Here is a 57,671-nt window from a genome sequence, read left to right as displayed (position 1 = left end):
CGCTGCGTCGGCCACGAAGGACGGGTACTTGCCCTCCTCGAGCTCGGTCACGCCGTCGGGCGCCTTCTTCTTGCCGACGAGCTGTTCGGGGACCCCGGCGCGGACGATCCCGTCGAGCAGGTTGTCCACCACAGAATGTGACTGTGCGACAACGCCGATACGCCAGTGGTGATCGCGGACGAGCGAGGAGATGACCGCGGCCGCGGTGTAGGTCTTGCCGGTTCCGGGTGGTCCTTGCACGGCGAGGTACGAGTTGTCGAGATCGGTCAGTGCGCCGAGGATCGCGCCGATGTAGTCGCTGCCGACGACGGCGGGAAGCCCGGAGCCGGACCGCGTGCGAGGAGCCGACCGTGATGTCAGATCGGCGACTGCCGTTGCAGGGAGGTCGGGCAACGATGCCGCGAGTTCCTCGGCGGCAGTGACGATCGCCGCTTCGATGCTGACCGTGGGGATGGGTGAGACCGGCGCTGCGGCCATCGGCAGCGCCGACCACGGGTCCGCGCCTGCTGTCAGCTTCTCCTCGATCACGACGACGTCGTCCTCGGCCTCGACCAGGTCGCCTCGGCTGCACGCCCGGTACGACGGGTGAGGCTGTTCCAGACCGTCGGGTGCGGGTGTGTCGTAGAGCAACCGGACCGACTTCTCGACGTTTCCCGCGCCCGTCAGTCTCAGTCGCCGTCGCAGCAACTTCTGCCGCGGCGTGGTCTTCGCCCATTCGCTCTCGGCTTCCGCCGAGTCGACGGTGAACACGCCCGGGGCGTCGGCCCACTCGTCGACGGGGCTCTGCAACCGGTCGAAGTGTGCCCACCAGAACGGCTTTCGTTCGCGTCGGTGGTATCCGATGGATCCGCCGTAGAGTGCGACGGCGTGCTGGAGATCGGACCTGTCGCCGGTGAGTCCGGCGAATTCGCGGAGCGATTCTTCCAGCGGGGTGGCTTCTTCCTCGGTGTCGGCGCCGATGTCCGCCGCGTGGCGGGGTGGGATTCCTGCGTCGGAAGCCCTCTCCAGCAGCCAGTCTCGTAGTTTCAGAGTGGAATCACAGTCGTAGCGGTTGTAGTCGGCGATCTCGTTCAATAGTGCATCGGCTTCCTCGGTCCTGCCCTCATCTCGGAGGTCGCACCAGTTGGCGTACTCGACGATCGACGCCGCGGCGTTGGTGACGTCGCCGTCGCGACCCGCGGGCATGTAGAGGGGTTCGAGTTTCTTGATGCTGTAGGAGCGTTCGCCGATGCGTAGCGATGCTCGTACGACGGGGTAGAGGTCGACGAGCACGTTGTCGCGGAGGAGGTCGTCGACGACCTCCTCGCCGACGCCGTATCGCCCGGCGAGCCTGAGCAGCGCGGTCTTCTCGTAGGCGGCGTAGTGGTAGACGTGCATGCCGGGAAATTGTTTCCGGCGTTCGACGACGTAGGCGAGGAAGTCGATCAGGGCCTGGCGTTCCTGTACGCGGTCGTGCGCCCACAACGGAAGAAACTGCCCGTCGGTGTCGAGAACGCCGAACAGATATTCCAGGCCCCACTCGGTGGATCCTGCCGTGAGTGCAGCCCGCGGATCGGCTCCTGAGGTTGGTTCTGCCCAGAGTGGGTCGCCTTCGAAGTCGAAGAAGATGTCGCCGGGATTCGGTTCGGGGATGGCGCCGAGCGCGTCGGCGTCGAAGATCTCGTACTCTGTTCTGCCGCTTGCGGACTGGGTGATCTGCAGACCTGCTTGCGCGCGCAGGTTGCCGAGGATGCGAGCCGAGATGCCGTCGATCGGGCCGTCGCCGGATGCCAGTTGGACGGTTGTGGTGACGTCGGCGTCGTGCAGATGCGCTCGGTGGCCTCCGGTCAATCCGGCGACGAGGAGGAGGTCGTCCCGTGCGACGACTTGCTCGTCGCACATCTCGCAGCGCCCGCACTTGGTGAAGCGAGGGTCGGCCCAGTCGACGGCGTCGCCGTCGCGCACGTGTTCGTCGAGGATGTCTTCGAGGTGGGCACGTTGGCGACGGTAGATCGGGAGTAGGTTCCGCCGGGCGTGGTCTGTGGTCGTTCCGTCGCCCAGCATGAGGTGCAGGGTGTCGGCGACATCGATTCCGCTCGATCCGAGTGCGTCGGCGTAGGCGGCGAGTTGCAGTAGTGCCGGGACGCGTGCGTGGCGGGACAGCTTGGTGTCGTACACGGAGTACCCCGCGTCCTCCTTGACGAGGAAGTCGCAGAATCCGAGGAACCGGCCGTCGAAGAATGTCGCCTGGTACAGGACGTCGTACCCCCACAGCGCGGTTTCGATGGTGGCGGCGTGCGCGTCGGCGAGGCCCTGCATGGTTCGTTCGGGGCGCGGCATGATGGACACGCCCGCGCCGAACCGTTTCCGGAACGCGTCGAGTTGGCGTCGTTCGTGGGCGAATCCGAGTTCCGACGTGCGTTCCAGCATCGGGTCGGGTGCGGTGGGGACCGGCTTCGTCCGGCCGAGTTTGGCGTCGAGGGTGCGCAGCAATGCGTATTCGCATTCGGCTGCGGCCGACAGGTCGCTGGCGCTGTAGATGACCTGATCACCGAGTACGAACACGCGCCCAACTGTAGGTGAATGCAGCGACAGGTCCGTGGAGAAGGCAAAATAGTCGAATGCCGTTTTTCGAAGGAGTCACCGGGGCCGTGCACTATCGGTCCTGGACCACGCCGCATCCCCGTCTCGTACTGGTGTTTCTGCACGGCTTGGGCCAGAACAGCGGCAATTATCATCGGTTCGCCCGCGTCATGAACACCGAGAACATCGACGTGTGGGCGGTCGATCACGTCGGTCACGGGCTGACCGAGGGCGAGTTGTCCGACGCGTCGCAGATCACCGGTCTTGCCGACAATGCCCTGCAGCTCGCGGACATCGCACGCTCCGAGCGTTCGGGTGTCCCGGTCGCGCTGATGGGCCACTCGCTCGGTGCCGCGACGGCAATCTCTGCGCTCGGGAGGAACCCGGACGGTTTCGCGTCGGTCGTACTGTGCGGAACTCCCAAGTCGACGACGGGCAAGCCGACCGATCTGAGCGATTCCACCTTGCCGCTGCTGGCGATGCACGGTGTCGACGACCGCATGGCGCCCATCGACGCAGTCCGGTCGTGGATCCCGAACGTGCCGGGCGCCCGCCTTCGTGAATTCGAGGACGCGGGCCACGATCTACTGCACGAGAAGGTTCACCGGACGGTTTCGCTCGAAGCCGCGGAGTTTCTCCTGACACACGTGTGACGGGCGGCCCGGTCCGGGTCCGCCCGCCACACGCAGAAACTGTCTACTTGGCGTAGATCGACTCGATCTCCGAGCCGCGCTCCTGGTGGATGATGTTCCGCTTGAGCTTCATCGTCGGGGTCAGTTCTCCCGATTCGACGGTGAAGTCCTGCTCCAGGATCTTGTACTTCTTGATCTGCTCGGCGTTGGACACCTTCTTGTTGGCGTCGGCGACAGCCTTGTCGATCTCGGCGACCAGTTCGGGGTGCTTCTTCAGGTCCTCGAACGAGATGTCGGTGAGGTTGTGCCGTTCCTTCCACCCGGGCAGGGCTTCGGGATCGAGGGTGAGAAGCGCGCCGATGAACGGCTTGGCGTCTCCGACGACGAGGGTCTGGCTGATCAGGGCGTGCGCGCGCAGTGCGTCCTCGAGCACGGCAGGTGCGACGTTCTTGCCGCCGGCCGTGACGATGATTTCCTTCTTTCGGCCGGTGATGGAGACGTATCCGTCCTGGTCGATGGCACCGAGGTCGCCGGTGTGGAACCACCCGTCGACGATGGACTCCGCAGTCGCCTTCTCGTTGTGCCAGTAGCCACCGAAGACGACCGGGCCCTTGAGCAGAAGTTCGCCGTCCTCGGCGATCTTGGCGGCGTGGCCGTTGAGCGGTTTGCCGACGCTGCCGATGCGCTGCTCGGCGGTGGTGTTGACGGTGATGGCCGCGCTGGTCTCGGTGAGGCCGTAGCCCTCGTAGACGGGGATTCCCACGCCGCGGAAGAAGTGACCGAGGCGTGCGCCGAGGGGGGCGCCGCCGGAGATTGCGCGGTCGCAGTTGCCGCCGAGTGCTGCGCGCAGCTTGGAGTAGACGAGCTTGTCGAACACGGTGTGCTTGATGTTCAGGAGCAGTCCGGCGCCGCCTTTGTCCTGGGCTTCGCTCCACTCGATCGCGGTGGCCGCGGCCTTGTCGAAGATGCCGCCCTTGCCGCCGTCGTGTGCTTTCTGTTTGGCCGAGTTGTAGACCTTCTCGAACACACGCGGGACGGACAGGATGAAGTCCGGCTTGAACGTCGCGAACTGGTCGAGCAGCGTGGTGATGTCCGAGGTGTGGCCGATGGTGGCCTTCGACTCGAATGCGCCGAAGGAGACAGCGCGCGCGAACACGTGCGCCATCGGCAGGAACATCAGGGTGCGGTTGCCCTCCTTCATCGAATCGTGCAGAGCGAGCTGTGTGGCCTGCACCTCGGCGTAGAAGTTGGCGTGCGTCAGCTGGACACCCTTGGGGCGACCGGTCGTGCCGGAGGTGTAGATCAGCGTTGCGGGCGCCGACGCCTTCACCTGGTGACGCCTGGTGTCGAGGTCCTCGTCGCTGACGCCTGCACCGCGGGTGGTCAGTTCGTCGATGGCGCCTGCGTCGATCTGCAGCACCTCGCGCAGGTCTGCTGCGCCTTCGGTGACCTCCTTCAGTGCCTCGGCATGTGCGGGAGTCTCGAGAATCAGCAGTTTGGTGGCGGAGTCCTCGAGGATCCACTGAGCCTGATCGGCTGCGGAGGTCTCGTAGATCGCGACGGTGCAGCCGCCTGCGGTCCAGATGGCGTAGTCGAGGACGACCCACTCGTAGCGGGTTGCCGACAGGATCGCGACGCGGTCGCCCAGCTCGATGCCGGAGGCGATCAGGCCCTTGGCGACGGCTTTGACCTCCTTGGCGAACTGCGCTGCGGTGACGTCGGTCCAGGTTCCGCCGACGAGACGCTGGAACGGTACGAGGTTCGGGGACTCCTTCTCGTACCGGAAAACGGTATCGGCCATCGAAGCATCGTCGGGAATGGTGAATGACGCCGGCACAGAATATTCGCGCACTGTAGGACCCCTCCGGGAAAATGACGTAACAGGTGTGCATTTCATCACATTCGGGGCCGTGTTGCACTACCGAGGGTGTCCGGTTTGCGAATTTTTCCGACCAGTCGTGTGGAGTTAGGTGTGACTCGCAGTGCACAATAACTGTTGCGACCGTCGATTTCGACAGCGAGTGTCGCCTCGGTCACCACGACACCGACACTGCAGGTCGGCGGGACGGGGCGTGGGAGGTGACGTCGACCGCTGATTTGCGACACTCGTCTGTCCGAGTCCGTGACAGGGACTAAGCTCGGCTGTATATGAGCACAATCGAGTACTTGTTCAACACTGCCGAATCAGGATGCCGCTGTGACGACTGACGAGTCCACTTCGAGCGGGTCGGCATCGGCGTCCTCCGAAGCGACCCCCTCCGCCGAGTCCCCTTCCGAGTCTCCCACCACCACGTTCGCCGATCTGGGTATCGACGAGCGAGTGCTGAAGGCTCTGCATGCCGTGGGCTACGAGAGTCCGTCGCCGATTCAGGCGGCGACGATTCCGCCGTTGATGAACGGCAGCGACGTCGTCGGCCTCGCGCAGACCGGCACCGGTAAGACCGCCGCGTTCGCCGTGCCGATCCTGTCGCGTCTGGACGTAGAGCGGCGTGTTCCGCAGGCGCTCGTCCTGGCGCCGACGCGTGAGCTGGCGCTGCAGGTGGCCGAGGCGTTCGGCAAGTACGCGGCCAACATTCCGGGCCTGCACATTCTTCCGATCTACGGCGGCCAGGCCTACGGTATCCAGCTGTCCGGGTTGCGCAAGGGCGCGCAGATCATCGTCGGAACGCCCGGTCGTGTCATCGACCACCTGGAGAAGGGGACGCTCGATCTGTCGCATCTCGAGTACCTGGTGCTCGACGAGGCCGACGAGATGCTCAAGATGGGCTTCCAGGAGGACGTCGAGCGCATTCTCTCGGACACTCCGGAGTACAAGCAGGTTGCGCTGTTCTCCGCAACGATGCCGCCTGCCATTCGCAAGATCTCCAAGCAGTACCTGCACGATCCGGTGGAGATCACCGTCAAGACCAAGACGTCGACGGCACCGAACATCACCCAGCGGTACGTCCAGGTGGCGCATCAGCGCAAGCTCGAGGCACTCACTCGCATCTTCGAGGTCGAAGAGTTCGAGGCGATGATCATGTTCGTCCGTACCAAGCAGGCCACCGAGGAACTCGCGGAGAAACTGCGGGCCAGGGGCTTCTCGGCAGCGGCCATCAACGGTGACATCGTCCAGGCTCAGCGTGAGCGCACCATCGGTCAGCTCAAGAACGGCACCATCGACGTTCTGGTCGCGACCGATGTCGCAGCCCGCGGACTCGACGTCGACCGAATTTCGCACGTCATCAACTACGACATTCCGCACGACACCGAGTCCTACGTGCACCGCATCGGTCGCACCGGGCGAGCGGGACGTGCAGGCGAGGCGCTGCTGTTCGTCGCACCGCGGGAGCGTCACCTGCTCAAGGCGATCGAACGTGCGACGCGTCAGCCGATCACCGAGATCCAGTTGCCGAGCGTCGACGACGTCAATGCCCAACGTGTCACCAAGTTCGGCGACTCCATCACCGAGAGCCTGAACTCGCCGAACCTGAGCTTGTTCCGCAAGCTCATCGAGGATTACGAGCGTGAGCACGACGTCCCGTTGGCGGACATCGCAGCGGCTCTGGCCGTTCAATCCCGTGACGGCGAGGAGTTCCTGCTCAAGCCCGAGCCTCCTGCCCCGCCGCGCGCACCTCGCGAGAAGCGCGAGCCGCGGCCGGCGCGGACGTTCGACGACGATGCCGCAAGCTCGCACCACCGCAAGACCGGCCAGGCGATGGCGACGTACCGCATCGCCGTCGGCAAGCGTCATCACGTCGCTCCCGGTGCCATCGTCGGTGCCATCGCCAACGAGGGTGGGCTCCGGCGCTCGGACTTCGGGCACATCAGCATTCGTCCCGATCACTCGCTCGTCGAGCTGCCGGCCGATCTCGCCGACGAGACGGTCGAGGCGTTGCGGCGCACCAGGATCAGCGGTGTGTTGATTCAGCTTCAGCCTGATTCGGGTCCTCCCGGTGGCCGCGGTGGCCCCCGCGGCGGCGGCAAGTTCAAGGGCCGTCGTCCCCGGGACTGACACGAGCACCCGAGAAACCCTCACCCGCACGTCGGGTGGGGGTTTTCTCGTGTTCATCAGGCCGGTGGTCCGCAACTCGAGAATTCTTGATCGACTTGTCGGGACGACGCGCCGTCGGCAGGGGATCATGAGTCGGTGATCGCGCAGACACTGTATGGACAGGTGCAGGGAATCGTCGACGACGGTGTGGCCGTGTGGAAGGGAATTCCCTACGCGGCGCCTCCGGTGGGCGATCTTCGGCTGCGGGCACCTCGGCTGCCGACGACATGGTCGGGTGTGCGCGACGCGACCGAGTTCGGGCACATCGCGCCGCAGACCGAGCACGGCCCCCTGCCCATCGACCCGGGCCTGACCGTCGGCGAGGACTGCCTGACGCTCAACGTGTGGAGCCCGGCCGGCGCCCGAGGCTTGCCGGTGATGGTGTGGATTCACGGCGGCGCGTACTACCTGGGCAACTCCGCGCAACGGGTGTACGACGGCAGGACGCTGGTCACCGAGGGGCAGGTGGTGCTGGTGACGGTGGGTTACCGTCTCGGTGCGCTGGGGTTTCTGGATTTCTCGACGTTCGGGGATTTCGATTCCAACGTCGGTCTGCGTGATCAGATCGCGGCTCTGGAATGGGTGCGGGACAACATTGCGGGCTTCGGCGGTGATCCGTCGCAGGTGACGCTGTTCGGGGAGTCGGCGGGCGGTGGGTCGGTCACCACCCTGATGGTCTCGCCTGCGGCTGCCGGACTGTTCCACCGGGTCATCGCGGAGAGCTCCCCGGCGACATCGGTGTACGGGGCGCAGAGGGCGTCGTCCATCGCGGAGCGTTTCCTGGAACTCGCGGGGGTGGAGGCGTCGGGACTGCGGGGGCTCGACATCGGGGACATCGTGCGAGCGACGGGTGAGTTGGTGCAGGAGATCCCGGCGAAAGTGCCGGGAACCTTGGCGCTGGCTCCCGTCGTCGACAGGGATCTGGTCCCGCACTACCCGGTCGCGGCCTTCCAGAAGGGGTACCAGCACGCGGTCCCTCTGTTGATCGGGACCAACCACGACGAATCGTCGATGTTCAAGCTGATGAAGTCGCCGTTGATGCCGATCACCCCGGACAAGGTGCACGAGATGTTCCAGGCGATCGCCGAGGATCATCCCGAGATGAGGGCCGACGAGGAAGTGGAGGTCACGTCGGCCTATCCGGGGTATCCGACGAAGCGGTCGGCGCTCGAAATTTCGCGCGATGCAGCGTTTCGAATGCCGACGCTGTGGATCGCGGAGGCGCACAGTCGTCGGGCACGCACTTTTCTGTATCGCTTCGACCAGGCGACTCCGTTCCTGAAGATCACCAGGCTGGGCGCGATGCACGGTACCGAGGTGCCCTATGTGTTCGGCAACTTCGGCGTCGTTCCCAAGGATCCGACGTTCAAGCTGGGTGGTCGCAGAACTGCAGAAGCGGTCGGTGAGCGTCTCCGGCGCCGCTGGGTCGATTTCGCGTACGGACGTGATCCGTGGGCTCCGTACGACGAGGCGACTCGGACGACTCTGTTGATCGACAAGCACGACACGGAGGTCGACGACCCGGACCGCGAACTCCGTCGGGCATGGGGTGAGGAGATTCTCGGGTTCACCTAGATTTACTCACATAGGCGAGGGAGGTTAGGCTGGCCTTTGTTGTGCGCCACTATGTTTGAGAATTCTACGATCCTGGGTAATTGCGACCGCATGACCAGAGTGACGCTGCGCGTGAACGGCACCGACCACGATTTCGACTGCGATGTGCGGACGACTCTGCTCGACGCACTTCGAGAACATCTCGATCTGATCGGCGCCAAGAAGGGATGCGATCACGGCCAGTGCGGTGCGTGCACCGTGCTCGTCGACGGCCGCCGCATCAACAGCTGCCTCGCCCTCGCAGTCGGCTACCAGGGCCGCGAGGTGGTGACCGTGGAGGGCCTCGCCGACGGTGACACGCTCCATCCTGTGCAACAGGCCTTCGTCGACAACGACGCGTTTCAGTGCGGATACTGTACGTCCGGGCAGATCTGCTCGGCCGTTGCCGTCATCGACGAGGCGAAGCAAGGCTGGCCGAGCGCGGTCACCGAGGACGATCACCCACGCCTGACCCGCGAGGAAGTCCGCGAACGGATGTCCGGCAACCTGTGCCGCTGCGGTGCCTACGCCAACATCGTGCCCGCAGTGATGGAGGCAAGCGAATGAAGACGTTCACCTACGACGTCGCCACCGACGTCGCCGACGCTGTGAATCGGCTTGCGTCGGATCCGGATTCCGCGCTTCTGGGCGGTGGGACCAACCTGGTCGATCTGATGAAGCTCGGTGCGGCGCAACCGTCGTCGCTCATCGACGTGACGAGGTTGCCGCTCGGTGAGATCGACATTCTGGACGACGGGTCGCTTCGGGTCGGCGCAGCGGTGAGCAACAGTGATCTGGCTGTGCATCCGGTGGTTCGCTCGCGCTATCCCGTGTTGTCGCGTGCGGTGTTGTCCGGTGCGTCGGGTCAGCTCCGCAACATGGCCACCGTCGGGGGCAATCTGTTCCAGCGCACGAGGTGTGTCTACTTCATGGACACCTCCAAGCCGTGCAACAAACGTGATCCTGGTTCCGGCTGTCCGGCCATCGCGGGTGATCATCGCAACCTCGCCATCCTCGGGGCGTCGGATCATTGTGTGGCGACGCATCCGTCGGACATGGCAGTGGCGTTGACCGCGTTGGATGCGGTGGTGAACATTCAGGGCCCGCACGGGGCCCATCGTGTGCCGATCGGGGAGCTGTACCGGCTACCCGGACACGATCCCGATCTGGACACCACCATCGGCCACGACGAGATCGTCACCTCCATCGACATTCCTGCGCTGCCCGACGGCGCGGTGTCGCTGTACCGGAAGGTGCGCGACCGTGCGTCCTACGCATTCGCGCTCGCGTCGGTGGCTGCGGTCCTTCGGGTGGAGGGCGGTCAGGTCACCGAGGCGCGCGTGGCGCTCGGCGGAGTCGCGCACAAGCCGTGGCGTGCGATCACCGCGGAGGGTGAACTGCTGGGCAGGTCGGCGAAGCACGAGGCGTTTCGTGAAGCGATCGACTTGGAATTGAAGGCCGCGGTGCCGTTGCGGGACAACGGGTTCAAAGTTCCCTTGGTGCGCAATCTGGTGACCGAGGCCCTGACCGATCTGGCAGCCAGGAGTGTGCAGGAATGAGTACCGCATCGATAGGGCAGTCGATCCCCCGGACGGAGAGCGTCGCGAAGGTGACCGGCCGGGCGCGATACGCTGTCGAGCAGCATGCGGAGACGGCGCCGGCCTACTGCTGGTATGTCCCGGCGGAGATTCCTACAGGTCGCGTCTCCCAGGTGACCGCGCCGGCCGACGTCACGCTGCTGTGGCACGAGAACGCCGAGAAATTGGGTGAGATCGAGGACACCGAACTTGCTGTGCTGCAATCCGATCGAGTCGCCTACCGTGGTCAGATCGTCGCCGCAGTGGTGGCCGACTCCCTGGAGGCCGCACGCGAGGGCGCCGCGCAGGTTCGGGTGACGTACGCGGACGAGGCGCGGCCGGACAACGAACTGACGACGGATCACGCGTCGCTGTATGCGCCGGAGACCGTCAACGCAGGGTTTCCGACCGACGTGACCGTCGGCGATCCTGACTCGGCGTTGGCGTCCGCGGCCCACGTCGTCGACCGCTGGTACACGACGGCTCCCATGCACAACAGTCCGATGGAACCGCACGCGACGACAGCGCAATGGTCGGACGGCGTTCTGACGGTGTGGGATTCGACGCAGGCGCCCTCCGGAGTCCAAGGGGACCTCGCGACGGTGTTCGGTCTGGACCCGTCGAACGTCCGCGTCGTCGCCGAGAACGTCGGCGGCGGGTTCGGCGCCAAGGGCAGTACCCGGCCGAACGCGGTGCTGGCGGCCATGGCGTCGCGTGCCGTCGGCCGCACTGTCAAGCTGGCGTTGCCGAGGCAGGCGTTGTTCGATCTCGTCGGATACCGCACGCCGACGATCAACCACGTCCAGTTGGGTGCATCCGCCGACGGCACCCTCGCGGCGTTGGCACACGACACGTTTCAGCAGACGTCGCAGATCTTCGAATTCTGCGAGCAGACCGCGGAGTCGTCGCGCCACATCTACGCCTCGCCCCACCGTCGCACCACGCATCGACTGGCAGTGCTGGATGTCCCGACGCCGCGCTGGATGCGGGCACCTGGCGAGGCTCCCGGGATGTTCGCGGTGGAGACGGCGATCGACGAGTTGTCCTACGAGGTCGGAATCGATCCGATCGAGTTGCGAATACTGAACGAACCGGACGTGGACCCGGCGAGTGGCAACGCGTTCTCCTCGCGCAGCGTCGTCGAGTGTCTGCGTGAGGGAGCCGAGAGGTTCGGGTGGGCGGAGCGCGATCCACGTCCGGGGCATCGCAGGGAAGGGCGCAAGCTCATCGGTACCGGTGTCGCCACGGCGAGTTACCCGGTGCTGATCAGCCCGTCGACGGCGTCGGCGACGCGGGCCGAGGACGGCTCCGTCACGGTGTCCGTGGCGGCGTCGGACATCGGTACCGGCGCTCGAACCGTGTTGCGGCAGATCGCCGCCGATGCCCTCGGTGTGTCCGCGGATCTCGTGGTCCTGAAGCTGGGTGACAGTGCGCTGCCGAAGGCCCCAGGTGCAGGCGGTTCCTCGGGCACGTCGTCCTGGGGGTGGGCGGTGACGAAGGCGTGCACGGAACTCGCCTCGAAGACCGGCCCGGCCGAGGTCACCGTCGACACCTCCGACGACCTGGACGCGCAGAAGGACTTCGCACGCATGGCGTTCGGTGCGCAGTTCGCCGAGGTCGAGGTGGACGTCGACACCGGTGAGGTGCGGGTCCGGCGAATGCTCGGTGTCTTCGGGATCGGGCGTGTGATGAATCCGCGCCTCGCTCGGTCGCAACTGATCGGCGGCATGACCTTCGGGATCGGCATGGCGTTGATGGAAGCGGGAAACACCGATCCGGAGTTCGGCGGATTCTCCAACCACGACTTCGCCGAGTATCACGTTCCGGTGTGCGCGGACATTCCCGTCGACATCGAGGCGACCTGGGTCGAGGAGCACGACGACGAACTGAGCCCCATGGGAGGCAAGGGAATCGGCGAAATCGGTACGGTCGGTTCCCCCGCAGCGATCGGTAACGCCGTCTTCCATGCCACCGGCGTGCGGGTCCGGGACCTTCCCATCACTCTGGACAAGGTCCTTCCGCACCTCTAGTCACGTGCGCGGAAATGTAGGCCAATGCCTACATTTCCGCTCACAGGAGCAGACGGCTGAGGAACTGCCTCGTTCGGGCCTCGGCGGGGTTCTTCAGTACGTCGGCGGGAGTTCCGCGTTCGACCACGACGCCGCCTTCGATGAACAGCACCTCGTCGGCGACCTGCTCGGCGAACCGGATCTCGTGGGTCACGATGACCATCGTCCAGCCCTCGGACGCGAGTTGTTTGATGACGGCGAGGACTTCGCCGACGAGTTCGGGATCGAGTGCCGACGTCGGTTCGTCGAACAGCATCAGTTTCGGTTTCAGCGCCAATGCCCGTGCGATGCCGACGCGTTGCTGTTGGCCGCCGGAGAGCTGGAACGGGTACTGATCGGCCTTGGCGTCAAGGCCGACCTGGTCGAGCAGGCGGTGTGCGTCGGCTTCGGCGTCCGCGCGGGGGCGCTTCTGCACGATGACCGGGCCTTCGGTGATGTTCTGCAACACGGTCTTGTGCGGGAACAGGTTGTGCTGCTGAAACACCATTCCGCTCTGGGCGCGATATGCGCGCAGAGCTGCGGCGGAGGGGTTCGCGCCGAAGTCCACGGTCACGTCGCCGATGCGGACGATGCCTGCATCGGCGGGATCGAGAGCGTTCAGAGATCGCAGAACCGTGGTCTTGCCCGATCCCGACGGGCCGATGATGACGGTGACCGTGCCCGACGGCACCGTGAAGGAGACGTCGCTGAGGACGTCGATCGGGCCGAACGACTTTCGCAGAGACTTGACTTCGAGAAGATCTGTCATTTGGCCACGTACCTGTCGAGTCGGACTTCGAGTTTGCCTTGGAAGAACGAGAGGATCATGCAGATCACCCAGTAGTAGAGGGCGGCGACGCTGTAGAGCGCGAAGAAGTCGAAGGTGGGTGCGGCGGCGAGCTGGGCGACGCGCAGAAGTTCGGTCACGAGGATCGTCGACGCCAGCGAAGTGTCCTTCACCAGCGAGATCAGTGTGTTCGACAGCGGAGGGACCGCGGTACGCAGGGCTTGGGGAAGGACGATGCGCTGCAGCGTGGTCCGGTAGCCCATACCGATGGTCTGCGACGCTTCCCACTGGCCCTTGGGCACGCTGAGGATGGCGGCTCGGATGACTTCCGCGGCGTATCCGCCGACGTTGAGGGAGAAGGCGATCACCGCGGCGGGGAACGGATCGATCACGACGCCGAACTGAGGCAGCGCGTAGAAGACGATGAACAGCTGCAGCAGCAGGGGAGTGCCGCGAATGATCGAGACGTAGAACCGGGCGGCCGACGAGAGCGCTGTGGTGGACGAGATCCGCGCCAGCGCGACGCCGAGGGCGATGACGAGTCCGACGACGAAACTGATGGCGGTGAGCGGAATCGTCATGGTGACGGTGGCCTTCAGCATCGGCCAGAGGTTGTCGAGGATCAGGTCGAACTTCGACTGTTGTTCGCTCGCAGCGCCGTCGGACGTCGGAGCCTGGGTGTCCGCGGTGGGTGCAGCGACGGCCGAGCCGAAGTACTTCTCGGAGATCCGGGCGAGTGTGCCGTCGGCCTGAAGGGTGTCGATCGCGGCGTCGATGTCGTCCATCAGTCCGCTGTCCTTGCGGGCGGCGAACGCCTGATAGCTGGTGTCTCCGGTTTGTGCGGCGACCTTCACGCCGGTGTCGCCGGTTTCCTTCAGATATTCGGCGACGGCGAGGCTGTCGTTCACGGTGGCGTCGACTCGGCCGTCCTTCACCAGGGTGACCGCTTGGACGAACCCTTCGACGGCCTCCACGTCGGCACCGGCATCGGCGGCCACCTCGGCCCAGTTGCTCGTCGACGACTGCGCGGTGGTCTTGCCGGCGAGGTCGGCGACGGAGGTGATGGAAGTGTTGTTCGCCGCGGTGAGGATCTCGCCTTCGGAGACGGTGTACGGCTTGGACAGGTCGTACGCGCTCTGCCGTTCGGGGTTGATGGTGACCTGGTTGGCGATCAGGTCGAAGCGCTGCGATTCGAGGCCGGCGAAGATCGAATCGAACGGTGTCTGCACGAATTCGACGCCGACCCCGAGTTCGCCGGCGACGGCATTGACGACGTCGATGTCGTACCCGGTCAGTTGGCCGTCGGAACCTTGGAAGCTGAACGGACTGTAGGTCCCTTCGGTGCCGACGACGATCACGCCGTCGTCGCGGATCTTGTCCAGTACCGAACCGGACGATCCGCAGCCGGCTACGGCGAGCAGAGCGACGATCGCGGCCAGTAGAGCGAGCGCTTTTCGGTGCACTGGAAAAACCTACCCGTCGATTTCCAATTCCGCCGAGACAACCACGGCATTGTTCATCGGTAGCGCGGCCACGCCGATCGCGCTGCGGGCATGTGCCCCGATCTCCGGGCCGAACACCTGAAGGACGACGTCGGAGAAACCGTTGATCACGGTGGTGGTCTGTGTGAAGCCGTGGTCCGCGTTCACCATCCCGGAGACGGTCAGCCAGGCCGAGACGCGGTCGAGGTCGCCGACAGCGCGACGGACGCTGGCCAGCACCGCGAGAGCCGCGTCTCGCGCCGCGTCGGTGGCCGCGTCGAGGGAGATGTCCGACGGCACCGCACCGAACGGGCCTGCGAGGGAGCCGTCGGAACGCTGCGGTGAGTGACCGGATACGTACACCCGGTTGCCGCGGACCCGGGCCCAGTCGAAGCAGAATTCGAATCCGGGAGGTGCCTGCGCCTCGGCGGGGAGGACGAAGCCGAGTTCTTCGATGCGTTTCTCGATGTGCATGTCACCACAGCCTCGTCGTCGGGACACCGTTGATCGTCTCGACGGTCCATCCGGATCCGTCGTGCAGGAGCGTCGAGACGCCCGCGTTGAGGATCCGTGGGGACGTGACGCCCCGGATGGCGTCGAGAATGCCGCGGATGACTCCGCCGTGCGCGACGGCGATGACCGAGGACTCGGGATTCGCGGCCGCGATCTCGTCGACCGCGCGCACTCCGCGGACGATCATGTCGCGTCGTGGCTCGAGGCCGGGATACATCCCGTGCGGCCAGTGGGAGTACGCGTCGTAGTCGGTGAACCCCTCCGCGGCGCCGAAGTGACGTTCGGCGAGATCGGGGTAGGTGGCGGTGCGGGAGATACCGAGGTGCGAGCCGATGATGTCGGCCGTCTCGGCCGCACGCGAGAGCGGTGAGGAGACCAGCAGGTCCCACGAGTGATCGGACAGTTCGTACACGGCTTCGCGGGCCTGTGCGCGTCCGGTGTCGTTGAGTGGGATGTCGGAACTGCCCTGGAGACGGCCGTGAAGATTCCAGTCGGTTTCTCCGTGCCGGACCAGTGCCAGAAAAGTCATAGTGAAGAGAAGATTATCGCAGTTACCGCAGAGTACGGTCGAAGAGGACATACGTGGTCGATATCGGAGGCACCCCTATGAATCTTGCCCTGACAGAGGAGGAAGCCGCATTTCGCGACGAGATGCGGACGTTCTTCACCACCGAGATTCCCGCGGAGATCCGCGAGAAGAACCGGGTGGGCATCGAACTGAGCCGTGAGGACATGGTGACGACGATGCGAATTCTCAACGCCAACGGCCTCGCGGTCCCGCACTGGCCCAGCGAGTTCGGTGGCAGGGATTGGACGGCAGTACAGCATCACATCTGGCTCGACGAGATGCAGCTGGCATCGGTTCCCGAGCCGCTCGCGTTCAACGCGTCGATGGTCGGGCCGGTCATCGCGACGTTCGGTTCGCAGGAACAGAAGGAGAAGTTCCTCCCGAAGACCGCGAATCTGGACATCTGGTGGTGTCAGGGATTCTCGGAGCCGGAGGCAGGTTCGGACCTCGCGTCGCTGCGGACGACGGCACTGCGTGACGGAGACGACTACATCGTCAACGGGCAGAAGACGTGGACGACGCTGGGGCAGTATGCGGATTGGATTTTCGCGCTCGTGCGGACGAATCCTGATGCGCCGAAGAAGCAGGCAGGTATTTCCTTCCTGTTGATCGATCTGCAGACGCCGGGCATCACGGTGCGCCCGATCAAGTTGATCGACGGCAGCGTCGAGGTCAACGAGGTGTTCTTCGAGAACGTGCGCGTTCCCGCGGAAAACCTTGTGGGCGAGGAGAACCAGGGCTGGAGTTACGCGAAGTTCCTGCTGGGGAACGAGCGGACGGGTGTCGCCCGCGTCGGCCACACCAAGGTTCGGCTCGAGCGCGCGAAGGAGTACGCGGCGGCGACGAAGGTCGGCGAGGGTACGTTGCTCGAGGACCCGCTGTTCGCGGCGCGGTTCGCGGAGCTGGAAAACGAGGTTCTGGCACTGGAACTGACTCAGCTGCGATTGGTGTCGAGTTCCGCCGACGGCAAGCCCAACCCGGCGTCGTCGATTTTGAAGCTCCGCGGTTCGGAATTGCAGCAGTCCGCGACGGAGGTGTTGATGGACATCGCCGGTCCGGATTCGTTGCCCTACGAGGCCGGTGACGACATCGAGAGTCCCGGCTGGGCTCAACGTTCGGTTCCGACGTATCTGAACTATCGCAAGGTCTCCATCTACGGTGGCTCCAACGAAGTTCAGCGGCAGATCATCGCGTCGACGATTCTCGGACTGTGAGGGTAGGGCAATGGATTTCGAACTGAACGAAGAGCAGAAACTTCTCCGCGACACCACGCGTGAGGTGCTCACCCGCGCGTACGACACCGAGAAGCGCAACAAGATCGTGGCCGCTGATCCGGGGTGGTCGACGGACGTGTGGAAGCAATTGGCCGAGGTGGGGTTGCTCGGGTTGAGCTTCAGCGAGGACGACGGCGGCATGGATGCCGGTCCGGTCGAGATCATGGCCGTCATGACCGAGGTGGGTCGACGGCTCGCCCCGGAGCCGATTCTCGACGCCGTCCTCCTTCCCGGTGGGCTGATCTCCGCGGTCGGTTCTGCCGATCAGCGCAAGCGTGTGCTGCCTGGGGTTTCGGAGGGATCGACGTTGCTTGCGTTCGCGCACAACGAAACCGGCAGCCGGTGGCCCGACGTCGAGGTGAAGGTCGCTGCGACGGAGGACGGTGGATCCTGGTCCTTGAGTGGTGTCAAGAATCCGGTTCCGCACGGCGGTTCGGCGAACGTGATCGTGGTCAGTGCGGCGCTTCCGGGCGGCGGAACGGGACTGTTTCTGGTCGACGGTGACGCAACGGGTCTCGAGCGAAAGAGCTACGTGACGCACGACGGCGGCCGGGCGGCGCAGCTGTCCTTCACCGACGTCGCGGCCGAGCCGTTGGGTGACGGATCGGACGCGAGTGCTGCGATCGTTGCTGCCGAGGTCAAGGCGCAGGCTGCCCTGGCGGCCGAGGCTGTCGGCGCGATGGAGGAAGCGCTGCGTCTGACGACCGATTATCTGAAGCAGCGCAAGCAGTTCGGCGTTCCGCTCGCCAAGTTCCAGGCGCTCACGTTCCGCGCCGCGGACATGTACGTGCTGCTCGAACTGGCGCGCAGCATGTCGCTGTACGCGACGATGAACCTGGCCGACGACGTGGTCGATCAGACGGTGGCGTCGCGCACGAAGCTGCAGATCTCGCGGTCGTCGCGCAAGATCGGGCAGGAAGCGATCCAGTTGCACGGTGGTATCGGCGTGACCGCCGAGTACCCGGTGGGTCATTACGTGTCGCGGTTGACGGCGATCGAGCACACCTTCGGTGGTGCGGACGAGCACCTGCGCATTCTGTCTCGCTGATCCCACGTGCGCGGAAATGTAGGCCCTGGCCTACATTTCCGCGCACAGCGGAGTCAGGACGCGTCGACGATCAGGTCGACGACTGCACCCGGGTTGGACACGAGGATCGCGTGCGAGCCCGGGACCTCGGTGATCTCTGCGCCTGCGCGTTCGGCCATGAACTTCTCCGAGGCCGGCGGAATGATCTGGTCCTGCTGGGGGATCAGTGCGTAGCTCTTGGTGTCCGCCCAGGACGGCGGTTCGCTCGGCTCGATCAGGGCGGTGGCCGCGATCGACTTCTGGCTCGCGATCATCTTCGCCGCCTGCTCGTCGCTGACGTCGGGAGCGAAGTACTGCTTGAACAGACTCGGCGAGATGTAGCCGTCCACGTTCTTGCCGAGGATGTTGGTCGAGTCGTCGACGATGCCGAGGCCGAGCACCGGCGGCAGCAGCGATGTCAGACCGAAACGGAACGGGTCGAGTGCCAGCGCGGCGGGTTCGCCCGCGGCGGGTGCGAAGGCCGCGACGTACACCAAGGATTCCACGTTCGACGCGTGCACGTTGGTGATGACCGAGCCGCCGTAGGAATGCCCGACGAGCACTACGGGCCCGTCGATGCCCTGGACGACCTTCTCGACGGCTGCGGAGTCGTAGCCGGGCCCACGGAGCGGGTTGTCCGGAACGACGACGTCGTATCCCCGAGCGCGTAGGTCTGCTGCGACGCCGTCCCAGCTGGAGGTGTCGGCGAAGGCGCCGTGGACGAGCACGACGGTGGGCAGGTCCTGCGCAGCTGCGGTTCCTGTGCCGAGCAGCAGGCTTGCTGCCAGTGCCGCGGTGGCAGCGGCGACTTTGGATCGAGTGAACTTCATGGGCGGGATCCTCTCGTAGGGAGTGGACCCAAATCTAGGCCACTGCGCCGGTGCCGGGACTCCCGGCAGATGTTCGTTCCATGTTGGTGTGACGTACCCGCGCTATTTTCCTCTGGAGTCTTGGCTAGGGTTGAGGAAGAGGACCACGCGATCAGCGTGCCCACCACGGCCGATCGGAAGCGAGTTACCGATGAAGGCTCGGACGGCGGAGTATCCACGCCCGAATCACTGCTTGTTGCACGTCAGCGATACCCATCTGGTTGCCGACGGAGATCTGTACGGCGCAGTGGACAGTACTGCCAGGTTGACCCGTCTTCTCGCCGACGTCGAGGCGTCCGGTGTTCGCCCCGACGCGTTCGTCTTCACGGGGGATCTGACCGATCGAGGGGAGCCGGGCGCGTACGACACCTTGCGCCGCCTCGTCGAACCCGTTGCCGACGCCTTGGGTGCGACGGTCGTCTGGGCGATGGGCAATCACGACGATCGGGCGACGTTTCGGTCGCGGCTGCTCGATCAGGAGCACGCGTCGGGGTCGGTCGATCGTGTCCACGACATCGACGGCCTCCGCGTGATCACCCTCGATTCGACGGTCCCCGGCGCACATCACGGTGAAGTGACGGCCGCGCAGTTGGATTGGCTCGCCGATGTTCTCGCCACCCCGGCCGAGTTCGGGACCATTCTCGCCATGCATCATCCTCCGGTTCCGACGGTGCTGGATCTGGCGGTGCTCGTCGAACTGGTCGATCAGCACAGGCTGGCCGACGTGGTCCGCGGCACCGATGTTCGGTCCATCATCGCCGGGCATCTGCATTATTCGACGACGGCGACGTTCGCCGGAATTCCGGTGTCGGTGGCGTCGGCGACGTGTTACACCCAGGACTTGAGTGTGGAGCCGGGCGCGATCCGTGGCCGGGACGGGGCCCAGGCGTTCAACCTGGTGCACGTCTACGACGACACCGTCGTGCATTCGGTGGTGCCGATAGGCTCGTACGACACCGTCGGCGAGTACGTCTCGGCCGACGAGGTCGCACGGCGGCTCGACCGCGCGGGCGTGACGATTGCCGACAGCACTCGCCACTCGAGAGTGGACGTCTAGTTCACTCGGCCCGAGCCGAACTTTCCCACGGCGCGACGATGGGGAAGTAGCGGTCGAGGAACTCGGTGACGCGATGGGTGCGCACTTCGAGATCGACCTCCGGAAAGCTGCCGTCGTTGAGACAGAAGAAGTCGACTGCGCGTTTGGGCAGCATCGATTCCATCCGGTGGAGACCGGCGTATGCCGTGGTGTCGATGTAGGTGACCTTCGCGTCGCGTTGCACCACCGCTCGGCCGCTCATCAGGGCGTAGTAGTGGTAGAGCGAGTTCGTCACCGAGATGTTGGTGCTCGCACGGAACACGCTGGCCGCGGTGGACGCGAACTCGTCGGGAAACTCGTTCTCCATCTCCTGCATGACGCTCTTGCGCAACGGGGTCGCTGCGTGTTCGAGGTGGCGGGTGGTCGTCATGCCGAATCGGTCCTGTAGGAGCCGACGGTTGACGCGGGCGGCGTTCTCGAATCCGCTCCGGTCGGCGTCGTTGTAGCCCAGTCCGATTCGGATGGGGGCTTCGATGAACATGCTGATGCCGCCGGGGGAGAAGAACATCTGCGGTCCGACGGGTCGACCGAAGAACATGTCGTCGTTGGAGTAGAGGAAGTGCTCGGACAGTCCGGGGATGTGGTGCAGCTGGCACTCGACGGCCTGTGAATTGTGGGTCGGCAGTACGGACGTGTCGACGAAGAAGGTCTCGCTCGGCACGAACGTGACGCGTGGATCGTCGGCGAGCCACGACGGCCGGTCGGAGTCGGTTGCGACGAAGATTCGCCTGATCCACGGTGCATACATGTGGATCGATCGGAGGGCGTACTTCAGCTCGTCGATCTGACGGAAGCGTGCGGCGGACGCGTCCCCCTCGCCGACGACGTAGTTCTGCATGCGCTTCGCGCGTTGAGCCTGGAATTCCGCCGACGAACCGTCGACCCAGGAGAACACGATGTCGATGTCGAAATTGATGTCGGACGCGTGGTCGGCGAACATGTTCTCGATGGTCGGCCACGTCTTGCCGAACCGGTCGACGGTGCCGCGTACCGCTTCCTCCGGTTTGATCGTTCGGCGGGTCAGAGAGTTCTCGACGGGCAGAACGATGTCCGACGCCGAGATGTCCCACAGTTCGATCTGTACCGCGGTGGACGCGCCGTAGTTCAAACCGCTCGTCGGTTCTGCGCGGGGTCGGAACAACCGGAAGATTCGTGCGTTGGGTGAGTCGTCGAGTCCTCCGTCGGCGACGAGCACTGCCTTGCCGCGTTTGACGTCGACGGTCTTGCAGTAGAACGGCTCGGCGGTGCATGCCGCCACCAGTGCGTCCCGAAGAGCAGCGCGACGCGAATCGTCGATGGCGACGACCGGACGTTCGTCGTTTCCTCGCACCAGGAGGTACGGGATCGCTGCGTCGTCGAGCACGGCCCGAACGAACAGAAGATCCTCGACCATCGCCTGGTGAGGCGTCGTCGAGGTGATCTTCAGTGCGAACCGACCGCCGAACGGAACGATGTCCGCGCGGCCGGTGAGGCGTGCAGTCGTATCGGCCGACGCGCCGAGGACGGGTTCGTCCGAGTCCTGCTCGGGAGGAACGAGGTAGATATCGTGCGGAGCGGACGTCGAGGTGATGGTGAACCTTCCGGAGGTGGCGTGCGAGCCGAGGACCCCCGGAGCAGTGTGCTCAGTGTATAGCCGACCGGGCCGGAAGGACGCGGACGGCGATCAGCAGGCCTGCGCAGACGCCGAGGACGTCGAACACCGCGTCGAGTGCCGACCCGCTGCGCCCCAGTGGAAGCAGAGCCTGGAGGACCTCCGACGCCGCCGCGAACGCCACCGTCCAGGCGAGGGTCGCCCGCACGGTGATACCGGCGAATCGCGACGAGTACGCCAGCGCCGCGAACAGGAGGAAGTGAATGATCTTGTCGCTGTGCTGAAAACCACTGGGCACGCCGGACGCCGGTGTGAACAGGATGATCATCGCCGCCGACAGCGACACGGCCAACGGGGCGTAGTACTTCAGCGGCATGTACTTCAGCGGCATTCGGTCGAGTCTAGGTGCGTTCCGTCGGCTGGGAGCGACGCAGGAGGACCACCGTGTCGGTGCGCTCGGCGGGTGTGCCGTCCGGGTCGATTCCGGGACGGGCGCGGTCCTCGGCGACGACCGTCGTCCACTGGTCCTCGTCGAAGAGGGCAGTGATGGTGTCGACGCCGAACAGCATCTGCGCGTGCTGGTGGTGCGACGCGAGGTGGTCGTTGGGGCTGTGCCCGACGATAAGCAGGTGCCCGCCGGGCGCCACCGCGGTACCGAAACGCTGGAACGCGGGGCCGACCTGATGGGGAGGCAGTTGGAAGAAGTGCGCAGTGACGAGGTCGTACCGTTCCTCGGGCTCCCACGTCAGCAAATCGCGGTGCAGCCACGTGATGGTGCGGTCGCCTTGTGTCTCTCGGGCGCGCTCGATGGCAACCGCCGAGATGTCGGCGCCGGTCGGCGTCCACCCGTTGTCGGCCAGCCAGCGTGCGTCGCCGCCCTCGCCACTGCCGATATCGAGCGCAGTTCCCGGGGTGAGCTCGGAGGCCTCGGTGATCAGGACGGGGTTGGCGTTTCCGCTCCAACGCTGCGCCTGCTCGGTGTAGAGATTGTCCCAGAAGGCCTGATCGAACACGGGCTCGTCATGTGTGTGCATGAGTCCAGGGTGCAACTCCTGTCGAGATTCCGCAACACCGTTTGCTGTTTCGGCAACACTCACATAGGGTCAGAGGTCTATCAGCACCTTTCCGACGGTGCCGTTTTCCACGGCATCGTGGGCAGCTGCGGTGTCTGCCAGGGAGAAGCGGTGCAGAGGTAGGCCCGCGTCCTCACCCACCTCGAGGACGCCGGCTGCAGCAGCGGCTGTGACGTCTTCTTCGGCGGCTTTCAGCGCGTCTGCACCGACGGTGTAGAGCAGCACGAACTGGTAGCGGGCGTTGGTCACCATGTTCGGCCGAATGTCGAGGGTGAAGCTGTCGCCGCCGTTGTTGGCGTATATCGCGATCGATGCGCGGTTCGCGGCGACGGCGGCGTTCAACTCCGCGTTCTGCGCGGGCGCGACCTCGACGATCAGGTCCACTCCGTTCGGTGCGATCGCGCGGATTTCGGAGGCGGCGTCGCCGGTCTTGTAGTTGACGACGTGGTGGGCTCCCGCGGCTGTCGCGAGGGCGGCCTTCTCGGGTCCGCTGACGGTGGTCACGACGGTTGCTCCTGCCCATCGGGCCAGCTGGATCGCCGCGTGCCCGACGGCTCCGGCGCCACCGGCCACGAGGACCGTCTTGCCGTCGAGGGCGGAGGGGTGCAGTCGTGTCGGTCCGTCCTCGGAGACCGTCAGGGCGCGGTGAGCGGTCATCGCGGGTACGCCGAGGGATGCGCCGACGTCGAAGGAGACGTTCTCGGGTAACCGGACGACGTGGTCGGCGGACACGACGGTGTACTCCTGGGCGGTGCCGGAGGGGCGTTGGTACTGGGAAAGATAGAGCCAGACGCGGTCGCCGTTGGCGAGGCCTTCCACTCCCGGTCCGGTGGCGTCGACGGTGCCTGCGCCATCCTGGTTGGGGGAGACCTCGTCGAAGGCGAGTTCGCCGGTCGCGCCGCTTCGGTTCTTCCAGTCGGTGGGGTTGACGCCGGAGACGGCGACCTTGACGCGCACTTCGCCTGGTCCTGGTTCGGGGATGTCGCGGTCCTCGAGGGTGAGTACGGATGAGTCGCCGGTCCGGGTGTACCTGATTGCCTTCATGCTCGGTGCAACGGGCGCACGGGTGATGGAAATTCCGGTGACAGAATTCATCGTGGGGTATGCATGAGATGTGCCGACGAAAGGATGCTCGTGAATCACGCCGAAGTACTGGTGGACGCTTTCGAACGTGTCAAGGGTGTCGTGCACGACACCCTCGACGACATCCCGGAGCAGGCCCTGACGTTCCGCGCCGACTCCGAGGCCAACACGGTTGCGTGGTTGATCTGGCATCTGACGCGTGTGCAGGACGATCACATCGCCGGGGTGGCGGGTTCCGAGCAGGTGTGGACCGCCGATGGCTGGAGTGACCGGTTCGCGCTGCCGTTCGACGACGATACGATCGGTTACGGGCAGTCGTCCGACGACGTCGCAGCGGTGGCGAGCAGTGCTGATCTGCTGCGCGATTACCACGACGCCGTCCACGCGAAAACTGTTGCTTACGTGCAGTCTCTGGGTGCCGAAGATCTGGATCGGGTGGTCGACGACAATTGGGATCCGCCGGTGACCCTCGGTGTTCGTCTCGTTTCGGTCGTCTCCGACGATCTTCAGCACGCAGGCCAGGCTGCCTACGTTCGGGGGCTCGCGGAAAGAGCGTGATCGACAGCAGGTTTCGGAAATCCGAGGGACAGGACGAATCCGACGGCGAGTAGTCCTGCGCAGGCGAGCAGGGCGAGGCTGTATCCGTGTACGAGGTCGGCGGGCTGGGAGCTGGTTGTCGCTCCGGCCGCGACTGACACCAGCACGGCGAGACCGATGGATCCACCGATCTGACGCGACGTGCTGAGCAGTCCGGACGCCATTCCGACCTCGTCGGGCGGTAGGTCGGCGGTCGCGATGTTGGACAGTGGCATGAAGCTGAGTCCGACGCCGACGCTCAACAGGATGGATGGACCGAGCAGTGTCGCAACGAAATTGCCCTCGACGTCCATCAGCGAGAACCAGAACAGTCCGGCGGATGCCAGGGCGGTGCCGACGGCCAGGAGCGGCTTGGCGCCGATGCGGGTGAGCAGTGCGGTGGAGACGACGATCGCGAACACGAGGCCGACGCAGAACGGTAGGAACGCGATGCCGGTGCGGGTAGGGGAGTAGGCGAGTCCGCGTTGTAGGTACAGAGATACGAAGTAGAAGCCACTGAACTGTGCTGCGCACAGGACGCACATGATGATGTTCGCCATGGCGATGCGTGGTCGACGCAGGGTGGTGAAGCGGACGAGGGGCTCGGTGGCGCGCGTCTCCGCGAGGACGAAAGCGACGAGAAGCAGGACGCTCGCGCCGAACCCGAGAAGCACGTACGCGTCCGTCCATCCGCGCGACTCGGTCTGAATCACGGTGTAGGCCAGGAGCACTATGGCTCCGGTGGCCAGTACGGCACCTGGAACGTCCAGGCTGCCCACGCGCTCGTCGGTGTGGTGCGGCATCCCGATATAGGCGGCGATGCCTGCGATGACGGCGAACGGCACTGCCGAGAACATCACGAGCCGCCAGTCGACGGCGTCGGTCAGCAGTCCGCTGAGAACCACGCCGATGGCGCCGCCTCCGGCGGATGCCATGGCGCCGATTCCGAAGGCCTTGGCGCGTTGCTTGCCGGTCGGGAACGCCGAACTCAACGCGGCCAGGCCTGCAGGGGCGATCAGTGCTGCGCCGAGGCCCTGTACGGCACGCGCGGCAACGAGCATCCAGGGCTGGGTGGCCAGCGCGCCGAGCACGCTCACCACTCCGAAGACGGTGAATCCGGCGAGTAGCACCGCGCGGGTGCCGACGACGTCGCACAGTCGCCCGCCGAGCAGCAGCAGCCCGCCGAATGCGAGGGCGTAGGCGTTGACGACCCAGGACAGGTCGGCGTCGCTGAATCCGAGCGAGGACTGGATGTCGGGAAGCGCGACGTTCATGACGGACATGTCGAAGGCGACGAGGAACTGGGCGAGGGCAGCCGAGGTCAGAATCAGACCCGGACTAAATATACGGTCTCTCATAATTAATTAGGATTACCTGATTCGGTTTCGGATGGCAACACCGTCGACTCGTGGTTCACTGAAACGGTGAGCACACGCACCCCGCGCCTCGGGCGTCCCCCGACGGTCTCTCGCGAGCAGATCGTCGCCGCGGCGAAGGCTCAGCTCGACGCCGGCGGTATCGACGGATTCAGCATGCGGTCCCTTGCAGCCGACGTCGGCGTCTCACCCATGGCGATCTATCGGCACGTCGGTGATCGTGAGCAGCTTCTGTCCCTCGTGCTCGACGAGGTGTCCGAGTCGTTCCCGTCGATAGATCTGCCGCAGGAACCGCGTCGGCGAATCGTGGTGCTCATCGGAGACGTGTTCGACGTGCTGGTCGCCGATCGCTGGATCGCCGACGTGTTGCGCACCGGCAACAGGGGCGGCGCGGGCGCATTGTGGCTGGTGGATCGAATGCTCGGTGCGGCTGGGGAACTCGGTCTCACCCCGGGGGAGTCGATGGTGATGTACCGAGGGTTGTGGAACTACACTCTCGGCGCCGTGTTGAACCTGGCGTCGGCGCAGCCTCGTGCTGCCGACGATCCGTCGCCGATGACGGTGCGCGTGCAGCAGATCGGGGCCGCCGAGCTCCCGCATCTCGTTGCTGCTTCCGGGATCGACCTGCAGTCGAGCGCCAAGGATCTCTACATGCAGGGCATCGAGTTTCTGCTCGACGGCTACTTGCGGGCGAAGTGAGTTCGCAGGTTCTGCAACGTCTTCCGGATGTTACGACGCTGGAACTCGGGGAAGGTCTTGCCGCTCGTGACGATCTTGTCGAACACGAATGCAACTGCGTCGGGCCATTTCCGGCGATCGTCGGTCCAGGTTTCGGTGACTTTCGTTCCCTGAGGCGTGGGCTCGAAATCGTATCGCCACGTCGCGTTCGCGCCCTTCAGGCGAGGAGATTTCACGCCGATCGCGAAGACTCGAAACTCGAACGTCTTCCCGGGGTCGGCGACGGTCACCGTCGAGCGTGTCACCCACTGCGCCCGGCCCCGCTTGTTGCGGCCGTCGAATTGCATTCCCACGTAGGCGGAGTCGCGCGGGTCGAGCACGACGGCGCCGAGGTTCTCGGGACTCCACGATCCCATGTGTGTGGGGTCGCTGATCGCGTCGTACAGTTCCTCGGCGGTGGCGTCGACGACGATGCTGTCGGAGACGGTGAATTCGCGCGTCATGACGACGTTCCCTTTCGAAGGCCCGGATGGCTGCGGGCGAGGACGGGTACCAGCAGTGTTCGCGGCGTGACTGCCGCGAAGATCGATGCGACGCGGTTGATCAGTCCTGGGATCGCCACCATCTGCCCCTTGGCCATTCCGTCGACGGCGGTCTTCGCGACGGCATCCGCGGGCACCCACATGACGGGCGGCAACGCTGCTTCGGCGTCTTCCTTGGCGAATCCGGCGGCTTCGCCGAAACCGGTGTCGACGGGGCCGGGGCACAACGCCGTCGCGGTGACACCGGTCCCTTTCAGTTCGCCGCTCAGGCTCTGGGTGTAGGAGAGCACGAAGGCTTTGCAGGCGCCGTATCCGGCCTGTCCGGGGAGCGGCTGGAACGCTGCGGTGGAGGCGACGTTGAGCACGGCCCCGCGTCGCCGAGCGGTCATTCCGGGGAGGAATCGACTGCACAGGTCGGCGACGGACGCGACGTCGACCTCGATCATGTTCAGCTCGGCGTCGGGATCCGAGGCGGCTACGGGGCCGAGGGTGGACAGGCCCGCGTTGTTGACGAGGATGTCCGGGACGAGCCCGAGGTGCTCGATCCGCTGCAGCAGGTCAGCCCGGTCGGACCTGACCGACAGATCGGCAGGAAGAACCTCCGCGCGGACCCGAGCGCTCAGTTCGTCCGCCAGCTCCCGTAACTTCTCCGCCCGTCTCGCGACGAGGGTGACGCCGTGGCCCCGCGAGGCGAGTTCGCGTGCGATGGCTTCGCCGATGCCCGACGAGGCGCCGGTGACGACGGCAGTGCGGTCCGGAGCGGGACGGGGAAGGCTCATGTGCACCACCGTAGCGTCTGTGAACTTTCATTCGATTTGAAAATTCGAGATAGGTTAGCCTATGGTCAATCAATGATCATCGCCTCTCGCCGGCGCGCTGCGGCGCTGTCCGGACTCGTCGCTACTGCGTTGGTTCTTGCTGGGTGTGGGTCGACCGAACCCGCGGAGTCGGACACCTCGGGCGATTTCGCCGCCGTCACGATCGATTCTGCGCTCGGCCAGGCCGTCATCACCGAGAAACCGGAACGCATCGTGACACTCGGCATGGGATCGGCCGAGACGGCGATCGCGCTGGGCACCGTTCCCGTCGGAGTCGAGGAATATCCGTGGGGAAGTGACGATTCCGGGTATCTGCCCTGGATCGACGAGGCGCTGGACGACGACCGGTTGCCGCAGCAGTTCACCGGCGGAACCGAGCTGAACATCGAGGCGATCCTCGCGCTCGACCCGGATCTGATCCTGGCGCCGTGGTCGGGAATCACGCAGCAGCAGTTCGACGCACTCAACGGCTTCGCTCCCGTGGTCGCGTACGAGGAGCAGCCGTGGACCATCACCTGGGAAGACCAGATCTCCGTGATCGGCAAGGCCATGGGTGAGCAGGAGCGCGCGGCGGAGGAGATCGACAAGATCAAGAGCCGGTTCGCCGACGCCACCGCCTCGCATCCGGAGTACGAGGACGTCTCGTTCTCCTACATCTACAACACCGGCCCCGGCACGCTCGGTGTGTTCCTCGCGGAGGAGCAGCGGGTCGCGATGGTCCGTGCACTCGGACTCCAGGTCGATCCCGTGGTCTACACCCTCGACGAGACCGAGGGCACCGATTCCGCGGTCATCGGGCTCGAGAACGCCAACCTGTTGAACGATTCGGATCTGATCTTCACGTTCTACTCGGACGCGCAGAACCGCAGCGACACCGAGGCACAGCCGGCGTACAACCAGATCCCCGCGGTGAATCGCGGATCGGTCGTGGCGCCCACCGAGCAGCCGTTCGTCACGGGCTCCTCGATCATCAACCCCCTGACCGTTCCGTGGGCGCTCGAGCGATATGTCCCGATGATCGACGAGGCCATCGCGAAGCTGCCCGCTCAGGGGTGACCGAGCTAGGAATCCCGTTCTTCCTTGAACCGATTCCACTCACTGCGCAGCATCCGGTTGTCGATGATCCACCCCATGTAGTCACGCATGTTGAGCACACGGAGATACGCCGGCCCGCTCGGGTCGGCGTATTTCAGTGCTTCGGTGGCCAGTGCGCGCTGATTCTCGAGGTAGGCATGTTCGGTTTCGAGGAATCCGCCCCAGACGTCCGCGTCCATGACGTAGTAGTGCGTCCGATCCTTCGGTCGCCGAACCTGTTTGACGAATCCGCGCGTGATGAGGCGTCGGATGTAGTTCGATACCGATCCGCGTGAGGTGTTCAGAGCCTCGGCGAGTTCGGCAGCGCTCACACCCGGTGTCTCGTCGATCAGCAGATATCCCATGATCCTGCCCTCGATGCGCGACGCCCCGCCGGACTGCCAGTAGTCGGCGAAGCGCTCGACGAACCACTCGGGGAATCGACCGTCGTTCATCGATGATTCTCTCGTTCCAGCACGGAACGATTGTGTCAGAATACCTCTCGCTGTGCCTCCTGCTCGAGGACCTGGTCGAGGTCGGACAACCTGTTCATCGAGGACACCTGGCGTGCGGTTCGGTGGTTGTGAGACAACCGATCTCGATGGCGGTGCACGAACGCCCAGTATCCGGCCGTGAACGGGCACGCGTCGCGCCCGAGTCGCTTCTTGGGGTTGTACTCGCATCCACCGCAGTGATCGGTCATTCGGTTCAGATAGGCGCCGCCGGATGCATACGGTTTCGTGGCGATGAGACCGCCGTCGGCATGCTGGCTCATGCCGATGACGTTGACGGGCATGACCCACGCGAACCCGTCGACGAAGGCGGTGGCGAACCACTCGGTGAGGGCGCGAGGGTCGTAGCCGCGCTGCAGTGCGAAGTTGCCCAGGATCATCAATCTCGGGATGTGATGCACCCAGCCGCGGTCGCGGAGTTCGGACAGCGTGTGCGCCAGGCAGGCGGCGATCGGCTCGTCACCGTCGAGGTCGGTGAACCACTTCGGCAGCGGGACGTGAGCATCGAGTTCGTTCCGATCGAGATACTCGGGACCGAAGTGCCAGTACAGATGCCACACGTACTCACGCCATCCGAGTATCTGCCGGACGAACCCCTCGACCGACGCCAGCGACGCGTCGCCGTCGCGCCACGCCTTCTCGGCGGCCTCCGCCACGTCGATCGGCTCGAGCAATCCCATGTTCAGCGGCACCGACAACAACGAATGCGCCATCGTCCAGTCCTGCGTCATCACGGCGTCCTCGTACTTGCCGAAGTCCTGAAGTCGGTAGGACACGAAGTGCTCCAAAGCCTTTCGTGCCTCGGCTGCAGTCACCGCGAACAGTCGGGGGCCGTCGTTGCCGACGGTGTCCAGCTCCATCGCGTCCAGATCTGCGCGTACCTGCTCGTCGATGTCGTCCTCGGTCGGCCACCACGGCGGGTCGACGCCGAGCGTCGCCTGCTTCTTCGGCGGTGGCTCACGGTTCTCCTCGTCGAGATTCCAGACACCCTGCACCGGTTCGTCACCGGACATCAGGATCTCGAAGCGTCGCCTCTGATCGCGATAGAAGGTTTCCATCCGGAACTGGTGACGATTACCTGCCCACTCCGCGAAATCCGCTCGACTCAGCGCGAACATCGGCGTCGGCAACACGTCCTCGACGAGACCTTCCTGGAACAACCCGTCGACGAAGGCCTCGGCTGCGTGCGATGTCGGCTCGAAGACCACGACGGGCTTGCCGAATTGTTCGAGCGCCTCCCGATAGGTCTCGGTTCTGAGATAGGTCGCGCGGTCTCCCAGCTCGTCGGCCAGGTGCCTCATCCCGGACAGCACCAGGTGGAGCTTCTGCCGGTGGAAAGGCCGTCGTCGGAGCACGCGTGCACTCTCGATCAGCAGAACCTCGCGGTCACGGAAGTCCGGCGTGGAATGGAAATGCGGACCGAGTTGATCGCCGAACAGCCAGAGCGGGGAGTTCATGCACGGCAGAATGCTCCCATCCATAGGCCTGCAAACCCGCTCGCTGTGTGCGGAACTGTGCGCGATACAGGGAAGTGGCCTGCACTGGCGACTGTCATCGCCACGATCGATCCGAAGGGCGGCGTCGGGAAGTCCACGACGACTGCCGCCGTGGCCGAGCGCATCATCGCGACCGCCGGTGTGTATCCGTAGTCAGAATCTTGCTGATCGCAACCGGTGACGGAGGCAGCGGCGGCTCCTAGCCTTGGTCGACGTGACCGTCGATCTACCCCGGAATCCAGGATCAGCAGTACGTGAGAGCGCACATCCGCTCGACGACGCCGTGCGGGAAGCGCTGCTCGGCGAGCATGCGCGTTTCGCGCAGTGGCGAGGCCGAATCGGTCGCTATCACCCTGATGTCGCGGGACACCTCGGGCACCCACAGCAGCTGTCGACGCAGGACTGGGACGACCTGGCCGGCATCGTCGGTCCCGGTGAGGAGACCTCGGTCCGAGGGTTCGGTCACGAGGTACCGGCAGGGTGGGAGGTCGTCGGCGGGTTCGATTCGGTGCAACTCGACGGGTCCGCGCTCGCCGTCGACCACGACCCCGACGCCGTCGTCCTCGGCGCCGACGACGTCCCGGACATCCTCGATCTCGTCGGCCGCACCAACCCCGGCCCGTACCGCATCCGGACCGTCGAGATGGGTCGGTACGTCGGAATTCGGGTCGACGGTCGTCTGGTCGCGATGGCGGGAGAGCGACTTCACCCGCCGGGATGGACCGAGATCAGTGCTGTCTGCACGGACCCGGCCTTTCGTGGTCGAGGTCTGGCCACGAGGTTGGTGCGCGACGTCGGTGCAGGCATCGTCGACCGCGGCGAGACCCCGTTCCTGCACGCTCTCGCGTCGAACGTGACGGCGATCAGCCTCTACGAGACGCTCGGTTTCAAGCTGCGCAAGCGTTCGTATGTCACTCGGGTACGCACACCGGCAACGGATCGGTGAATTTTCCGCCGCTGTGGCCAGCCCGACTTGACCGGGGCCCGAAGTTCGCATGAACTGGCTCGGTGATCGTGAACGAGGGCGTGTCCAGACGAGGGTTTCTTCGATCGTCGACGGTTGCGCTCGCAGCTGCGGGGGCAGCGTCGGCGTTGCCTGCCGTGGCGCACGCTCAGGGTGAGGATTTCGTACCGTTCCAGCACGGCGTCGCGTCGGGGGATCCGACGCCGGATGCGGTGATTCTCTGGACTCGTGTCACTCCGGAGCCCGGTGCAACCCCGGGCTCGGGCCTCGGCCCGGCCACGACCGTGCGGTGGCGCGTGGCCACCGACCCTCAGTTGACGAACCTCGTCCGCAGCGGCGCTGTGACGACCGACGCCGGGGTCGATCACACCGTCAAGGTGGACGTCGACGGGCTGACGGCGTCGACGACGTACTACTACAGCTTCGAGATCGCCGACGGTGACGCCGCGGGTGTGCAGTCGGTCGTGGGTACGACGTCGACGGCTCCGGCGAACGACGCGGACGTCGAGCGAATCAGGTTCGGTGTCGTGTCCTGCTCCAACTGGGAGTCCGGGTACTTCGGTGCCTACCGACATCTGTCGACGCGGACCGATCTGGACGCGATCATCCACCTGGGCGATTACATCTACGAGTACCGCACAGGAGAGTTCGCCGGAAAGAACGGCGTCATCCGCGTCCACGATCCGGTCCACGAGATCGTGAGTCTCGCGGACTACCGGACCAGGCACGGCCAGTACAAGAGCGACCCCGACCTGCAGGCCGCGCATCTGGGGGTGCCGTGGATCTGCACCTGGGACGACCACGAAAGCGCGAACGACGCCTACGACGGCGGAGCCCAGAACCACCAGCCGGAGACCGAAGGGCCTTGGAACGTCCGCAAGGCCAACTCCGTCCAGGCCTACTACGAGTGGATGCCGGTACGAGCGGCGGGAACACCGCAGAATCGGCACCTCTACCGCAGACTCCGCTTCGGCAATCTGCTCGAGTTGTCGATGCTCGACCTGCGGACCTACCGATCCAAACAGGTTTCGCCGACGGCGGGAGCCGAGGTCGATTCACCCAACCGCACCATCACCGGTGCAGACCAGATGCAGTGGCTCACCGACGGCCTGATCAGCTCACCGACCCGCTGGAAGATCGTCGGCAATCCCGTCATGATCACCCCGGTGCTGGTCCCGCCGCTCGAAAGCGAAGCTGCGCGGGCGTTGACCGGGCTGCTCGGCATCCCCGAAGGCGGAGTGCCCTACATGGCCGACCCCTGGGACGGCTACACCGCCGACCGCAGGAAGCTGCTCGCCGCCATCGCGGACAACGGCGTGAACAACACCGTCTTCATCACCGGCGACATCCACTCCGCCTGGGCATGCGACATCCCTCAAGACGCTGCTCGCTACTTCGAAACCGGTGGCGTCGCGACGGAGCTCGTCGTCACCTCCGTGTCCTCGGCCAACGTCGACGACCTCACCAAGACCCCGCCGCATACCCTGGGCCGAGTCGCGGAGGCCGCGCTGACCACCCTGAACCGACACATCCGATACGTCGAACTGGACAGCCACGGGTTCGGAGTCTTCGACGTCACCCCGTCGGGCGTCCAGATGGACCACTGGTTCCTCGACGCCAAGGAGGACCCGCTCACCGGAGTGTCCTGGGCAGCAGGCTTCACCGTCGGCGACGGCATCGCCCGCGTCGACCCCGCTCCACTCCCCGTCCGCTAGCTGACCCTCTCCTTTCGGACCGAACGTACCGTTCGGTCACTCTGAGTGAGCGAATGTGCCGTTCGGTCACCACGGGCGGCATACTTGCATCATGGCTGTACCGAAGATTGTGCTGTTCTACGTGTTCACTCCGCTGCCGGATCCCGAGGCGATTCGGCTGTGGCAGCACACCTTGGCAGCGTCGAACAACCTCACCGGGCGCATTCTGATTTCGGAGCACGGCATCAATGCGACGGTCGGCGGTGATGTGGAGGACGTCAAGAAGTATGTCCGCGGCACCCGAAGCTATGCACCGTTCAAGGCAGCCGACATCAAGTGGTCGGAGGGGCTGGGGGACGATTTTCCGCGCCTGTCGGTGAAGGTTCGGCCGGAGATCGTCACGTTCGGGGCGCCGGAGGAGTTGAAGGTCGACGAGAACGGCGTGGTGGGCGGGGGAGTGCACCTCAGTCCGCAGCAGGTCAACGATCTGGTTGTCGAGCGCGGCGATGACGTTGTGTTCTTCGACGGCCGCAATGCGTTCGAAGCGCAGATCGGCAAGTTCAAGAACGCCGTCGTCCCGGATGTGGAGACGACGCGGGATTTCGTGGCGCAACTGGACTCGGGCGAGTTCGATCACCTGAAGTCCAGCCCGGTGGTCACGTACTGCACGGGCGGCGTCCGCTGCGAGGTGCTGTCGTCACTCATGCGTTCCCGCGGATTCGAGGAGGTCTACCAGATCGACGGTGGAATCGTCCGGTACGCAGAGACTTTCGGCGACGATGCATTGTGGGAAGGGTCGTTGTACGTGTTCGACAAGCGGATGACGGTCGACTTCTCCGACCACACCGAGGTGATCGGGAGATGCACGGTGTGCAGCAACCCGACCTCGAGATATCAGGATTTCGACGGCGACGACGGGCGGGGCCTTCGCTTGGTATGCGTGGACTGTGCCTGAGCATTCACAGCCTCCTCTGCCGTATCGGGACGGTCTCGCGCCGTTGAGAATCCGCCTTCCGCACGACGACTCGTCCGTACTCGTTCTCGACTACCTGCAGCGTGAGCATCCCGGAGACGACTGGGTGACGATGTTGACCGGCGGCGAGGTGGTCGACGAGAAGGCTCGGCCTTGGACCGTCGAGAGTCGTTACGCACCAGGGAGGTTCGTCTACTTCCATCGCGTGCCGGCACCCGAGACTCCGGTGCCGTTCGAGCTCGACGTTCTGTACGACGCGGAGGGCATCGTCGTCGTCGACAAACCGCATTTCCTCGCGACGATTCCTCGCGGAATGCACGTCACCGAGACCGCGACCGTCAGACTGCGTCGCCTCCTCGGTTGCGAGGACCTGACGCCCGCTCATCGTCTGGACAGAGCGACGGCAGGAGTGTTGATCTTCACCCGCTCGCGGGAGCTTCGGCGTCCGTACCAGGAACTGTTCTCCTCGCGGGCAGTGCTCAAGGAGTACGAGGCAGTCGCTGGATTCGATCCGTCTCTGGAATTCCCCCGGGTGGTGCGCAGCCGGATCCTGAAGGATCACGGTGTGATGGTCGCCCGCGAGGAACCGGGGGAGCCCAACAGCGAGACCCGCATCGAACTCGTCGAACGGTTCGGTGACACTGCTCGCTACCGGCTCTTCCCGCACACCGGCCGTACTCATCAGCTTCGGATTCACTTGTCCTCTTTAGGTATTCCCATCAAGGGCGACGCGTATTATCCGGTTTACCGGACTGCCGCCGACGATTTCGACTCGCCGTTGCAGCTGCTCGCCCGTGCGGTGGAGTTCGACGACCCCATCACCGGTGGGCGTCGCAGATTCGTGAGCCGGCGGACCCTCGCGGGCTGAGCCGGAGTCGAGCCGCCGCAAGAACAAGACGCAGATGAAGAAACCTTCATGTGCGTCTCATGGGTACGTCATGGATTCCCGGCATAGTTCTACCCATGCACTCCTCCCGACCGCTCGCCGTCGGCGCGATACTCGCAGCCGTCGCGTTCGTCTTGGCGGCAAGTTTCCTCCTCACCCGCGCCCCTGATCCGGAGTTGGATCCGGCGCCGGTGGTGGTGAGCGTCGTACCGACTGCAACCCAGCCGACTGCGACCCAGCCGACCACGACCCAGCCGGCCCCGCAGCCGCCGACCGAGCTGCCGCCACCGCCGCCTGCCCCTGCCCCAGCCCCAGCGCCTGCTCCCCAGGCTCCCGCGCCGGCTCCTCAGGCACCGGTGATTCCGTACGACGACGACTGGGACGACGACGGCGACGACGGTGGGGACGACGATGACGACTGATACGACAGCTCCCGACTCGACTGCTCCCGATTCGACTGCAGTGACCAGGCGCGGATCCTCCCTTCCGGCTCGCTGGAAGATCACGGCCTGGATCATGCTGACGACGCTTCTGCTTCTGGTCGTCGTTCTGGTCACGGCTCGTAATCTGCTGCTGCGTGACGTCGACGTGCGAGCCAACGACGACATCGTGCAGGAGGCAGACGAGTTCAGGACGTTCGCCGCGGAAGGCGTCGACCCGACGACGACGCGCCCGTTCGTGTCCGTCGAGCGGCTGCTCGAGGTCTATCTGGCGCGGCAGTCGCCCAGCCTCGGTGAGGTGATGATCGGAGTCGTCGGCAACGACGTCGTCGGACAACCTCGTGGGGATGTCCCGGACGCGTTGATGCAGGATCCGGGACTGGTGCGTTCGTCGATCGACTCGGCGCAGCCTGCCGGCGTCGTCGAGACGGTGTCGGGTCAGATGCGCTGGGGACGAGTCGATGTCGACGACGTCGCCGGGACGGGCGGAACGTTGTTCGTTGCGGTGTTCACCAAGTCCGGACGCGACCTCGTGGGCCGCACGATGCAGACGATGGCTCTCGTCGGCATCGTCGGATTGTCGCTCACGGCAGGCGTCGCGTATCTGGTGGCAGGCCGCATCCTGGCACCGGTGCGCACCGTGCGTACCGTTGCCGCGGAAATCGGTGAGACGGATCTGACCGCGCGGGTGCCGGTGCACGGTCGTGACGACATCGCCGACCTCGCCGAGACGTTCAACGCGATGCTGGATCGGCTCGAGAGCGCCTACACGACGCAACGCCAGTTCGTCGACGACGCCGGCCACGAATTGCGGACCCCCATCACGATCGTCCGCGGGCACCTCGAGCTGATGTCCGATGACCCCGACGAGCGGCGCAAGACGTTGGCGTTGGTGGACAGCGAGCTCGGACGAATGGGCCGGATCGTCAGCGATCTGCTCATGCTGGCGAAGGCGGAGCAACCGGACTTCGTCGTCCGCAAGACCGTGGACGTAGCGCAGTTGGTCCTCGACATCGAGTCGAAAGTGCAGACGATCGGCGTTCGGCAGTGGTTGCTGATGGAGGTCGCGGAGGGAACGTGCAGTCTCGACGCGGAACGTGTGACGCAGGCGATGGTGCAGATGGCCGCCAACGCGGTGGGACACACCGCGGTCGGGTCTCGAATCCGGCTGGGGTCGCGCTTCGACGGCGACGGAGACGGAAGGGTCTTCTCGTTGTGGATCACCGACGACGGCCCCGGTGTCCGGCCCGAGGACGCGCCGCTGATCTTCGAACGATTTCAGCGAGGGTCTCCGGCCGATCGGACGACGCCGCAGCAGCGCTCGGGTGCGGGACTCGGCTTGGCCATCGTCCGAGCCATCGCCGACGCGCACGGCGGGTCCGCCTGGGTGCGCAGTGTGCACGGCGAGGGCGCGACCTTCGGCCTCGACCTGCCGAGCCCGGGACACACCGTCATCACCGAACAACCGTACGACGACACCGCCACGAAGGAGATCTCATGAGCCGCATACTCATCGCCGAGGACGATGTGCACATTGCGTCGTTCGTCGGAAAGGGCCTGCGCGCCGCTGGATACAGCACCGAGCATGTCGCCGACGGTGAGACGGCGCTCATGATGGCCCGCGAGGGCGGGTTCGACATGGTGGTGCTCGACATCGGGCTCCCGTCGATGGACGGCTTCACTGTTCTTCGTCAACTTCGGGGTGAGGGCGTGAGCACTCCGGTCGTCGTCCTGACGGCCCGTGACAGTGTCCGAGACACCGTGGCCGGACTCGAAGGCGGCGCGAACGATTACATGACCAAGCCGTTCCAGTTCGCGGAATTGCTTGCACGCGTGCGCTTGAGATTGCAGGACGACGTGTCGATCGGTGCGGAGTCGTCGCTGGTGCTGCGGGATCTGAGCTTGGACCTGCGGTCTCGCCGAGCGCAGATCGGCGATCGGGTGGTCGATCTGACGGCACGTGAGTTCGCGTTGCTCGAAGTCTTTCTCAGACATGCCGACCAGGTGCTCTCCCGGGAGCAAATTCTGGGTCAGGTGTGGGGTTACGATTTCGATCCTGCGTCCAACGTCGTCGACGTCTACGTTCGGGCGCTGCGCTCGAAGATCGGTGCCGAGCGTGTGGAGACGGTGCGCGGCATGGGATATCGATTGCGATGACCGAGACACGTTTCGCAACAACCCCGCCCACCAAGCTCGGCCGCACCGGGCCCAGTCGCCCGAGGATGCGGATCCCCGCGCCGACGCTGCCCATTGCGCTCAGCGGTGTCGTCGTCCTGCTTCTCTGCGTTCGCGTGGTGTTCGCCGGTGTCGCCGGGGACCTCTCGTTCGACGGAACGGTCACGGTGCTTGTCTTCCTCGTCGCGGTGTGGATGTGGATTTTCGCGCCGGTGGACGACACGTACGTCGCTCTCGGCGCGGCACTCACTCTCGTCCTGGCAGGTCCGGTCGACGCCGAGACGTTCACCGGCACCCTGGGCGACACCGTTATCTGGCTGTTGGTCGGATCCTTCGTCATCGCCGCAGCAGTCACGGCGAGCGGACTGGCGTCGTGGGTCGCCGCGCGGGTGTTGTCCGCGGCACGCACTCCGCGCCAACTCGTCCACCTCGTGACCATCGTTCTGCTCGTCACCACCTACGCGATTCCAGCGACGTCGGGGCGGGCCGCCCTCGCACTCCCGGTGTTCCTGGCGTTGGCCGCGGTCCTGCGGCACCGTCCGAAATTGGTGCTGGCCTTGGCGATCGTATTTCCGTCGGTGATCCTGTTCTCGGCCGTCGGTTCACTGCTCGGTGCAGGAGCGCATTTGATCACCAGCGAAATCCTGCGGACCGCCACGGGCTCGGGAATCGGCTTTCTGCAGTGGATCCTCCTCGGTCTTCCTCTGGCGATCGTGTGGTCCCACATCGCGGCCGAGATCGCGCTGTCGCTCTTCACCGACCGATCCGAGCGTGCACATCCGATCACGCTGAGCACGAACGCATTCGGTGTCAGCTCGGCCGCACCCCTCACCAGGCCGCAGCGTCGGCTCGTCGCGTTGCTCGGCGTCGTGATCGTGCTGTGGTCGAGTGAACCGCTGCATGGCATCGACCCGGCGATCGTGGCGATGATCGGAGCGCTGTTGGCGGCGGCTCCGCGCCTGGGTGCTACAACGCTGCCTGCCGCGCTCAAGACCATTCCGTGGTCGCTGTTGCTGTTCATGGCAGCGACGCTGTGTCTCGGTGTCGCCCTGACTACCAGCGGTGCCGCCCAGTGGTTCGCCGACCTTGCGTTCGGCCCGGTTCGCGGAATGGGCGGGTCGGCAGCCACGTCGTTCGTGGTGGTCGTGGTTCTGGTGTCGCTGGTGTCCCACTTGGTGATCCAATCGCGTTCGGCTCGGTCCGCGGTGCTCGTCCCCATCGTGATCGCCACGGCACCTGCCTTCGGAATCGATCCTGCTGCAGCGGCATTCGCATCGACCGCCGCCGCGGGATTCTGTCTGACTCTCACCAGTTCTGCCAAGCCGGTTGCCATGTTCGCTGCCTCGGACACCGTCCCCGGCTACTCCGGATCACATCTGCTTCGGATGTCCGCTGCCCTCGCTCCGGTATCGGTGGCGCTGATCCTCGCCTGCGCGTTGTGGGTCTGGCCCGCACTCGGGCTGTCCCTGCATTCCTGATCGTCCACGTCCCCAGAGGAGAACCCCCATGTCCAATCGCGTCCCGCAGAGAATTCTCGTTGCTCCCAGCGGTTTCAAGGAAAGCCTGTGCGCAGAGTCGGTGGCGACCGCCATCGCTGCAGGTGTGCGACGCGTACTGCCCGGGGTGCGCGTCGACACCGCGCCGATCGCCGACGGCGGGGAAGGCACTGCACGCACTCTGGCCGCCGCGACGCGAGGACAACTGCACGACGCGGTGGTGACGGGACCCGTCGGACAGGCGGTGACCGCGCAGTGGGCAACCCTCGGTGGTTCGGCGACCGGCGTCGCCGTCGTCGAAATGGCTGCGGCCGCTGGGCTTTCACTCGTACCGGCCGACATGCGTGACCCGGGGGCGACGACGACGTACGGCGTCGGGCAGCTCATTGCGGCCGCACTCGACGCCGGGGCCGAGCAGATTCTCGTCGGCTGTGGGGATTCCGGGACGTGCGACGGTGGGGCCGGAGCACTGCAGGCGCTCGGTGCTCGGATTCTCGACGCCGAGGGGATCGAGATCGGCCTCGGAGGAAACGAACTGACCCGAGCCGTGTCGATCGACCGGAGCGGACTACATCCGAGGTTGGCCGACGTGGAAGTGGTGTTGGCCTGCAACCCGCACAACGTCCTGTGCGGTTCGGGCGGGGTGGCACGCGTGTTCGGGCCACAGAAGGGCGCGTCCACGACGCAGGTGGAACGCTTGTCCGAGGCCCTGGACAACTGGGCCGACGTCCTCGAACGCGACGGAGTCCACGACGGCGACATCCGGCACGGCCTCGGTACAGGAGCGTCGGGAGGGCTGGGCGCCGGTCTCGCAGCCGGTGTCGGGGCCGCCCTCCGGTCTCGATTCGACGCCCTTCTCGATTCGGGACTGTCCGGAATCGACCTCGACCGCCGAATTCGCAAGGCGGACCTGGTGATCACCGCCGAAGGGTCGATCGACTTCCAGACCCCGAAAGGCAAAGTCCCCGCCGAAGTGGCGCGGCGCTGCCAACGACTCGGCGTACCTCTCATCGCGCTGGCAGGATCGCTGGGACAGGGTGCGCCGGCTGTCCACGACGTCGGCATCGCAGCCATCGCATCGATCATCACGGTCCCCATGCCCCTGGCCGAAGCCGTAGCCAATGGCGAGTCCCTGCTCACCGATGCAGCGGAGCGAACGATGCGGATGATTCTCCTCGGCGGCGCCGTCTCCGCACGGTCCGGTGGCAAACGACGCAAGGGTGCCGCCTAGCCGCCGCGCACCCCCTTTGGGTGGGACCGAATGAACCGTTCGGTCACTCCAAGTGACCGAACGTCACGTTCGGTCCGGAAAATTGAGGCCAGCCCGGACACGACTGCGCCCCCTGACCAACGGTCAGGGGGCGCAGCGGTTGGAGGTTATGCCTGTGCGCGGGCGATGCCTCGTTCGATGGCTGCGATGATTTGTGGTCGCAGTTCGGCGGCGGGGACGATGTGGTCCACGGATCCGACTTGTTGTGCTCGCTGGATGTTGTGGATTGCTTCGAATTCCGCGGCGACTTCGCCGAGTTTGGCGTTACGGACGTCGGCCTTGGTCGAGGCCAGTTCGACGCGTAGGTGTGCGCGTTCGGCGTCGGTGTCGGCTGCGGTGAGCCGGGCTTCGAGTTCCTTCACCGCGTCGTCGGCTGCGGTGCGGGCGTTGACGTCGCGGGTGAAGACGACGGCTGCGGCGGGTGCACCACCGAGGACGGAGGCGAAGGAGCCTTCGACGGCGAGAACTTCCATGTTGTCGTTGAGTGCTCCGGAGAACACCACGAATGCGCCGCCGTGGTAGCGGGAGACGACGCAGAACACGATGGGTCCGTCGAAGTTGACGATGGCCCTTCCGATTTCGGCGCCGTATTCGAGCTGGATGTTGCGCAGCGACTCGGGTGAACCGTCGAAGCCGGACAGGTTGGCCAGCACCACGATCGGACGTGATCCGCTGGCGGCGTTGATGGCTCGTGCGGTCTTCTTCGACGAGCTCGGGAACAACGTGCCCGACGTCCACTGGTCCGGTCCGTCGGCGGGGAACCAGCCCTTACGGGGGATGGCCCGGGATTCGATGCCGATGACCGAGACGGGGATTCCGGCGAGGTGTGCATCGAAGACGACGGAGGTGTCGGCGTCGGCCATGTCGGCCCAGCGCTCGAGGACCGAGTGATCCTGGTCGACGACGGCGCGCATGACGGTGCGGATGTCGAACGGCTTCTTGCGGTCCGGGTTGGTTGCGCTGGAGAAGATGTCGCCGACGGTGGTGAAGTCGCTCGACGGGTGCACGTGCGGGTAGCTGCGCACGTCGCGGTCGGTCGGGTCGGCGGTGACGGCGCGGCGTGGGAAACGTTCGCCGGGCAGCGCGTATGCGTGGTCGTAGTGCGCGAACAGAACTTCCACGGCGGCACGCAGGTTCGGCGCCCAGTACTGGGCCTGGCCGTTCGGTCCCATGACGCGGTCGTAGCCACCGATGCCGAAGTTGTCTTCGGCGGAGACGCCACCGGAGTAGTCCAGGGACTGCTTGCCGGTGAGCACCATGGCACTGTCCGGGGTCATCACGAGGATGCCCTTGGTGTGGGCGAGCATGGTCGCTTCGGCGTTCCAGTACGGCTGGGCGCCGACGTTGATGCCTGCGACGATGATGTTGATCTCGCCGCCGCCCTGGGTGAACGTGATGATCCGTCGCAGGCCGCGCGAGACCCAGTCCATGTTCTCGGTTCCGGTGGCCATCGAGATGGTGGCGCCGGAGGACAGGGCGAACCATTCGACGGGTGCGCCGATCTTCTCGGCGAGGTCGATGGCGGCGACGATGCGGGAGCATTCTGCTTCGGCGACGGTGCCGAGCGCCTTGGTCGGGTCACCGAACAGGGCGACGCGGGTGATGCCTTCGGGGTAGCGCTCGCTCGGTGTGGTGACGACGCCGGCGATGATGCCCGCCTTGTTCTTTCCGTACGGACGGTCGACGGCGCCGAACGTGCCTGTTTCGTCGAAGTCGTATTCGGTGAACGTTCCGCCTGCTTCGGTCAGCAGAGGGATCAGCTCGTACGGGTACACGGTGCCGCGTGCCTGCGAGCGCTGAACCTTCTGGGTGTACTCGTCGATCGGGCGCAGCGGCTCGGTCGGCTTGTCGGTGACCTTGGCGACGATGCCTGCGCCGGAGCGGTAGGAGAAGCGGATCGCGACGTCGCGGGGGACGGAGTTGACGCCATCCTTGAGGCGCGCGATCAGCGTGATCTCTTCCAGGCCTGCGCCGATGGTCGACGGCGCGATGTGGCGTGCGATGGTCGCCAGGCGGTCCTCGGGTACGTCGAGCACGGGCCAGACGTAGAGGGTGACGCGGTTGGCGTCGAGGCGCTTCTTGCCGCGCTGTGCCTGGAATCGACGGATGCCGTCGAGGCATGCTGCGACGGTGCGCTCGATTTCGGGGACGGCGACGACTTCGCCGTTCTCGTCGAGTTGGGTGGTGACGCCGCGGATTTCGGCGAGAGCCATGAGGCGCTCGTCGGACGGGTTCTCTTTCGCCTTGAGCTGGAAGAGGTACGTCCCCGGCGTGGCAGGCAGACGCTTGCCGTCGAAGTTCTTCAGGCGCCACAGATCCAGTCGCTGCCCGGTGAGCGGGTGCATGTCGCGGATGACGATGTCCTCGGCGAGCGGTTCGGAGCCGTCGACGTTGGGTCGGCGGAACGTCACGTTGCGAACGTCGTCGCCGCAGACGGTGATGGTGATGCGACGCCATCCACGTGTGCGGGGATGCTCGGACAGCACGGCGTGAATGGTCGACGAGATCTCGTCGCCGTCGGCGGGAGCGTCGGGCCAGGAGAGGTAGAGGTCGACGGCGAGGTGCTCGGGGGTGGGGCCTGCGATGTCGTCGATGGCGTCGAGAGTCGCGCGCAGTTCCGCGAACGACGTTGCGGTGGAGACCAAGTGGAGACGCTCACCGGCGAGTTCGAAGTTGCCGGTGACGAAGTGCTTGCCTTCACGGTCGAACGCCTTGACGTCCTCGAGCGTGCGGATCTCGTAGAACTGCCTGGTGATGACCTCGAGCAGGGCGCCGGGGTTCTCGATACGGGATGCGAGGAGGTCGATCAGTGGTTCCGGCGTCGAGACCAATGCGTCGATACGTGCCGCGTAATCGTGGGCGTCGGGGTTCTCGGCGAGGTACTGCAGGCTGCCGCGAACTCCGTCGTAGACCTGGTCGCGTGCACGTGCGATCTGCGGGGCGTCGAACAACCGGAACCGCAGGTTGCGGGCGACGTCGCCGATGACCGGGTAGCGAGCCTGGGTGGCGACGATGAGTCGCTCGAGCACGTCGCCGATCGCGGATTCGCTGGCTTGCTGGGCAGCGGAGTCGGTCAACCAGTGGTCCAGCAGAGCAGCGACGACGGGAACCTGGTTCTCGATGCGTTGGAGTGCGAGGAAGACGCGGTAGACGGCCTCTTCGAGCTCGGGGCCGCGTTCCAGATCGCCTGCGTCGTAGTGTCGAAGTGCACGAGAGAGCTTGCTGCGGAACGCATCCGGCAGTCCTTGGACGTCGGCGTCGAGTGAGCCGAGGAACGAGTGGAAGTGCTCACGCGGGGAATGGACACGCTCGTCGGTGTTCTCCTCGTCCATCGTCGGACGATTACGGGAGAGCTCGCAGATGTCGGCGAAGGTGTTGAGCAGAACCAATTCTGCATCGACGACGCTGCGGTCGTCGCGTGGAACGTCGGCACGCAGGGTTTCGTACTCGGTCAGCAGGGTGCGCGCACGCGATGCGCTGACGTCGAATCCGGTGATCAGGGCGGACAGTTCCTCGAGTACGCCCAGCGCCTGGCAGCTCGCCGACGCACCGGATGCGAGGTCCGCCGTGCGGAATTCCACCCGTGCCGTCTGGCTGGCGGCCTTCTGCTCGCCTGCCTGGTCGACACGCAGCAACGCGGCGCCGGAGTCGACCTGGCCGTTGACCGAGGCGAGTACCTCGCGGACCTTGCCGGCGTAGGGGGAGCGGACCGCGGTTTCCATCTTCATGGATTCGAGTACGACGAGGGTCTGCCCTGCCTCCACGTCGTCACCCACGGCGACGGGGACTGCGACGACGACGGCAGGTGCGGGGGCGCGGACGAGGCCCGCCTCGTCCTGGCTGATCTGGTGGCTGATGCCGTCGACCTCGACGAGGAAGTGCGCGGCCTGCGCGACGGTCACGACGGAGTATCGGCGGCCACCGAGGACGAGTCGGCTCTCGTATGCGCCGAGGCGTTCGACATCGACCTGCAGGTCTCCGCTGTCACCGTCGACGCGGTAGCTGTGCGGTCCGGTCTGGCCGACGGTCAGCTTGTAGGCCTGACCCTGGTAGCTCAGTTCCACGGTACGGCCGACGGTGTGGCTGGCGCGGGGGCGTCCGCCGCGGGCTGAGGTGAGGAACGACGCACGTTCGTGTGCTTCCTCGGCGTCGTAGGCGTCGATGGCCGCGGCGATGATCGCGATGTCGGCTGTGGCCGTCGGGCCTGCGGGGGTGCCTGCGTCGGTGCGGTCGAGCCAGCCGGTGTCGGCGGAGGCGGTGATGACCTCTTCCTTGTCGAGCAGGCCGAGCAGGAACGACTTGGTGGTGGTACCGCCGTCGATGACGACGGTGGTCTCGCGCAGTGCGTTGCGCAGGCGGGCGAAGGCCTCGCTGCGATCGCGGCCCCAGGCGATGACCTTGGCGACCATGGAGTCGTAGTCCGGGGGAATGACGTCGCCCTGGGCGATACCGGTGTCGACGCGGATGCCGGTGCCGAGCGGGAACTTGAGCAGTTCGACGCTGCCCGGTGCCGGTGCGAAGCCGTTGTCGGCGTCCTCGGCGTTCAGGCGTGCCTCGACGGCGTGACCGAACTCGGCTGGGCAGTCTCCTTCGAGGCGGTGGCCGCCCGCGACGAGAATCTGCAGCTTCACCAGGTCGATTCCGGTGGTGTACTCGGTGATCGGGTGCTCGACCTGCAGTCGAGTGTTGACCTCGAGGAACGTGAAGATCTTCTGCTCGGGCTGGTACAGGTACTCGACCGTGCCTGCGCCTGCGTATTCGGCTGCGCGGACGAGTTCGGCGGACACGGACCGCAGGTGGTCGGACTGTTCCTTGGTCAGCAGCGGCGAGCTGGACTCTTCGATGACCTTCTGGTTGCGGCGCTGGATCGAGCAGTCGCGTACGCCCGGAGCCCAGACATTGCCGTGGTTGTCGGCGATGACCTGAACCTCGACGTGGCGGGCGTCGGTGACGAGACGTTCGATGAACACGACCGGGTCACCGAAGGAACGCTCGGCCTCGCCCTGGGTGCGCTCGAGTGCGAGTTCGAGTTCGTCCTCGTGGAAGACCTTGCGGATGCCGCGGCCACCACCACCGGAGCGGGCTTTGATGATCAGCGGGTAGCCGATCGCCTGGGCGTGACGACGAGCGTCGGCGCGGGTCTCGACGGGTCCGCCGGACCACGGTGCCACGGGGACGCCGACTTTCTCGGCGAGGAGCTTGGCTTCGACCTTGTCGCCGAGCAGGCGCATCGCGCTGGACGACGGACCGATGAAGGTGATGTTCAAGCGAGCGACGATGTCGGCGAACGCCGGGTCTTCGGCGACGAATCCCCATCCGACCCACACCGCGTCCGCGCCGGACTCGACGAGGGCGGCCTCGAGCACCTCGTAGTCGAGGTAGGCGGAACCGGACGCGGGCTTACTCAGGGTGACGGCCTCGTCGGCTTGGCGCACGAACATGGCCCGACGCTCTGCTTCGGTGTGCAGCGCGACCGTCCGGATGCCGTAGTCGTGCTCTGCGTTGAGTTCCTTGACGGCCCTGATCAGGCGTACTGCCGCCTCGCCTCTGTTGACTACTGCAATCCGCTTGAACAACGTGTCTCTCTTCGTCTCGGGTGAACTCGGTCTGTCTCACGTCGGGCACTACTTTTCGAGCCCGTCGGGTTCTATCAGATCTTCGGTCGGCGCCAGGGCCGATTCGGGGAATCTGCTTCGTCGTGGTCGGTCGAACGGTGCTGTTGGGTGGTCACACTGTGCCGATGTGTCCTTGCGGTGGCGACCACGCCCGATTCTCCGATCTCGACGGCTTGTACTCGTGGCCCGTCGATATCGGATGGGCCTGTCTGAATGTCGACTTATTCTAGCCGCTCACAGCACGTTTGCGATGTCAACTTCCGACTCGGTGGATGTGACAGATATCGCGTTGTTCAAACCTCAACCACCGCATGGCATTTCACGAGCTATTCGCGATTCCTCTATGAATTGTCACGGAAGACTTGACGGCATACTGGCGAGTAGCGTTGGCAGAGGCCGACTTTCACGTTGTGGAACGTTCCCGGTTACCGGCCGGTACATTACCAGCGGGTAGGGGTGTCGGTGGGTCCCGCCCGACACTTCGACGCGGGCTCGATCACCCTTGGTTGGCCTGTGAGTGCGGCCGACGTCGAACAACGCGCGTTGTGAAGTTGCACGATAGACCGGGCAACCGGTTCGGAGACCATGACCATTACCGTCCCGGAGACTATTCTGGCGGTTCAGTGCAAGCATCCGACCTGTTCCAGGATGGCCGTTTCGAAGAGTGCAGAGGTAGTGGCAGTGTCGACTTCATCGGTTCCGGGCCGCGGTCATACGGGCCTCGGTCACGCAGGCCTCGATGGTCAGAATGTGGAAGGCCGAGTGCTTCGGCTGCTGCAGTTCCTGCGGGAGATCGTCACGGCACGTACCGAGCCGACGCTGGATTACGAGGATCACCTGCGGGTTCAGTGGATCGACGGCGAGACCGGTGCGCTCCGGCTCGACAGGAACGCCAGGGCAGGTGGCGTGGTGTTCCGAGCGGGACGCGTCGACGTCTCCGAGCCACCCGAGCTGCCGGCTCTGCTGAAAGGGCTCGTCGACCCGGCGATGATCGGCGACAGCCGCTACCGCGCGCTCGACCTGGAGGAATCGAAGGACACCGAGGCGGGTTACAGCGACACCGATGCGGATTTCGACATCCGCCGGGCGTACGAGATTCGCCAGGAGTTCGCGTCGTATTCAGCCAAGTGGCGTGTCTGGGCGGAGAACGATCGCAAGGTCAGGCCCCAGGCGTCTCTCTACGAGTCGCTGCAGCTGATGATGCAGGAGGTCGCCTCGCGGCCGGAGTCGGTCGAAGTCGTCGTCGCATCCGGTCTGCTCGGTCTCGCCGCGACGGATTCGTCGGCCGCGATCCGCACTCACGTCCTGACGCAGTCGGCGACCATCGAGAGGGACGTACGCACCGGGGACCTGCTGGTCACGCTCGCCGCGCACGCTCAACCGCATCTGGAGGATTCCAGATTGCTCGCATCCCACCCTCGATTCGACGTCTCGGGGTCGGTCGAGCTGCAGCAGACGCTCGCGTCGTCGGTGTCGTCTCCTCTCGCACCGCCGGTTCGGGAGTATCTGGTGGACTGGGCTCGGCGCACTCTCGACGTCGACCTGGAGGTGCGGGCCGAGCTGGACCGCCCGGCGACGTTCGGGGTCTCGGACAAGCCGACCCTGACGCTGTCTCCGGCAGTGGTGATGCGCAAACGAGACTCCTACGCCCTGCTGGACTACTACGAGCAGATGATCGCCGAGCTCGGACGAGACGGCGCGACGGCACCTCTCGGTCTCGCTCAGCTGGTCGAGCCCATCGAGCCGGCGGATCGGTTGGCGTGGCTGGAGCGGTCGGGCGCGGCGGACCCCCGCGAGATCGCCGAGGACCCGATGTTCCCGCTACCGGCGAACGCGGAGCAATCCCAGATCGTGCATCGCCTCGGACGTGACAGTGGGGTCGTCGTGGAGGGCCCACCGGGAACCGGGAAGACGCACACGATTGCCAACCTGATGTCCTCGCTGCTCGCGCGGGGGCAGAGGGTTCTGGTCACTAGTGAGAAATCACAAGCATTGCGTGTGCTGCGGGACAAGCTTCCTCCTGATCTACAGGAGTTGTGCGTGTCCATCACCGACCTGTCGCGCGGCGGGTCCGAGGAACTCAGTCGCAGCGTGGCTCGCATCGCGGATCGAAAAGCGGCCTACAACGACATCGACGACGCCGAGAAGATCGATTCCCTCGTCGCACGTCGCGCCGAAGCTCTCGCCCGACGCGATGGGTTGTTGGATGCGGTCGCCGAGGTGAGGGCGGCGGAAACCGTTGTACACCCGTATATCTCGGATGGATTCGAGGGGACAGCTGCGACCGTCGTGCGCAAGGTGAGTTCGCTCGAGGGAGCCCACGAGTGGCTGCCGGGCCCCCTGTTCGGTGAGCGCCCACCACTGAGCGGGACCGAGGTCGATCGGCTGCGCCGCTTGATCGCGACCGCACGTGAGGGCAGGGATGTCAGGACTGGACAGGCTCTTCCCGCGCTCGAGACGATGCTGCCCAACTCGGCCGAGCTGAGAGCCCTGTGCGAGCGCGCGAGCGCGACGGCACCGACGACGTCCGATCAATCCGCTCAGCTGGTCGAATTCCTCGGTGGGGTCGATCCGGCGGCTGCGTTCGACATCCGCAGACTCTGCGAGGAGCTCGACGCTCGTGTCCGCGATGTCCAGGAGCTCGACGCCGTGTACCGGCAGTTGACCGATTCCGTTCTGTCCGGCGAAGCCGCTCATCTGTGGTCGAGAGTCAGCGGAACAGTGTCGACGGTCGACGTCGCGGCGCAGTCGGACCGTTTCGTCGGCGCGCACGACGTGCGCAGTTCGCTGACGTCGAACGCTGCGTTCCAAGCTCTCGAATCCTTCGCCGTGGCACTGGAATCGGGCTTGGAATGGAAGGGGAGATTCCGCAAGAGCGAGCAGCAGAAGGCCGTCGAGCAGCTGGGCATCGTGGCGGAGGTGGACGGGACGGCTGCTGCCTCGGCCGCGGCCGTGCGTCTCGTGGCCGAGCATGTCCGTGCTCTCGACATCGTTCGTACCGCGTCGGTTCTGTTGGCCGACTTGGGAATCGAGGTGTCCACGGACGGATCCCGGTCACGACAGGTCAACGATCTGCAACTCGTCGCCAGCAAGCTCGTTCGCGTGTCGGGTGTTCTCCATGCACGTGACGCCCTGGTCGAGCGTTTGTATGCAGTGTCTCCGTCTGCCCCGTGGATCCGAACCCTCGACGACGCGCAGAAGTTCGCGGGGTCCGCCGGTGCCATCGCGACTCGTATCGATGCGGACGTCGCTCGCGCCGAGTTGGAGCGGGTGCTGTACGGCGTTGCGGTCCAGATCGACAGTGGTCCGTCTCCGGAGGGTAACGCGCTGGTCGCCGCGATCAGCTCGGCCGACGCCGACGCGGTTGCCGCCGCGTGCGATTCCTACCTTCTCGCCTGCGCCGAGCAGAAGGATCAACTCGAACAGGATGCGTTGTCCGCGAGGCTTATCGCGACCGCACCAGCGTTGCACGAGCTCGTCGTGGAGACTGCGGCCGACCCTGAATGGGACGAGCTGAGTTGGCAGATGTCCAAGGCGTGGGCGTGGCGCCGGGCGCGTGAGTGGGTGTCCGCACAACACGACTCGGGCCTCGAACACCGTCTCGACGCCGAGCTGAACGCGGCCGAGGCGGACCTGTCCTTTCTCACCGCCAAGCTCGGTGCGGCCATGGCGTGGCGTGACTGCCTCGAACGGATGACGGCCGTGGAAGTTCGTGCCCTGCAGACCTATCGGGAGCACATTTCCGCGATCGGCTCGGGTGCGGGAAAGTACGCGGAGACCTATCGAAGTGCGGCTCGATCGGCCATGCGCGACGCACAGAGTGCCGTGCCGGCGTGGGTCATGCCTCTGCAACAGGTCCTCGCGTCGGTGCCGCCGGTCGCGGACAGCTTCGACGTTGTCATCGTCGACGAGGCCAGTCAGGCGGACATCAGCAGCCTGTTCCTGCTGTACCTGGCTCCGCGCGTCATCGTCGTCGGTGACGACCGTCAGTGCGCGCCGGCGGATGTTCCGCAGACCGGGACCCTGGAGGACGTCTTCACCAGGTTGGACGTCTATCTTCCCGATCTGCCGGAACACGTTCGCGCAACTCTGACGCCGCGATCGAGTCTGTTCTCGATGCTCCGGACGAGATTCGGCCAGGTCGTCAGGCTGCGGGAGCACTTCAGGTCGATGCCGGAGATCATCAACTGGTCCAGTCAGCAGTTCTACGGTGATTCCCCACTCGTCCCGGTGCGGCAGTTCGGGGCGGACAGGCTTCCACCGTTGCGGCACACGTACGTGCCGGATGCCACCGTCGTCGGCAAGGGCGCGACGCTGGTCAATCGCGTGGAAGCGTTGGCCATCGTCGGCCAGATCGTGAAGTGTCTCGCCGATCCCTTGTACCACGGCAAGACCTTCGGAGTCGTTGTACTGCAGGGGAGTTCGCAGGTCGACGAAATTCGCAACGAGCTCATCAAACGTATCGGCATCGACCAGTGGGAGGATCGCCGACTCCGTGTCGGCACGCCCCCGGACTTCCAGGGAGACGAGCGCAGTGTCGTGTTCCTGTCCATGGTCGTCTCGCCGAGCCAGCCGTTCGTCGCGTTGACGGCAAATCAGTACAAGCGTCGGTTCAACGTCGCGGCGTCGCGTGCGCAGGACCAACTGTGGCTGTTCCATTCGGTCACCGTGGACCGGCTCAAGCGCGCGGACCTGCGTAACAGTTTGCTCGGGTACATGACGTCGGTGTCGCCTGCATCGGTTGTTCCGATGCCGCTCGGAGTGGACGCCGAATCACGCCACACAGATTTCGCGTCGTTGTTCGAGCAGCGAATCTTCGTGGAACTTCGCGATCGGGGTTACCACGTGACTCCGGGAGTCGAGGTGAACAACCGTCGGATAGATCTTGTCGTCACCGGGCAGGCCTCGCGGCTGGCGGTCGAGTGCGACGGTGACACGGTCCTGGACAGTCCGGAGCGGCTACGGGCAGACCTCCAGCGCGAACAGGAACTGAAACGGTGCGGCTGGACGTTCTGGCGAGTGCGCGAGTCGGAGTACTACCTCGACCCCGAGGCCGCCATGAGCACCCTGTGGTCGACGCTCGCCGCCGGTGGTATCGAACCCGATTCGGTGCGCGCCGACCCGGACCCGATCCGGACGATGGAGTGGACACCGTTGGACCTCGAACCGCGCAAGGAGGACATCGTCACCGAGGTGGCGTTGCCCGGTCGGGCTCCACGGCCGGCGGACGAGAATTCGTCGTGGAACGGGTGGCTCGGGCGATCGCGGGAGGACGAGGACGTGGACGTGCCGGCGGAAGCCGTCACCGAGGTCTGGACGATGCCCGCGGATGTCCGCGCGAGTTCCCCCGCGGATGTCCGCGCAAGTTCCCCCGCGGATGTCCGCGCAAGTTCCCCCGCGGATGTCCGCGCGAGTTCCGAGGACGACGGCATCGTCGACGTGGAACTGCCGATCAACGGATTTCACGGTCGACGACGGTCGTAGCGGCAGGACCGGCGCGTCCGTGGCTGTGCGTTAGCGTGGAACACGACCTGTTTCCATTCGAGGGAGTGTTCATGTCCAGAGTTGCCATCTTCGGAGGCCACGGCAAGATCGCACTACGTCTGGCGCCGTTGCTCGTCGCACGGGGGCACGAGGTCGGAGCGATCATCCGTAATCCGGAACACGTGAACGACGTCGCGAATGCCGGTGCCACTCCGGTCGTCGCCGATATCGAGACTCTCGACGTCGAGAAGATCGCTGCGCTGATCGACGGTTTCGACGCAGTCGTCTGGTCGGCAGGCGCGGGCGGCGGAGACCCGAAGCGCACCTACGCCGTGGATCGCGATGCAGCCATTCGATCGATGGACGCGTCGGGCCGCGCGGGTGTGTCGCGATACGTCATGGTGTCGTACTTCGGTGCGGGGCCGGACCACGGCGTGGATCCGGACAATTCTTTCCACGCGTATGCGGACGCCAAAGCCGCAGCCGACGAATATCTGCGAACGACGTCGCTCGAGTGGACCATTCTCGGTCCGAGTGCCCTGACCCTGGAACCAGGTACCGGTTCCATCACGACGCGTGATGCCGGTGCGACGGGTGCGTCCGTGACCCGTGACGACGTCGCAGCAGCGATCGCAGCGGCATTGGACGACGAGTCCACCGTCGGCCGTTTCATCGAGTTCGACAACGGTGACACCCCCATCGCCGACGCGTTGCGTGGGTGACCGGACCGGGCGGCCGGTAGAGGCGCCGAACCGGCCACCGCTCGTGCGTCGGTTGACGGTGTCGTCCGTCGTTCTGTTGGTCGTGGTGCTGCTCTTCGGCGTTCCGTTGTGGACGCTGTTCTTCGCGGGTACGGATTGGCCGGCGGCCGTGTCGGTCGCGGGATGTGTCGGAATCCTTCTGGCTGGGATCACTCTGCCCACGGCGATGGTCCTGGGGCACGCGCGAGGGGACGACCGTGCGGCGCGAGTCGGCGACACGGTGCTCGGCGCTGTGTGGGTGCTGTTCGTGTGGAGTGTTCTGGGCAATCTCCTCGGCGCGGTGCTGGCTGTCGCCGGGATCGAGGATCCGTTCCGCTCCAGGCTCGTCGCGTGCGCGGTGGTCGTCGTCGTGGTCGCGCTGCTGGTGTGGGGGCACTACGAGGCGATGAAGGTGCCTCGCGTCGTCGAGAAGGACGTTCATCTCGAGCGACTCGGCGCGGACCTGGACGGGTTGCGAGTGGTGATGATCACCGACACCCACTACGGTCCGATCGACCGCGCCGGATGGTCGGCCAGGGTGGTGGAGAGAATCAATGAGCTCGACGCCGACGTCGCGTGTCACATCGGTGATCTGGCCGACGGGTCGGTCGCCGCGCGCCGGCATCAGGTGGAACCGTTACGGCACGTTCGTGCTCGGTACGGGCGGGTGTACGTCACGGGGAATCACGAGTACTTCGGCGAGGCTCAGGCCTGGCTCGATCACATGGGATCGCTCGGGTGGACAGCGCTGCACAACGAGCGCATCGAGATCGGTTCCGGGAGCAGCGCTCTGGTGATCGCGGGCGTCGACGATCGGACGGCGTCGGGCTCGGGGACGGACGGGCACGGCGCGGATCTGGATCGGGCCTTGGACGGGGCGGACCCGCAGGTGCCGGTCTTCCTGCTCGCCCACCAGCCCAAACAAGTCGACGACGCGGTCAGGCGCGGAGTGGATCTGCAGGTGTCCGGGCACACTCACGGTGGGCAGATCTGGCCTTTCCGGTACCTGGTTCGGCTGGATCAGCCCACCGTGCGAGGTCTCAGTGCGCACGGTGAGCGGACCCAGCTCTACACCTCGCCCGGTACGGGCTTCTGGGGTCCGCCGTTCCGGGTGTTCGCGCCGAGCGAGATCACCGTTCTCGTTCTCCGTGCTCGGACTGCGGGCTAGTCCGGCGCGCCGAGATTCAGCTCGTCGGGGTGGGCTCCGACGCGTGCGTTGTCGTCCAAGGTGGCGATCTCGCTGAGGTCCTCTGGCGTGAGCTCGAAGTCGAACACATCGATGTTCTGTGAAATCCGTTCGTCGTGAACGGATTTGGGGATCACGATCAGGCCGTTCTGCAGGTGCCAGCGAATCAACACCTGTGCTGCGGATTTACCGTGACGCTCGCCGATGGTCGTGATGACCGGGTCGGTGAGCAGGGTGTTGGGCTTGGATGCCTTGCCCCACCCGGAGTTGCTCGTTCCACCGAGCGGACTCCACGACTCGACAGCGATACCGTGCCGAGCGGCCGTGTCCTTGATCGCCTGCTGGGTGAGATGGGGGTGTAGCTCGACCTGATCGACAGCGGGCAGCAGGCCGCCGCGGTCGATCAGCAGCTGTAGGTGGCGAGGTTCGAAGTTGCACACTCCGACTGCTTTCGCCTTGCCGGATTCTGCGATCTTCTCGAGCGCTTCCCAGGTTCGAAGCAGTCGATCGTCGTTCTGCAGGGGCCAGTGGATCAGGTAGAGGTCGACGTAATCGAGGCCGAGTTTGCTCAGGCTGGTGTCGAAGGCTGCCAACGCGGGCTCGTAACCCTGATCGGCGTTCCACAGCTTGGTGGTGACGAAGATGTCCTCACGCGCGACGTCGGCCGACGAGATGCCTCGACCGACGGCTTCTTCGTTGCCGTACGCCGCGGCGGTGTCGATGTGGCGATAGCCGGCTTCGTCGAGCGCGTACCGGACAGCGTGCTCGGTCTCGCTGTCGGCTGCCTGCCAGACTCCCAGGCCGAGCTGGGGGATCGTGGTTCCGGAATTGAGGGTCAGGTTCGGAGTGCTCACGCGTTCAAGGCTAGCGCCGTCCACTGTCCACCATGCCCGCATTGCCGTGGCCGGTGCGAGCGCTGGCATCATCGTGGGTGTGACGGTTCGTTTGCTTGCCACTGACCTCGACGGGACTTTGTTGAATTCGGAGCGTTCTGTTTCGGCACGAACTGCAGCGGCGATGGCCGCCGCCCGGGCCGCCGGGATCGAGGTTGTCTGGGCGTCGGCCCGGGCCAGGCACTCCATCCACGAGTTGGCCCAGTCCTGCGGATTCACGGGCAAGGCGATCGGCGCCAACGGAGCTGTTGTTCTCGATCTCGCCGACGGCACGCCCGTCATCTCCGGGACGACGTCCATCGACGCGACTGCGGTCGCGACGGCGATGAAGAGGGTCCGTGACGTCGTGCCGGGGGTCGTCTTCGCGACGGTCGGTGCGACTCGATTCGTCGCCGAGCACGGATACGCCGCTCTGTGCGTGTTCGCCGACCATCATCGGCATCCCCACGAGATGGACGTCCGGTCGACGGTTCTGTCCGACGAGCCGACGGTCAAGATCGTTGCTCGTCACCCTGATGTTCCCAGCGTGGAGCTGTACCGAACGGTGTTGGCCGCAGAGGTCGACGGTGTCGAATTGACCCATTCCGGCGCACCGTACATCGAGATGTCGGCGACAGGGGTGTCCAAGGCCAGCGCGCTGGCGCGGTTGTGCGAGGAGTTGGGCATCGATCGGACCGCCGTCGCAGCCGTCGGTGACGCGTTCAACGACGTTCCGATGCTCGAATGGGCAGGAACCGCTCTGACCACCGAGAACGCGATGCTGGAGATCAAAGAGATCGCGGACAGAATCCTTCAGTCCAACGACGACGACGGGGTGGCTCGGTACCTGGAAGAGCTGACAGAAGACCGTGCAGGACATTCGACAGAAGGAGCCCCCTTATGACTTCCGGCAGCGGTGACTTGACTGTCGCCCAGTATCTTTCGTCGAACGGCATTCAGGTGACGCCGATCGGGCGCGACGCTGCGGCCGCGCTCGGGGTGGTGGCGCACACCCCGGCCGGGTGGGAGGCGGCACCTGCCGAGCAGTTCCCCGGCGCGACGGCCGTGCTCGTCGAGACTTCGCTCGTGGAGAACGGCTTCGCGCCGAACGCCGTGCTTCTTGTCGGAAAGCTTTCCACGGCGGTCGATTCCGGTCCGTTACTCGACTGCAGCTTCACCGATGCTCGACTGATGCCGGGGTGGTCCGAGGCATCGGCAAGCGCCGAAGACCTCGGACCGTGGCCGGCACGGTTCCTTGCTGGGTCGTTCACTGCGGAGCAACTGGAGTTGAGCGTCACGACGCGGTACGCCGTTCTCGGTGTCGACGAGCAGTATCTGGTGCAGTTGACGGTCACCATCCTGGCCGGCCAAGCCGAGAAACTCGCGTTCGACGTCGCCGCGATCAACGACGGACTGTTCGATTTGGGATAGCTCACCCGTTCTGCTCGGACCCGATCGGAGCGACGCACAGCCACCGCAGAGTTCACTACAGTCGGACACATGCCGAATCGCACCGGACGCGCACGGCACCTGACGCTGGTGCCGGACCTTCCGACCGAGCCGCGTCGGGAACTCGAGTTCGCACGAGCCGTACGCGACGTACCCGCAGCCGGGGCGTCGGGGATCGTGCAGTTGACGCTGCACGTCGAGCTTCTGTCATACGTCCCGACGGTGTGGCGACGCTTGAGACTTCGGTCGGACTTGTTACTTCCTGAACTGCATGCGCTGATCCAGGCCGCGATGGGCTGGCACGACGAGCACTATCGGCTGGACTCCGCGTCGGACACGTTCGTTCCCGCTGGCTTACGAGACGGAACCGACGCGGCGGGCGATCACGTGCGCGTGGACGCGGTACTGGCCCGCCCCGGCGATCGTGCTTACTACCGGTTCGACGAAGCGCGTGGCTTGTCGGTGCAGGTCATGGCGGTGGACACGGACATCGACGACCTACGGCCGACGTGCCTGGGCGCCGAGAACATCTGCCCCGGCCACGGGGCCGACGCGGATGCAGTATCCGGCAGATCCTCGGCGCCGACAGTGGACGAGATCAACACACGTCTTCGAGGGGCCAGAGAAGGTCGCTCGTCGGAGACCGAAAGCGCAGCTGCGTCGGCACTGGTTGCGAGACTGTTCAGTCGAAGCGGAGCCGTCCCGAAGCCTCGTTTGCTGGAACTACTGCCTCGATGCGAGCTGACCATCGAGAGTTCCGTCGACCTGCCGGTAGCTGACACCGCCATGACGAAAATGATGTGGCTGCTTCGGAAAGTCGGTGACGCCGGCATCGCACTGGCCGGCGGCAGATTGCCGCCCCGTGTAGTGGAAGCCGTCCGCGACGAGCTGGACTGGGGAATCGGCTGGGTAGGCGACAGTCTCTTCGAAGCCGACCACCACCAAGCAACGGACCTGAGGGAAGCCGCGAAGGCGCTGGGTCTCGTTCGCGTGTTCAAGGGGGAGCTCGTTCGAACCAGAGTCGGCACCGCATTGGTCGACGACCCGGTCGGGCTCTGGCACCACTGCGCAGCTCGGTTGCCTCTCGGAAAGCAACCTCATGAACAGGACGCCGGAACGCTCTTCCTGATCGCGCTCGCCGCCTCGGCTTCACCCGCCCAACGGGACGCGATGATCGTCGAAGTCACGGGTGCACTCGACTGGGTGACCGGAGACCACGGCGCATTCGAAGCGCAGAAGATCGCGCATCCGACCGTTGCATTTCTGGATCTGATCGGTGCACACGGGCCGTTGTTCTATCTCGGCGGAGGGGGAGCGGAGTCCCCGATCTGGGCTCGACGGTTCGCTCGGGACGCGCTTCGAACTAGCCGACGCCTCTGACCAGGCGATTTGGAGTTCGGCGAGTCGTCGCGTAACTTTTGTCGAGTCAGAGCGACACGGACACCGACTCCAGCCGAGAGGTTGGAGACAACGAGGTTGTACGGTAGCTTTTGATTGGTTTGTCCCCCA

General features: G+C 65.3%; 46 protein-coding genes (1 of these 46 running past the window's edge). 28 read left to right on the top strand and 18 right to left on the bottom strand.

Going from position 1 to position 57,671, the window contains the following annotated elements; translation table 11 throughout:
• On the bottom strand, positions 1–2,544 hold the 5' portion of the coding sequence (locus tag CH290_RS29000) for a TM0106 family RecB-like putative nuclease (protein WP_033188075.1). 879 nt of this gene lie to the left of the window's left edge; only the first 2,544 of its 3,423 coding nucleotides appear in the window; the start codon lies at positions 2,542–2,544; its stop codon lies off the left edge, out of view.
• A 56-nt stretch (positions 2,545–2,600) separates the two neighbouring features.
• On the opposite strand from CH290_RS29000, the gene CH290_RS28995 reads away from it, so the two are divergent.
• Complete coding sequence (locus CH290_RS28995) at positions 2,601–3,215, top strand: alpha/beta hydrolase (RefSeq protein WP_033188076.1); 615 nt, start codon at positions 2,601–2,603, stop codon at positions 3,213–3,215.
• A 43-nt stretch (positions 3,216–3,258) separates the two neighbouring features.
• On the opposite strand, the gene CH290_RS28990 is transcribed toward CH290_RS28995, so the two are convergent.
• Positions 3,259–5,046 carry an AMP-dependent synthetase/ligase gene (locus tag CH290_RS28990; protein WP_033188077.1) on the bottom strand — a complete coding sequence of 596 codons (1,788 nt, stop codon included), beginning with the start codon at positions 5,044–5,046 and terminating at the stop codon, positions 3,259–3,261.
• Between the two features lie 450 nt (positions 5,047–5,496).
• On the opposite strand from CH290_RS28990, the gene CH290_RS28985 reads away from it, so the two are divergent.
• The 5 genes from CH290_RS28985 (at position 5,497) to CH290_RS28965 (ending at position 12,427) form a co-directional block, all read left to right on the top strand.
• A complete protein-coding gene (locus CH290_RS28985) occupies positions 5,497–7,188 on the top strand; it encodes a DEAD/DEAH box helicase (protein ID WP_170945279.1) in 1,692 nt (563 codons plus the stop codon).
• A gap of 135 nt (positions 7,189–7,323) precedes the next feature.
• A complete protein-coding gene (locus tag CH290_RS28980; protein WP_033188078.1) occupies positions 7,324–8,802 on the top strand; it encodes a carboxylesterase/lipase family protein in 1,479 nt (492 codons plus the stop codon).
• Positions 8,803–8,892: 90 nt separating this feature from the next.
• Complete coding sequence (locus tag CH290_RS28975; RefSeq protein WP_033188079.1) at positions 8,893–9,387, top strand: 2Fe-2S iron-sulfur cluster-binding protein; 495 nt, start codon at positions 8,893–8,895, stop codon at positions 9,385–9,387.
• Entirely contained in the window at positions 9,384–10,379 is a 996-nt protein-coding gene (locus tag CH290_RS28970) for an FAD binding domain-containing protein (RefSeq protein WP_020113083.1), read from the top strand. The genes CH290_RS28975 and CH290_RS28970 overlap by 4 nt, the downstream gene beginning before the upstream one ends.
• Positions 10,376–12,427, top strand: coding sequence for a xanthine dehydrogenase family protein molybdopterin-binding subunit (locus tag CH290_RS28965; RefSeq protein WP_033188080.1), 2,052 nt, complete (start codon positions 10,376–10,378; stop codon positions 12,425–12,427). Before CH290_RS28970 ends, CH290_RS28965 begins: the two co-directional genes overlap by 4 nt.
• A gap of 40 nt (positions 12,428–12,467) precedes the next feature.
• Here CH290_RS28965 and CH290_RS28960 read toward each other — a convergent pair whose 3' ends face one another.
• The 4 genes from CH290_RS28960 to CH290_RS28945 are packed head-to-tail and all read right to left on the bottom strand — an operon-like array spanning position 12,468 to position 15,755.
• Positions 12,468–13,214: an amino acid ABC transporter ATP-binding protein gene (locus CH290_RS28960; protein ID WP_019665322.1), complete on the bottom strand. Its 747-nt coding sequence runs from the start codon at positions 13,212–13,214 to the stop codon at positions 12,468–12,470.
• Positions 13,211–14,695 (bottom strand): ABC transporter permease subunit, encoded by a 1,485-nt coding sequence (locus tag CH290_RS28955; protein ID WP_080733889.1) that lies wholly within the window; start codon positions 14,693–14,695, stop codon positions 13,211–13,213. The genes CH290_RS28960 and CH290_RS28955 overlap by 4 nt, the downstream gene beginning before the upstream one ends.
• Positions 14,696–14,704: 9 nt before the next feature.
• Complete coding sequence (locus CH290_RS28950; RefSeq protein ID WP_033188081.1) at positions 14,705–15,187, bottom strand: RidA family protein; 483 nt, start codon at positions 15,185–15,187, stop codon at positions 14,705–14,707.
• Position 15,188: 1 nt separating this feature from the next.
• Positions 15,189–15,755: a histidine phosphatase family protein gene (locus tag CH290_RS28945; RefSeq protein WP_033188082.1), complete on the bottom strand. Its 567-nt coding sequence runs from the start codon at positions 15,753–15,755 to the stop codon at positions 15,189–15,191.
• A gap of 77 nt (positions 15,756–15,832) precedes the next feature.
• Between CH290_RS28945 and CH290_RS28940 the strand changes: the two genes are divergently transcribed.
• Both CH290_RS28940 and CH290_RS28935 read left to right on the top strand, forming a co-directional pair.
• Positions 15,833–17,008, top strand: coding sequence for an acyl-CoA dehydrogenase family protein (locus CH290_RS28940; protein ID WP_019665318.1), 1,176 nt, complete (start codon positions 15,833–15,835; stop codon positions 17,006–17,008).
• Positions 17,009–17,018: 10 nt separating this feature from the next.
• On the top strand, positions 17,019–18,116 hold the full coding sequence (locus CH290_RS28935; protein ID WP_020113079.1) for an acyl-CoA dehydrogenase family protein: 1,098 nt from the start codon (positions 17,019–17,021) through the stop codon (positions 18,114–18,116).
• A gap of 53 nt (positions 18,117–18,169) precedes the next feature.
• Here the strand turns inward: CH290_RS28935 and CH290_RS28930 are convergent, their stop codons facing one another.
• The gene (locus tag CH290_RS28930) at positions 18,170–18,964 is read right to left on the bottom strand and encodes an alpha/beta fold hydrolase (RefSeq protein ID WP_019665316.1); all 795 of its coding nucleotides are present in this window, start codon (positions 18,962–18,964) and stop codon (positions 18,170–18,172) included.
• A 190-nt stretch (positions 18,965–19,154) separates the two neighbouring features.
• On the opposite strand from CH290_RS28930, the gene CH290_RS28925 reads away from it, so the two are divergent.
• The gene (locus CH290_RS28925; RefSeq protein ID WP_019665315.1) at positions 19,155–20,060 is read left to right on the top strand and encodes a phosphodiesterase; all 906 of its coding nucleotides are present in this window, start codon (positions 19,155–19,157) and stop codon (positions 20,058–20,060) included.
• 1 nt (position 20,061) lies between these two features.
• Here CH290_RS28925 and CH290_RS28920 read toward each other — a convergent pair whose 3' ends face one another.
• The 4 genes from CH290_RS28920 to CH290_RS28905 all read right to left on the bottom strand — a co-directional run bounded on the left by CH290_RS28920 (position 20,062) and on the right by CH290_RS28905 (position 23,858).
• Positions 20,062–21,492, bottom strand: a complete 1,431-nt coding sequence (locus tag CH290_RS28920; RefSeq protein ID WP_019665314.1) for a stealth family protein — start codon at positions 21,490–21,492, stop codon at positions 20,062–20,064.
• Between the two features lie 229 nt (positions 21,493–21,721).
• Entirely contained in the window at positions 21,722–22,081 is a 360-nt protein-coding gene (locus CH290_RS28915) for a VanZ family protein (RefSeq protein ID WP_033188083.1), read from the bottom strand.
• 10 nt (positions 22,082–22,091) lie between these two features.
• On the bottom strand, positions 22,092–22,724 hold the full coding sequence (locus CH290_RS28910) for a class I SAM-dependent methyltransferase (RefSeq protein WP_033188084.1): 633 nt from the start codon (positions 22,722–22,724) through the stop codon (positions 22,092–22,094).
• A 69-nt stretch (positions 22,725–22,793) separates the two neighbouring features.
• A complete protein-coding gene (locus tag CH290_RS28905) occupies positions 22,794–23,858 on the bottom strand; it encodes an NADPH:quinone reductase (protein ID WP_019665300.1) in 1,065 nt (354 codons plus the stop codon).
• A 33-nt stretch (positions 23,859–23,891) separates the two neighbouring features.
• Here CH290_RS28905 and CH290_RS28900 point away from each other — a divergent pair, with 33 nt between their 5' ends.
• On the top strand, positions 23,892–24,404 hold the full coding sequence (locus tag CH290_RS28900) for a mycothiol transferase (RefSeq protein ID WP_033188085.1): 513 nt from the start codon (positions 23,892–23,894) through the stop codon (positions 24,402–24,404).
• Here the strand turns inward: CH290_RS28900 and CH290_RS28895 are convergent.
• Complete coding sequence (locus tag CH290_RS28895) at positions 24,374–25,780, bottom strand: MFS transporter (RefSeq protein ID WP_080748583.1); 1,407 nt, start codon at positions 25,778–25,780, stop codon at positions 24,374–24,376. The genes CH290_RS28900 and CH290_RS28895 overlap by 31 nt on opposite strands.
• Positions 25,781–25,846: 66 nt before the next feature.
• On the opposite strand from CH290_RS28895, the gene CH290_RS28890 reads away from it, so the two are divergent.
• Entirely contained in the window at positions 25,847–26,497 is a 651-nt protein-coding gene (locus tag CH290_RS28890; RefSeq protein WP_019665297.1) for a TetR/AcrR family transcriptional regulator, read from the top strand.
• Here the strand turns inward: CH290_RS28890 and CH290_RS28885 are convergent.
• On the bottom strand, positions 26,479–26,979 hold the full coding sequence (locus tag CH290_RS28885; RefSeq protein WP_019665296.1) for an SRPBCC family protein: 501 nt from the start codon (positions 26,977–26,979) through the stop codon (positions 26,479–26,481). The genes CH290_RS28890 and CH290_RS28885 overlap by 19 nt on opposite strands.
• A complete protein-coding gene (locus CH290_RS28880; protein WP_033188108.1) occupies positions 26,976–27,797 on the bottom strand; it encodes an SDR family NAD(P)-dependent oxidoreductase in 822 nt (273 codons plus the stop codon). The genes CH290_RS28885 and CH290_RS28880 overlap by 4 nt, the downstream gene beginning before the upstream one ends.
• A gap of 72 nt (positions 27,798–27,869) precedes the next feature.
• Here CH290_RS28880 and CH290_RS28875 point away from each other — a divergent pair, with 72 nt between their 5' ends.
• Positions 27,870–28,892 (top strand): iron-siderophore ABC transporter substrate-binding protein, encoded by a 1,023-nt coding sequence (locus CH290_RS28875; RefSeq protein ID WP_033188086.1) that lies wholly within the window; start codon positions 27,870–27,872, stop codon positions 28,890–28,892.
• Positions 28,893–28,897: 5 nt separating this feature from the next.
• Here the strand turns inward: CH290_RS28875 and CH290_RS28870 are convergent, their stop codons facing one another.
• Together CH290_RS28870 and CH290_RS28865 are read right to left on the bottom strand one after the other, a co-directional pair.
• Positions 28,898–29,365, bottom strand: a complete 468-nt coding sequence (locus CH290_RS28870; RefSeq protein WP_020113066.1) for a GbsR/MarR family transcriptional regulator — start codon at positions 29,363–29,365, stop codon at positions 28,898–28,900.
• A gap of 35 nt (positions 29,366–29,400) precedes the next feature.
• Positions 29,401–30,879 (bottom strand): cryptochrome/photolyase family protein, encoded by a 1,479-nt coding sequence (locus CH290_RS28865; RefSeq protein ID WP_033188087.1) that lies wholly within the window; start codon positions 30,877–30,879, stop codon positions 29,401–29,403.
• Between the two features lie 57 nt (positions 30,880–30,936).
• Here CH290_RS28865 and CH290_RS31020 point away from each other — a divergent pair, with 57 nt between their 5' ends.
• The 10 genes from CH290_RS31020 to CH290_RS28820 all read left to right on the top strand — a co-directional run bounded on the left by CH290_RS31020 (position 30,937) and on the right by CH290_RS28820 (position 40,777).
• Positions 30,937–31,071 carry a ParA family protein gene (locus CH290_RS31020; RefSeq protein ID WP_141216195.1) on the top strand — a complete coding sequence of 45 codons (135 nt, stop codon included), beginning with the start codon at positions 30,937–30,939 and terminating at the stop codon, positions 31,069–31,071.
• A 52-nt stretch (positions 31,072–31,123) separates the two neighbouring features.
• Positions 31,124–31,864 (top strand): GNAT family N-acetyltransferase, encoded by a 741-nt coding sequence (locus tag CH290_RS28860; protein WP_019665290.1) that lies wholly within the window; start codon positions 31,124–31,126, stop codon positions 31,862–31,864.
• A 62-nt stretch (positions 31,865–31,926) separates the two neighbouring features.
• A complete protein-coding gene (locus CH290_RS28855) occupies positions 31,927–33,597 on the top strand; it encodes an alkaline phosphatase D family protein (RefSeq protein ID WP_020113065.1) in 1,671 nt (556 codons plus the stop codon).
• A gap of 91 nt (positions 33,598–33,688) precedes the next feature.
• Positions 33,689–34,531: an oxygen-dependent tRNA uridine(34) hydroxylase TrhO gene (gene trhO / locus CH290_RS28850; protein ID WP_033188088.1), complete on the top strand. Its 843-nt coding sequence runs from the start codon at positions 33,689–33,691 to the stop codon at positions 34,529–34,531.
• A complete protein-coding gene (locus CH290_RS28845; RefSeq protein WP_033188089.1) occupies positions 34,524–35,417 on the top strand; it encodes a pseudouridine synthase in 894 nt (297 codons plus the stop codon). The genes trhO and CH290_RS28845 overlap by 8 nt, the downstream gene beginning before the upstream one ends.
• A gap of 95 nt (positions 35,418–35,512) precedes the next feature.
• Positions 35,513–35,857, top strand: a complete 345-nt coding sequence (locus CH290_RS28840; RefSeq protein ID WP_019665286.1) for a hypothetical protein — start codon at positions 35,513–35,515, stop codon at positions 35,855–35,857.
• On the top strand, positions 35,847–37,376 hold the full coding sequence (locus CH290_RS28835; protein WP_230620847.1) for a sensor histidine kinase: 1,530 nt from the start codon (positions 35,847–35,849) through the stop codon (positions 37,374–37,376). The genes CH290_RS28840 and CH290_RS28835 overlap by 11 nt, the downstream gene beginning before the upstream one ends.
• Complete coding sequence (locus tag CH290_RS28830) at positions 37,373–38,032, top strand: response regulator transcription factor (RefSeq protein WP_019665284.1); 660 nt, start codon at positions 37,373–37,375, stop codon at positions 38,030–38,032. The genes CH290_RS28835 and CH290_RS28830 overlap by 4 nt, the downstream gene beginning before the upstream one ends.
• Positions 38,029–39,528, top strand: coding sequence for an SLC13 family permease (locus CH290_RS28825; RefSeq protein WP_033188090.1), 1,500 nt, complete (start codon positions 38,029–38,031; stop codon positions 39,526–39,528). The genes CH290_RS28830 and CH290_RS28825 overlap by 4 nt, the downstream gene beginning before the upstream one ends.
• Positions 39,529–39,556: 28 nt before the next feature.
• On the top strand, positions 39,557–40,777 hold the full coding sequence (locus CH290_RS28820; protein WP_033188091.1) for a glycerate kinase family protein: 1,221 nt from the start codon (positions 39,557–39,559) through the stop codon (positions 40,775–40,777).
• Between the two features lie 146 nt (positions 40,778–40,923).
• On the opposite strand, the gene CH290_RS28815 is transcribed toward CH290_RS28820, so the two are convergent.
• Complete coding sequence (locus CH290_RS28815; protein ID WP_033188092.1) at positions 40,924–46,392, bottom strand: ATP-binding protein; 5,469 nt, start codon at positions 46,390–46,392, stop codon at positions 40,924–40,926.
• An 801-nt stretch (positions 46,393–47,193) separates the two neighbouring features.
• On the opposite strand from CH290_RS28815, the gene CH290_RS28810 reads away from it, so the two are divergent.
• From CH290_RS28810 to CH290_RS28800, 3 genes are all read left to right on the top strand, one after another.
• Positions 47,194–51,915 (top strand): PDDEXK-like endonuclease domain-containing protein, encoded by a 4,722-nt coding sequence (locus tag CH290_RS28810; protein ID WP_033188093.1) that lies wholly within the window; start codon positions 47,194–47,196, stop codon positions 51,913–51,915.
• Positions 51,916–51,986: 71 nt separating this feature from the next.
• Complete coding sequence (locus CH290_RS28805) at positions 51,987–52,637, top strand: NAD(P)-dependent oxidoreductase (protein WP_026347816.1); 651 nt, start codon at positions 51,987–51,989, stop codon at positions 52,635–52,637.
• Entirely contained in the window at positions 52,630–53,823 is a 1,194-nt protein-coding gene (locus CH290_RS28800; protein ID WP_019665278.1) for a metallophosphoesterase, read from the top strand. Before CH290_RS28805 ends, CH290_RS28800 begins: the two co-directional genes overlap by 8 nt.
• Here CH290_RS28800 and CH290_RS28795 read toward each other — a convergent pair.
• Complete coding sequence (locus CH290_RS28795) at positions 53,820–54,695, bottom strand: aldo/keto reductase (RefSeq protein ID WP_033188094.1); 876 nt, start codon at positions 54,693–54,695, stop codon at positions 53,820–53,822. The two genes, CH290_RS28800 and CH290_RS28795, sit on opposite strands and share 4 nt — an antisense overlap.
• Positions 54,696–54,741: 46 nt before the next feature.
• Between CH290_RS28795 and CH290_RS28790 the strand changes: the two genes are divergently transcribed.
• The 3 genes from CH290_RS28790 to CH290_RS28780 all read left to right on the top strand — a co-directional run bounded on the left by CH290_RS28790 (position 54,742) and on the right by CH290_RS28780 (position 57,542).
• Positions 54,742–55,617, top strand: a complete 876-nt coding sequence (locus tag CH290_RS28790) for a Cof-type HAD-IIB family hydrolase (protein ID WP_033188095.1) — start codon at positions 54,742–54,744, stop codon at positions 55,615–55,617.
• A complete protein-coding gene (locus tag CH290_RS28785) occupies positions 55,614–56,144 on the top strand; it encodes an LpqN/LpqT family lipoprotein (RefSeq protein ID WP_033188096.1) in 531 nt (176 codons plus the stop codon). The genes CH290_RS28790 and CH290_RS28785 overlap by 4 nt, the downstream gene beginning before the upstream one ends.
• Positions 56,145–56,213: 69 nt before the next feature.
• On the top strand, positions 56,214–57,542 hold the full coding sequence (locus tag CH290_RS28780; RefSeq protein ID WP_033188097.1) for an IS1096 element passenger TnpR family protein: 1,329 nt from the start codon (positions 56,214–56,216) through the stop codon (positions 57,540–57,542).
• Positions 57,543–57,671: the final 129 nt, after the last annotated feature.

It is taken from the genome of Rhodococcus sp. 06-156-4 (assembly GCF_002259345.1).
GTDB classification, from domain to species: domain Bacteria; phylum Actinomycetota; class Actinomycetes; order Mycobacteriales; family Mycobacteriaceae; genus Rhodococcoides; species Rhodococcoides fascians_E.
Note: the sequence above shows the minus strand (reverse complement) of the source record. Positions and strands in the feature narration are given on the sequence as shown.

Bases quoted from the DNA above. Each gene is read 5' to 3' on its own strand.
- CH290_RS28995 (WP_033188076.1), top strand. From the start codon at position 2,601: ATGCCGTTTTTCGAAGGAGTCACCGGGGCCGTGCACTATCGGTCCTGG.
- CH290_RS28965 (WP_033188080.1), top strand. From the start codon at position 10,376: ATGAGTACCGCATCGATAGGGCAGTCGATCCCCCGGACGGAGAGCGTC.
- CH290_RS28945 (WP_033188082.1), bottom strand. From the start codon at position 15,755: ATGACTTTTCTGGCACTGGTCCGGCACGGAGAAACCGACTGGAATCTT.
- CH290_RS28930 (WP_019665316.1), bottom strand. From the start codon at position 18,964: ATGAAGTTCACTCGATCCAAAGTCGCCGCTGCCACCGCGGCACTGGCA.
- CH290_RS28820 (WP_033188091.1), top strand. From the start codon at position 39,557: ATGTCCAATCGCGTCCCGCAGAGAATTCTCGTTGCTCCCAGCGGTTTC.
- CH290_RS28880 (WP_033188108.1), bottom strand. From the start codon at position 27,797: ATGAGCCTTCCCCGTCCCGCTCCGGACCGCACTGCCGTCGTCACCGGC.
- CH290_RS28915 (WP_033188083.1), bottom strand. From the start codon at position 22,081: ATGCCGCTGAAGTACATGCCGCTGAAGTACTACGCCCCGTTGGCCGTG.
- CH290_RS28780 (WP_033188097.1), top strand. From the start codon at position 56,214: ATGCCGAATCGCACCGGACGCGCACGGCACCTGACGCTGGTGCCGGAC.
- CH290_RS28870 (WP_020113066.1), bottom strand. From the start codon at position 29,365: ATGAACGACGGTCGATTCCCCGAGTGGTTCGTCGAGCGCTTCGCCGAC.
- trhO (WP_033188088.1), top strand. From the start codon at position 33,689: ATGGCTGTACCGAAGATTGTGCTGTTCTACGTGTTCACTCCGCTGCCG.
- CH290_RS28960 (WP_019665322.1), bottom strand. From the start codon at position 13,214: ATGACAGATCTTCTCGAAGTCAAGTCTCTGCGAAAGTCGTTCGGCCCG.
- CH290_RS28885 (WP_019665296.1), bottom strand. From the start codon at position 26,979: ATGACGCGCGAATTCACCGTCTCCGACAGCATCGTCGTCGACGCCACC.
- CH290_RS28910 (WP_033188084.1), bottom strand. From the start codon at position 22,724: ATGCACACACATGACGAGCCCGTGTTCGATCAGGCCTTCTGGGACAAT.
- CH290_RS28805 (WP_026347816.1), top strand. From the start codon at position 51,987: ATGTCCAGAGTTGCCATCTTCGGAGGCCACGGCAAGATCGCACTACGT.
- CH290_RS28830 (WP_019665284.1), top strand. From the start codon at position 37,373: ATGAGCCGCATACTCATCGCCGAGGACGATGTGCACATTGCGTCGTTC.
- CH290_RS28950 (WP_033188081.1), bottom strand. From the start codon at position 15,187: ATGCACATCGAGAAACGCATCGAAGAACTCGGCTTCGTCCTCCCCGCC.
- CH290_RS28905 (WP_019665300.1), bottom strand. From the start codon at position 23,858: ATGAATTCTGTCACCGGAATTTCCATCACCCGTGCGCCCGTTGCACCG.
- CH290_RS28835 (WP_230620847.1), top strand. From the start codon at position 35,847: ATGACGACTGATACGACAGCTCCCGACTCGACTGCTCCCGATTCGACT.
- CH290_RS28865 (WP_033188087.1), bottom strand. From the start codon at position 30,879: ATGAACTCCCCGCTCTGGCTGTTCGGCGATCAACTCGGTCCGCATTTC.
- CH290_RS28825 (WP_033188090.1), top strand. From the start codon at position 38,029: ATGACCGAGACACGTTTCGCAACAACCCCGCCCACCAAGCTCGGCCGC.
- CH290_RS28785 (WP_033188096.1), top strand. From the start codon at position 55,614: ATGACTTCCGGCAGCGGTGACTTGACTGTCGCCCAGTATCTTTCGTCG.
- CH290_RS28935 (WP_020113079.1), top strand. From the start codon at position 17,019: ATGGATTTCGAACTGAACGAAGAGCAGAAACTTCTCCGCGACACCACG.
- CH290_RS28840 (WP_019665286.1), top strand. From the start codon at position 35,513: ATGCACTCCTCCCGACCGCTCGCCGTCGGCGCGATACTCGCAGCCGTC.
- CH290_RS28900 (WP_033188085.1), top strand. From the start codon at position 23,892: ATGCTCGTGAATCACGCCGAAGTACTGGTGGACGCTTTCGAACGTGTC.
- CH290_RS28920 (WP_019665314.1), bottom strand. From the start codon at position 21,492: ATGGTCGAGGATCTTCTGTTCGTTCGGGCCGTGCTCGACGACGCAGCG.
- CH290_RS28925 (WP_019665315.1), top strand. From the start codon at position 19,155: ATGAAGGCTCGGACGGCGGAGTATCCACGCCCGAATCACTGCTTGTTG.
- CH290_RS28970 (WP_020113083.1), top strand. From the start codon at position 9,384: ATGAAGACGTTCACCTACGACGTCGCCACCGACGTCGCCGACGCTGTG.
- CH290_RS28875 (WP_033188086.1), top strand. From the start codon at position 27,870: ATGATCATCGCCTCTCGCCGGCGCGCTGCGGCGCTGTCCGGACTCGTC.
- CH290_RS28895 (WP_080748583.1), bottom strand. From the start codon at position 25,780: ATGAGAGACCGTATATTTAGTCCGGGTCTGATTCTGACCTCGGCTGCC.
- CH290_RS28975 (WP_033188079.1), top strand. From the start codon at position 8,893: ATGACCAGAGTGACGCTGCGCGTGAACGGCACCGACCACGATTTCGAC.
- CH290_RS28940 (WP_019665318.1), top strand. From the start codon at position 15,833: ATGAATCTTGCCCTGACAGAGGAGGAAGCCGCATTTCGCGACGAGATG.